Source organism: Cryptosporangium phraense (assembly GCF_006912135.1).
GTDB lineage: Bacteria > Actinomycetota > Actinomycetes > Mycobacteriales > Cryptosporangiaceae > Cryptosporangium > Cryptosporangium phraense.
The window spans coordinates 1-56176 of record NZ_VIRS01000030.1 but is presented as its reverse complement, the minus strand read 5'-3'; the positions used below and the strand labels follow the sequence as shown (position 1 = coordinate 56176).

Sequence of the window (56176 nt, the reverse complement as noted above, 5' to 3'; positions counted from 1 at the left end):
GGATGTACCGCCAGATCGAGCTGCGGGTCTGCGGGTCGAGCCCGACCGTCGGCTCGTCGAGGAACAGCACGCGGGGCGAGTGCAACAGGCCCCGGGCGATCTCCAGCCGGCGCTTCATGCCGCCGGAGAACGTCCGCACCTTGTGCGAGCGCCGGTCCCACAGCCCGACCATCTCCAGCACCGACCGCAGCCGGTCGTCGAGCAGCCCCCGCGGCACGCCGTAGAGCTCCGCGTGCAGCCGCAGGTTCCGCTCCGCCGACAGGTACGTGTCGAGCGTCGTGTCCTGGAACACCAGCCCGATGTGGCGGCGCACCGCATCCCGCTGGGTCGTGACGTCGAAGCCCGCCACCCGGGCCGAGCCGCCGGTCGGACGGATCAGCGTGCACAGCATGCTGATCGTCGTCGACTTCCCGGCCCCGTTCGGGCCGAGAAATCCGAAGATCTCGCCGGTGCGCACGGTCAAGTCGATGCCCCGGACGGCCTCGAACTCGCCGTACCGCTTCTCCAGCCCGACCGCCTCGACCGCCTGCTCCATGCCGTACCTCCCGGGGAAACTTACACCGAGCGTAAACTTCTACCGAGAGAAGTCAAGCGGTAGTCTGGGCACCATGGCTGGGCTGCGGGAACTCAAGAAACTGCAGGTACGGCACGACATCCTGTCCGCCGCGAGCGACCTGTTCGCCGAGCGCGGCTTCGAGGACGTCACGGTCGAGGAGGTCGCCGAGGCGGCCGGCGTCTCCAAGAAGACCGTCTTCAACTACTTCCCGGCCAAGGAAGACCTGGTCTTCAGCCGCTTCGACGAGCGCGAGAACGAGCTGATCGCCGCGGTCCGCCACCGGCCGGCCGGCACGAGCGTCCTGGATTCCTTCCGCGCGTCCGCGCTCGCCTACTGCGATCAACTGGCGGACGCCGGTCCCGGCACCCAGCGCGGCCGGGTCTTCACGCTGATCGAGCAGTCGCCGGTGCTGGCCCGGCGCTGGCACCAGCTGCGCAACCACTACCTCGAGGTGCTCGCGGGCGAGCTGGCGGCCGACGCCGGCGTCGACCCCGACGATCCGCTGCCCTGGGCGATCGCGGCCGCGCTGCTCGGCGCCGAGCGGTCGATCCGCCGGGCCGGTGGGTCACGCCTGCGCGAGGGCGCCGACCCGGCCCGCCTGGCCGAGTGGCTCCGGCCCCAGGTCAACCGCATCTACGACCAGCTCGCGGCGGGCCTGGCCGACTACCCGTAGCGGTCAAGTCGCCGCCGCCCCTGCCGATCTGGCCGACGAGGAGTCGGCGAGCGGGGGCGAGATCGGCACCACGGGGCAGGCCGGGACGCGCGCCGTGCGCGCGCTCCGAGGGGTGCACCTGGTTCTGGTGGCCGGGCTGATCGTGCTGGCCTGCGCACCGGCGCTGGAGACGAGGCTGCCCGACGGCACCTCGGACGCCGTCCCGCTCGGCGCCTACGTCACGACCGCGCTCCTCCTCGCGCTGCGTGCGGTCCGGACCCGGGAGTGGGCCTGGGGCTGGGCCGCGCTCGGGCTCAGCTGCTTCATCGGCGGCTCGATCACCAGCGGGATCCTCACGGCGGACGGCTCCACGCTGCCGTTCCCCTCGGCCGCCGACATCGGCTGGCTGGGCGGGTACCCGTTCGTCGGCCTGTCGATCGTCGGGTTCCTGCGGGTCCGGTCGGCCGGTGGAGTCGCGCTGCTCGACGGCGCGGTGGCCGGCGTCGGCGCGGCCGCGCTGTTCTCGACCGTCGTCGTCGACCTGTTGGCCGCCCGCGGCGGCGCCGGCGGCCCCGGCACCACGTTCGCGTCCGCGATCGCGCTGGCCTACCCCCTGGCCGACGCCCTGCTGGCCGGCGTCCTGATCTGCCAGTTCGCCCTGGGGACCTGGCGCGGACGCCGGGACCTGATCGCGTTCACGGCCGGCATCGCCACGCTCACGATCGCCGACACCGGTTACGTCCGGTACGGCGCCTACGAGCCCGGGACCTGGGTCGACGTCGGCTACGGGCTGGCCGTCGCCCTCGTCGGGGTCGCGTCCTGGCTGCCGTCCGGACCCTCCGCCTCCGGCCCCGCCACCTCCGGCGACGAGGCCTCCGGCGACCGGGCCTCCGGCGACCGGGCCTCCGGCGACCGGGCCTCCGGCAAGCAGGCCTCCGGCGACCGGACGACCGCGGGGCGCGTCGGGCTGGCCGGGTTCTGCGCGACCGGCGCGCTCGTCGTGCTCCTGGCCGCGGCCCGGGTCCACCTCTCGCTGCCCTCGGTGACGCTGGCCGGCGTGACGCTCGTTCTCGTGCTGATCCGGTTCCTGGTCGCGCACCGCGAGCTGCGGGCGATCGGCACCACCCGGTACTCCGAAGCCCGGCGCGACCCGCTGACCGGCCTGGCCAACCGTCGCGGGTTCACCGAGTTCTTCGACGATCCGGGCCACCGGACGGTCGCCGGGCTGCTCCTCGACCTCGACCGGTTCAAGCAGGTCAACGACTCGTTCGGACACCAGGCCGGCGACGAGCTGCTGCGCCGGGCCGCGGGCCGGCTGCGCGAGGTCGTCGCCGGCACCGACCTGCTGGCCCGGCTCGGCGGCGACGAGTTCGTCATCGTCCGCACGGCCGAGGGCACCGAGCCCGGCGCGCTGGCCGGGCTGGCCGAGCGGATCCGGGGCACGCTATCCCGCCCGTTCGACGTCGAGGGCGTGCCGATCGAGATCGACGTCAGCATCGGGATCGCGGCCGGGGACGGCCTCACCGCCGACGCACTGCTGCGCCACGCCGACATCGCGATGTACTGCGCCAAGCGGGCCGGCGGCGGCCACGCGTTCTACCGCGAGCGCGACGACGAGGCCGCCCGCGTCCACCTGCAGCTCGCCCAGGACCTCCGCCGGGACGTCGCCGGGCCGGCCATGGTGCTGCACTACCAGCCCAAACTCGACCTGCACACCGACGCCGTCGGCGCGGTCGAGGCCCTGGTCCGGTGGCAGCACCCGGTCGACGGCCTGCTCTATCCGGACACGTTCCTGCCGATCGTCGACGAGACCGGCCTCATGACGACGCTCACCCGCAACGTCCTCACCCAGGCCATGGACCAGTGCGCGGCCTGGCGCCGGGCCGGTCTGAAACTCAGCGTCGCGGTCAACGTGTCCGCCGACGACCTCGAGTCGAACGGCTTCACCGACCTGGTCATCGGAACACTGCGCGAGCGGGGCCTCCCGGCCGATGCGCTCACGTTGGAGATCACCGAGACCACCGCGATGGAGAACTCCGAACCCGCCCACCGCACGGTCCGCGAGCTCCACCACGTCGGCATCAAGGTCTCGATCGACGACTACGGGACCGACCACTCGACGCTCGCCCACCTGCACCGGTTGCTGGTCGCCGGAGAGCTCAAGCTCGACCGGCGGTTCGTGATGCACCTGGAGACCGAGGAGCGGTCGTCGGTGATCGTCCGGTCGAGCATCCAGCTCGCGCACGCGCTCGGCATGGCGGTCGTGGCCGAGGGCGTGGAGAACGCCGGAGCGCTGGCGATGCTGCGCGACTGGGGCTGCGACACCGCCCAGGGCTACTTCATCAGCCGCCCGCAGACCGCCGAGAACATCACCGAGTGGCTGGTGGCGTCCCGTGGGTATGGAACGACTCGATCGTCTTCAGCCCCCACGCCTGCCCCTTCGCCCGCTCCGCCGCCGTCCAGGAGATGACCTCCCAGTCCGGCGCCAGCACCAGCCGGGCCCCGGCGTTGCACAGCTCGATGCGGTTCCCGCCCGGCTCGTACACGTAGAGGAAGAACGTCTGCTGGATCGCGTGCTTGTGCGGCCCGGTCTCGATGTGGATCCCGTTCTCCAGGCAGACGTCGGCCGCGCGCAGGATGTCCTCCCGGGTGTCGGTGGCCAGCGCGACGTGGTGCAGGCGACCGTTCGACCCGGTCCAGTCGTTCGTGTAGACGAGGTCGTAGGACTTGTCGGACACCGTGTACCAGACCGCGGACGGGACGCCGTCGTCGAGCACGATCTGCTCGGTCGGGCGGGCCCGGAGCCGCTCGGCCAGGAACCGGCCGCAGGCCGGGGTGTCGGCCGACAGGTAGTTGACGTGGTCGAGGCGCCGGACGTTCGCGCCCCGGCCCGGGAACCGGTCGGCCTGGTTCTTCAGCGCCGGAGGCTTCGGGGCGACGAAGCGCTCGGTCTCCCAGTACAGGCCGATGTCGTGGCCGTCGGGGTCCTGGCACAGGTAGATCGGGCCGAGTCCCAACTCGTCCTCCACCCAGCGGCCCGGGATCTCCGCCGCTCGGCGGTCGAGGGCCGCGGGCGAGGCGGCCCGGACGTACGTGCGGCCGATCCCGGCCCGGTCCCGGGCGGTGAGCTTGAGCGTGAACCGCTCGTAGTCGTCCCAGGCGTGCAGGTAGACCGACTCGCCGCGGCGGCCCGACTCGCTCATCCCCATCAGGTCGACGAAGAACGCGCGGCTCTCGTCGGGCGTCGGCGTGAACAGCTCGACCGACCCGACGTGGGCGAGGTCGCGGACCCGCTCGGTGAACATTCTTCAGGCCTCCCGTGGCCAGGCGACACCGTCGGCGATCTTGCGGGCGGTGCTGATCACCGCGCCATTGTGGACGTCGAAGAACCCGGTCGGGTGCTCGATCCGGATCCTCTCGCCCGCGCCCGCCCGGACGTCCGCGGCGACCGACCCCTCGAGCGTCGCCGCTCTCGCCACGGTCACCGCGGCGAGGACGCCGATCGCCGGGTGGACGCGGTGCGGGATGAACGTGCGGGTCGTGAGCGTGCCGCCGTGCCGCGGGGGCGAGACCAGCGTCATCTTCGGGACGGTGGCGGCGGTGACGTCGCCCAGGCCCATGCGTTCCCCGGCGAGTTTCCGCAGGGCTTCGATCCGCTCGCGCAGCGGCTCGTCCGCCTCCAGGTCGGCCGGGGCCTCGTCGCCGTTCAGCCCCAGGTCGGCGGCGTCGAGGACCACTACCGGCATGCCGTCGTCGACGAGCGTCGCCGGGGTGCCGTCCAGATCGTCGCGGGGGTGGCCGGTCGGCAGCAGCGCGCCGCAGACCGCCCCGGCGGTGTCCGCGAACCGGATCTCGACCGGAGCGGCCGGGAACGGCACCCCGGCGATGACCGTGTCGCCGTCGTAGCATGGCCGGCCGCCCGGCGTGCGGATCGTGACGACGGCCAGGCCGCCCGTGTTGACCATCCGGATCCGGACCGTCGTGGTCTCCGGCCCGGCCTCGACCAGCCCGCGCTCGACCGCGAACGGCGCGATGCCGGCCAGGATGTTCCCGCACGGCTGCCCGGCCGCGACGATCGTGGAGTCCGGCCGGATCTGCAGGAACAGGTAGTCGACCCCGTCGTCGGTCCGGCTGACGACCGCGGCCTTGGACGTCAGCGGGTGGCCCCCGCCGAGGCCGTCGACCTGGCGTTCGTCCGGCGAGCCGAACAGGCGGAGCAGCAGTTCGTCGCGGCCCTCGGACGGCAGATCCTCGGCGAGAAAATACGCGCCCTTCGAGGTGCCCCCGCGCATCAGCATGAAGCGGACGCCGTCAGTACCGCTCATACACGACGCCCAGCCTCTCCAGGAGCGGCCGCAGCCCGTACCGGTCGAGGCCGAGCTCACCCGCCGCGAGCGCTGCGCGCGTCGCGTCCTCCTTGGCCTCCCGCGCCCGCGACGCGTCGGCGACCGCGTCCACGTCGGCCCGGGGCACGACGACCACGCCGTCGTCGTCGGCCACCAGGGCGTCCCCCGGGTGGATCAGCGCGCCACCCACCACGACGGGGACGTTGACCGCGCCGGCCGTCGCCTTGACCGTGCCCTGCGCGCTGACCGACGTCGACCAGACCGGGAACGGGAGCGCCCGCAGGGCGGCGACGTCACGCACGCCGGTCGTGAGCACGGCCCCGCGGACGCCCCGGCTGCGTAACGAAGTGGCGAGCAACTCACCGAACAGGCCGTCCCGGCAGGGTGAGGTCGTCGTGACGACGAGGACGTCGCCCGGAACGCACTGCTCGACGGCGGCGTGGATCATCAGGTTGTCGCCGGGCCAGCAGACCGCGGTCACGACCGGCCCGGCGATCCGCGCGCCGGGGACGCGGGCGACGAGGTCGGGACCGAGGTAGCCGGTGCGACCCTGGGCCTCGTGGACGGTGGCGACGCCGAACTGTTCGAGTTCCGCGGCGCGCTGGGCCCGGGGCACGCCGGTGACCACGACCGTCCTCATGCGAGCTCCGTCGCGACCTGCGGGTAGTAGCGCATGTAGGCCTCGGCCCTGGTGTCGGTGGGGAACCCGAGGTTCGGTCCGGCGTTGCGCCGGAGCTGGACGCCCCGGCGGGTTGCGAGGTCGGTGTAGTAGTCCCACATGTGCTGCTGGGCCGGGAGCGCGTGCATGGCCTTCGTCTTGGTCTCGAAGACCGGCGTGATGTCGAGCAGGACCTGCGGCACGAAGCCGCTCTGCTCGGGCTGGTGCGGCTCGAAGAAGAACACCGGTGGGGCGCCGAGCGGGTCGCCCGGGGCCGGGTAGCCGGCGGCCTGGGCCAGGATGCGGGCCTCGAGGGCCATCCGGGCCGCGGCCGGGTGGTCGGCGTTGTAGGGGTCGTGGGGCGGATGGGTGACGACAACCGTCGGCCGGGTCTCCCGGTACGCGCGGACCAGCCGGTCGGTGATCTCGTCACTGGGCCGGAGCGGGTAGTCGCCGGCGTCGAGGAACTCGATGTGGGCCCCGAGTTCCCGGGCGGCCTTCTCGGCCTCGTCGCGGCGGATCGCTTTGACCTCGTCGAGCGTGTGGCCCTCGCGCCAGGCCCGGGCCGACTCGCCGCGCTCGCCGTAGGTCAGGCAGACGACGGTGGCTCTCCCGCCGCGGGACGTGGTGAGCGCGATCGCGCCGCCGGCCCGCCAGACGAAGTCGCCCGCGTGGGCCGACACGACGAGCAGAGAGTCCGGCACGCTGCCTCCCGGGGGTTGTGCACGATAATGTTAACAATCTGAATGGGTGTCAAGGGCGGCAACGGCCTAGCATGAACGCGGACCCACCCCGACCGGCGGAGAGACACGTGATCGCGGACGCTCCCCTCGACCTGCCGGCCGCACCGGCCGACGCCGACCGATCAGCGGATGCCGACCGCGTAGCTGGCGCGATTCGGGCTGGGATCCTGGCCGGCGAGTTGGTCGGCGAGCAGCGGCTGGTCGAGGCCGAGCTCTCCGACCGCCACGCGGCCAGCCGCGGGGCCGTGCGCACCGCGCTGCTGATGCTCGCGCACGAGGGCCTGGTCGAGCGGATCGCCAACCGCGGCGCCCGCGTCCGCGCGGTCAGCACCGCCGAGGCGATCGACATCACCGAGGTCCGGATGGTCGTCGAGGGCCTGTGCGCGGCCAAGGCCGCCGAGCGCGTCACCGACGCCGAGATCGCCGAGCTACGCGAGCTCGCCGACGCGATGCGCACCGCGGTCGCGGCCGGCGAAGTCGTGACGTACTCCCAGCTCAACGAGCGGTTGCACACGAGGATCCGGCAGATCGCCGACCAGCCGGTGGCGGCCGAGGTACTCGGGCGGTTGCGTGCCCAGAACGTCCGCCACCAGTTCCGGCTGGCGTTGCGGCCGGGTCGGCCGCAGGTGTCGCTGCCCGAGCACCTGGCGATCATCGACGAGATCTGCGCCCGGAGTCCCGGGGGCGCGGAACGGGCGATCCGCCGCCACCTCGAGAGCGTGATCGAGGCCCTCCGGGCGTCGTGACGGGCCGTGAGAGCTAAGCCTCGTGCAGTACGCCGACGCGGTGATCCACCGGCGGCGCAACCTCGTCGGATCGCCTACCCCGACCGACGGGCGGGGCCAACCGTTGGAGGCGGCGGGTCTCAGAGAGACGGCGGGTCTTCTCCGGCGGCCAGTCGATCCGACACCCGCGCGCCTCGCTGAGCCTGCGCGGCGGCCGCCGATTGCGGCTCCTCGTCGGAGGCAGGCTCGGTCATCGCCGGGTCGCCCTGGGCTCGCTCGACGTAGGACTCGCCGGGCTTGTTCTGCTCCGGGTGGGTGTGGGTCTCGTGCAGCGCGCTGTCGTGTTCGGCCGCCCCCACGGCCTCGACGACGTCCGCTCCGCTGCGCTCGTGTGCGGCCGGGTTCTCCGTCATGACGACCCCGTACCCGCTCTACAGATCGGACGAACCGATTTCGCCGTACGCGACCACCGACAGGAAGCGGATCGGGAGCTCGAGCAGCTCCTGGGGGCCGTGCGCACCCTCGCCGTCGAGCTGGAGCGCGTCCCCCGGGCGCATCGTGTAGCTCGACTCGCCGTGGCCGTAGACCATCTCCCCCTCGAGCATGTAGAGCAGCTCGGTGCCCGGGTGCTGGAACAGCGGGAACCGCTCGCTGCGCTCGGTGAGCGTCACCAGGTGCGCCTCCATCCGCTTGTGCGGGCCGCGCAGCGCGCCGAGCAGCGTGTAGTCGTGCCCGACCCGGGTACCCCGGGCCACGATCCGGGCGCCGCCGCCGGCCGGGGTGAACACCGCCTCGCGTTCGGCGTCCGCGCCGCGGAACAGCGACGTCACCGGGGTGTCGAGGGCGTCGGCCAGGCGGGCCAGAGTCGTCAGGGAGCACGACGTCTGCGCGTTCTCGATCTTCGAGAGCATCGCCTTGGAGATCCCGGTCCGCACGGCCATCTCGGCCAGCGTCTGCCCGGAGGCCAGCCGGATCCGCCGGACCTGCGCCCCGATCGCCCGCTCCAACCGCCCGTCGGTCGGCGCGGGTTCCTCCACCTCCCGGGCCGCCGGCCCGCCCTCCACCGGCCCGCGGCCGCCAGGCCCTCCGGCCGCGTCATCGCTCATCCCGGTCACGATAGCCCCGGCACCCACGACGTCCCGGCCAACGGCACCCTCGCCATCGCCGCGGCCTCGATCGTCAGCGCCACCAGGTCCTCCGGCTCCAGATGCCGCACGTGCGACTTGCCGCACGCCCGGGCCAGCGTCTGCGCCTCCATCGTCAGCACCCGCAGGTAGTTCGCGAGCCGCCGCCCACCCTCCACCGGGTCGAGCCGCGCGGCCAGCGCCGGATCCTGCGTCGTGATCCCGGCCGGATCCCGCCCGTCCTGGAAGTCGTCGTAGAACCCGGCGGCGCTCCCCAGGGCTTCGTACTCGGCCGAGTACGCCGGCGAATTGTCCCCCAGCGCGATCAGCGCGGCCGTCCCGATCGCCACCGCGTCGGCCCCCAGCGCCAGCGCCTTGGCCACGTCCGCCCCCGACCGGATGCCCCCCGACACGACCAGCTGCACCTTCCGGTGCATCCCCAGCTCGGACAGCGCCTGCACCGCCTCCGGCAGCGCGGCCAGCGTCGGGATCCCGACGTGCTCGATGAACACGTCCTGCGTCGCCGCGGTCCCGCCCTGCATCCCGTCCAGCACGACGACGTCGGCCCCGGCCGCCACGGCCAGCTTGACGTCGTAGTAGGTCCGGGACGCCCCGATCTTGACGTAGATCGGCTTCTCCCAGTCGGTGATCTCGCGCAGCTCGAGGATCTTGATCGCCAGGTCGTCGGGCCCGGTCCAGTCCGGATGACGGCACGCCGACCGCTGGTCGATCCCGGCCGGCAGCGTCCGCATCGCCGCGACCCGGTCGGAGATCTTCTGCCCGAGCAGCATCCCGCCGCCCCCGGGCTTGGCGCCCTGCCCCAGCACGACCTCGATCGCGTCGGCCGCGCGCAGGTCGGCCGGGTTCATCCCGTACCGCGACGGCAGGTACTGGTACACGAGGTGCTTCGACTGTCCCCGCTCCTCCGGCGTCATGCCTCCGTCCCCGGTCGTCGTCGACGTGCCGACGGCAGACGCTCCGCGCCCGAGCGCCTCCTTGGCCTGCGCGGAGAGCGCCCCGAACGACATCCCGGCGATCGTGATCGGAATGTCCAGGTGCAGCGGGTACTTCGCGTGCCGGTCGCCCAGCACGACGTCCGTGTCGCACCGCTCGCGGTACCCCTCCAGCGGGTACCGGGACATCGACGCCCCCAGGAACACCAGGTCGTCGAAGTGCGGCAGGGCACGCTTGGCGCCCCAGCCCCGGATGTCGTAGATCCCGGTCTCCGCCGCCCGCTGGATGTCCGCGATGACCCCACGATCGAACGTGGCCGATTCCCGAAGCATGCCGGTCCCCCTAGTACGTGTTCTGCGAGGCGAAGTGGTACAGCTGCCGGGCCGAGCCGTAACGACGGAATTCCGCCGGATCGTGCGTCAGCCCGGCCGCGGCCAGCAGGTCGGCGAGCTCGGCGCGGTGCTCGGCCAGCATCGGCTTCTCGACGCAGTCGGCCCCGAGCGAGGCGACCGACCCCCGCACGTACAGCCGGGCCTCGTAGATCGAGTCGCCCAGCGCCTCGCCGGCGTCCCCGCACACGACGAGCCGGCCGGCCTGGGCCATGAACGCCGACATCGGACCGACGTCCCCGCCGACCACGACGTCGATCCCCTTCATCGAGATCCCGCACCGCATCGAGGCCGACCCGTCGATCACCAGCAGCCCGCCGTGCCCGGTCGCGCCCGCCGACTGCGACGCGTCCCCGCGCACCCGCACGGTCCCGGCCATCATGTTCTCCGCGACCCCGGTCCCGGCCGACCCGTGCACGGTGATCGTCCCGCCGTCGTTCATCCCGGCCGCGTAGTACCCGGCGTGCCCCCGGATCTCGACCGTGATCGGGTGCCGCACTCCGGCGGCGAGCGCGTGCGCCCCCTCCGGGTGCAGCACCTCGTAGTGCGCGGCCGCCGGCTCGTGCAGCTCCGCGTTCATCATGCGGACGCTCTGCGAGCGCAGATCGAACGTGCGGACGTCACCCGGGGTCACCGCGGGGATCTCCGTGCTCAGCGCTGCCATGCGTAGACCCTCTCCGGCTCGGGCTCGTAGATCCGGGCCGACTCGATGCCGGGCAGCGTCGCCAGCGCCCGGAACTCCGACGCCATCGCCACCCAGCGTTGCGTCTCGGCGATGATCGCGGGCTTGCAGGCGATCGCGTCGCGCACCACCGCGAACCCGTCCGCGCTGGTCACCAGCAGTGTGTAGAACCCGTCGAAGCGCTCGCACAGCAGCCGCAGCGCCTTCTCCAGGTCGGCTCCGGCGGCCAGCTGCGCGGCCACGAACCGGGCCCCGACCTCGGAGTCGTTCTCCGAGTCGAACGCCACCCCGGCGGCCCGCAGCTCCCGCCGGATCGTCGCGTGGTTCGCGAACGACCCGTTGTGCACCAGGCACTGGTCCGGCCCGACCGAGAACGGATGGCACCCCTCCGGGGTGACGGCCGACTCCGTCGCCATCCGGGTGTGCGCCAGCCCCTGCCAGCCCGACGCGTGCGCCAGGTCGTAGACGTCGGCCAGCGCGCCGGGCGTCCCGACGCCCTTGTAGACCGTGACGTCCGTCCCGAACCCGACGATCCGCAGGCCCGGATCGGCCGCTCGCAGAGCGTCCACCAGGTCGTTGGCGGGAAGGGGGGCGGCCACGACCGTCGTGTCACCGGCGACCGTCACCACCGCCTGCGGGTGGACCGACCCGCTGAGCAACTTTTCTGGGCTCGGGCCGGCGCCGAGGACCGACACGGCCGCGTAGCCGGCCGGGCAGCGACGGCGGTCGCCGTAGACCGCTACCCCGGCCGAGTCCGGGCCGCGCTCGGCGACCTGGAGCAGCATGCCCTGCAGCAGGGCCCCGAGCCGGGGGTGCAGCTCCGGATCCCGGAGATGCAGGCCGACGATTCCGCACATGCGGGCTCCCTAGAACGCGGTGAGATAGCGGTCGAGCTCCCAGGAGCCGACCGAGCCGTGCCAGTCGAAGAACTCGGCCCGCTTGAGCTCGCCGAAGTACGCGGCGACGCCCGGGCCGGCCGCGTCGAGCGCGCCCGACACCACCGGGTCGGCGGCCAGCGCCTCGACCGCGTGCAGCAGGGTCGGGGGCAGCTCGGGCCGGGTCTGCGCGCCGGTCTCGCCCGGGTGCAGCCCGCGGTGGACGCCGTCGAGCCCGGCCGCGAGCGTCGCGGCCAGCGCCAGGTACGGGTTGGCCGAGCCGTCGGCGCCGCGCAGCTCGATCCGGTCGCCCTCCGGGATGCGGACGTAGTGCGTGCGGTCGTTGCCGCCGAAGCTCGGGCGGCGCGGTGACCAGGTCGCGCCGGAGCGGGTCGAGGTCGCGCCGGTGCGCTTGTAGGAGTTGACCGTGGGGGCGAGCACGGCCTGTAACGCGTGGGCGTGGTCGAGGACGCCGGCCAGGAATCGGTGCGCGGTCTCGGACAGGCCGTGTTCGCGGTCGCCCGGGAAGAGCGGGTGGTCGTTGCGCCAGAGGGAGAGGTGCAGGTGCATGCCGGAGCCGGTGCGGTCGGCGAACGGCTTGGGCATGAACGTGGCGGTCATCCCCCGGCGCTCGGCCAGCACCGAGATCAGGTAGCGGGCCGTGATCACCCGGTCGGCCGTGGTCAGCGCGTCGGCGTAGGCGAAGTTCTGCTCGAACTGGCCGTTGCCGTCCTCGTGGTCGTTGGCGTAGTTGCCCCAGCCGAGCGCGTTCATCGCGGTCGAGACCTCGGTGAGGTGGTCGTACATGCGGGTGAGGCCGCGGGCGCCGTAGCAGGGGCGCTGGTCGGTGTCGTGCGCGTCGGCCGGGGTCAGCTGTCCTTTCTCGTCCCGCCGCACCAGGAAGTACTCGACCTCGGCGCCGGCGAACAGCTCGGCGTCGGCCTTCTCCAGGACCTTCTTGAGGATGACCCGGGGCGCGTACTTCCACGGCTCGCCCTCGACGTAGGGGTCGCAGTGCACGAGGGCCAGCCCCTCGCGGACCCACGGGATCGGTGTGTAGCTGGCCAGGTCGGGCATCGCGAGGATGTCGGGGTCGGACGGTTCCTGGCCGATCGCGCCGACCGCGTACCCGGCGAACCCGACGCCGTCGTACTGGAGTGCGTCGGCCGCCTCGACCGGGACGAGCTTGGCGCACGGCTTGCCGGTGAGGTCGACGAACAGGGCCAGCAGGAATTTGACGCCGTCCTGGTGGGCGCGGGTCGTGAGGTCGTCGGAGACGACCGGCGCGGGCGCTTCGAGCGTCATGGATACTCCCGAGGGCTGTGTCATGGCGTGAAACGCAGTCTCCCGCGATGAGACTAGCCCGTGGTTTCGCTCGTGTGAACTCTCGGATCGGGACGGCGGGGTCGGCGAGCCGACACGTGAATGGGCGTGAGGTGAATCCGGACCCGTCCGGCCGGATCGGGATAATGCCGATGTGGCGACAGAAGAACTCGACATCGACGAATGGGCGGAGAAGGTCGGCCTCCCCGAGGGCCGGCCCCGCCGGATCACGGTGCACGGCACGCCGGTGCTGCACCGCCCCTGCCGGGAGGTCACCGAATTCGGCGACGAGCTGAAGCAGCTCGTCGCCGACCTGCTGGAGAGCATGGACGCCGCCGACGGGGTCGGGCTGGCCGCGAACCAGATCGGCATCGACGCGCGGGTGTTCGTCTACGACTGCCCGGACGACACAGGCTTCTACCACGTCGGGGCGATCGTCAACCCGGTGCTCGAGCCGTTCGACCCCGACGCCGACCTCGACAAGGACGAGGAAGGCTGCCTCTCGGTGCCGCTGGAGTACGCGCCGCTGGCCCGGCCGGCCATCGCGTCGGTGACCGGCCAGGACCTGGACGGCAACCCGATCCGGATCGACGGCACCGGGCTACTGGCGCGTTGCCTGCAGCACGAGACCGACCACCTCAACGGGATCGTGTACGTCGACAAGCTGGGCCCGGACGAACGGGAGGCCGTGCTCGCGGCGAACGCCGCCCGCATCGAGGCCGGCGAGATGCCCCCGTGGTCCGAGGGCAGACCCCGAGAGTCCTGACCCACGCGCTCTGCCGACTTTCCGGGGTTCTCGAGCCCCTCAGAACCCCGGAACGTCGTCACTCCGCGGAGACGGCCGCCGGGTACACGAACGTCGCGGTCGCGCTGCCCGGGGTCACCTCGGTGAACCCGGCATCGTGCACCACCGGGGCGCCCGACTCCACCGCGGCCAGCCACTGCGCGGGGCTCGCCGTCCGCACCGCCAGCGGAAAGCCCTCCGCCGCCCACGCACCCGCAACATCGTCCGGCAGCGACCACAACCCCAGCTGAGCCGCGTGCCCGGCCTGGGCCATCGCCTTTCCCGCGGTCATCACCACGTCCGGCGCCAGCAGCACCACCGCGCCGTGCGCGGCCCCCGGCGCCTCCGGGTCGGCCAACTCCGTCCCGCTCACCTGCAACCGCGACAGGTCCCGCGGCCACTCGTCCAGCGGAATCGGCGGGTACACCCGCACCTCCGCCGACCCCTGCGAGACGGTCAGCCCCGGCAACGCCTCGGCCCGGCGCCATTCCGCCCCCCGCGCCCGCCGCACGACCTTCCGGATCCGGTTCCCCTGCCAGGCGTCCACGGCCGACCGCCACTCCGGCTCGTCCGTCGTCACCATGAACAGCACCGCGCGGGCCGCGGCTTCCAGGGCATCCGTCCGGGTCGGGGGCGACGCCCGCTCGACCCGCACGACCAGCGGCAACACCCGTTCCTCAGCGTCCACGACGCTCAGACTATTTCGGCGCCAGCACCCGCAGCACAGCGCGCTCCACCGCGGGCAGCGCGGTCAGCTCGGTCGCGTCCGCGGTCCCGAGCCGGTCCAGCGTCGGCCGGATCGACTTCCCGGCCTCGTAGGACGTGATGATCCGCGGATCGACGTACGACGCGCGGGCCACCGTCGGCGTGTTCCCCAGGTACTCGGCCACGTCCTCGACCGCGCCCCGGATCACCTTCTGCCGGGCCCGCTCGGCGTCCGGCGGGTCCCCCGCCAGGGCCAGTTCGACGGCCATGAGCACGGTCGCGTGCCACGTCCGGAAGTCCTTCGCGGTGAGCGTGACCCCGGCGTTCTCACGCAGGTAGTCGTTGACGTCCTCGCTCTTGACGTCGTACCAGCGCCCGCCGCTGCGGTACGCGAGCAGGTCGTCCTCGTCGTCCTGGTGGCGTCGCAGCGTGAGCACGACCTTGCGGACCGCCTCGTCGCGGACCTCGATCGACCGCAGCACACCGCTCTTGGCCGGGAACTTGAACTGGATCGCGCCCCGGCGCAGGGTCACGTGCTTCTTCCGGATCGTGGTCAGCCCGAAGCTGCCGTTCTCGGCCGCGTAGACCTCGCCGCCGATCCGGAACAGCCCCAGTTCGAGCAGCCGGACGCCGGCCGCGAGCACCCGCTCCCGGTCGAGCGTCCGGTGTTCGAGGTGGCGGTCGACGGTCTGACGCAGCTTCGGCAACCGCCGCGCGACCTCGAGCACCCGGTCGTGCTTCTCCGCGTCCCGCTTCTCCCGCCAGACGTCGTGGTAGCGGTACTGACGCCGACCGGCGTCGTCGGTGCCGACGGCCTGGATGTGCCCGTTGGAGTACGGCGAGATCCAGACGTCACGCCAGGCCGGCGGGATGACCAGCGCCTTCACCCGCGCCAGGGCCTCGGGATCGGTCACCCGCGAGCCGTCCACATCGAAGTACGTGAACCCTTTGCCGGATTTGCGACGCCGATAGCCCGGCCGGGAGAGATCGCTGCGCCGCAGCCGCACTGTCGCCATGCGCGCCCGGTTACCCGAAAACTCCGGGTCTAGCCGTAACCTCTCACGAATATAAGCAGGATGTTACGCTTCCACCCGTGTCGGTCTGGGAGGCGCTGGGCGACCCGGTCCGCCGGGAGATCCTCGGCCTGCTCCGGGAGGGGGACGCGGCGGCCGGGGCGATCGCCGATCGCTTCGCGATCAGCCGGCCCGCGATCAGCCGCCACCTACGCGTGCTGCGCGAGGCCGGTCTGGTCCGCTCCGAGGCCGACGGCCACGAGCGGATCTACCGCCTGCAACCCGACCGGCTCATCGAAGTGGACGAGTGGATCCGGCGCGTGGCTCCCCCACGCCGGATTCCGGCCCCGGCCGACCGCCTGGACGCGTTCGAGACCGAACTCCGCCGCGGACGCCGGACGAAACCGAAGGAGAACCGCGATGACCACCGGTCCGCTGGGTGAGGCCAGCACCAACGACGACGGCACCAGCACGCTGGTGTTCCGCCGGACGTTCCCCGACCCGATCGAGGACGTCTGGGCGACGCTCACCGAATCCGACCGCCTGGCCCGCTGGTACGGCCACTACCAGGGCACCGGCAAACCCGGCGGCACGGTCGAACTCACGATCACCGGCGAGGTCGACGCGGGCGGCGAGGAGGGCGACCCGGTGACCGTCTCGATCCTCGAGTGCGCGCCCCCGCACCGGCTCGTCGTCGAGATGGACGCCTGGCACCTCGCCGCCACCCTCACCGAGGAGCCCGGCGGGACGACGCTCGTGTTCGAGCAGCGCATCCCGGCCGGGTTCCCGTACCCGGTGTCCGAGGTCGAGCCCGGCTGGCGCTGGTACCTCGACCGGCTCGTGGCCGCCGTCGCCGGCCGCCCGATGCCGGCCTGGGGCCCCTACGCCCCCTGAGGCGCCCCTTCCGGGGTCAGGTGCCGGTCGGCGATCGCGTGCACGGTCTTGCCGTCCACGGTCTCGTGCTCCAGCAACTGGCCGGACAGCTCGTCGAGCGCGCCCCGGTGGGTGGTGAGCAGGTCGACGGCGCGCGCCTCGGCCTCCCGGAGCAGCCGCGCCACCTCCTCGTCCACGACCCGCTGGGTCTCCTCGCTGTAGTCGTGCTGGCTGCCGCCGACGCCCAGGTACTGCGGCTGGTCGCTGGCGTAGCCGACCGGGCCGAGCTTCGGCGAGAGCCCGAACTCGCGCACCATCCGGGTCGCCAGCTCGGTGGCCTTGGCCAGGTCGTTCGACGCGCCGGTCGAGCCCTGACCGAACACCACCAGCTCGGCCGCCCGCCCGCCGAGCTGCACCGAGAGCGTCGTCGTGAGCTGGTCCATCGAGTACAGGTGCCGCTCGGCCTCGGGCAGCTGCTCGGTGACGCCCAGCGCCATCCCGCTGGGCAGGATCGTCACCTTGTCGACCGGGTCGGCGGCCGGCGAGAACGCAGCCACCAGCGCGTGCCCGGACTCGTGCACCGCGACGCTCTGCTTCTCGTTCGGCAGCAGGAAGTTCGACCCGAGCCGGTTCCCCAGCAGCACGCGGTCCCGAGCCTCGGAGAGGTCCGCGGCGCTGACCTCGGCCCGCCCGTTGCGCACCGCGACGATCGCCGCCTCGTTGAGCAGGTTCGCCAGGTCCGCGCCGGAGAACCCCGGCGTGGCCCGACTCGTGGCGTTGAGGTCGACGTCCGCGCCGAGGTGCTTCCCGCGCGCGTGGACCTGCAGGATCGCCTCCCGCTCGGCCTGGTTCGGCAGCGGCACCGCGACCTGCCGGTCGAACCGGCCCGGCCGCAGCAGCGCCGGATCGAGGGTCTCCGGCCGGTTGGTGGCCGCGATCACCACGACCCCGGTCGACGGGTCGAACCCGTCCATCTCGGCCAGCAGCTGGTTGAGCGTCTGCTCGCGCTCGTCGTTGCTCGCGAACCCGCCGGTGTTCCGCCGCTGCCCGATCGCGTCGATCTCGTCGATGAAGATGATCGAGGGCGCGCGCTTGCGCGCGTCGGCGAACAGGTCCCGCACGCGGGACGCACCCACTCCGACGAACAGTTCGACGAACGACGAGCCGGTGACCGCGAAGAACGGCACCGACGCCTCCCCGGCGACCGCGCGGGCGAGCAGCGTCTTGCCGGTACCGGGCGGGCCCGACATCAGGATGCCCTTGGGGCCGACCGCGCCGGCCGCCGCGTACTTGTCGGAGTTCTTCAGGAAGTCGACGACCTCGGTGACGTCCCGCTTGACGCCCTCGTAGCCCGCGACGTCGGCGAACGTGGTCTCCGGACGCTCGGCGTCGATGACCTTGGCCGGGGACTTGCCGACGCCCAGCATGCCGCCGAACCCGCCGAGCTGGGCCCCGCGCTTGGCCTGGCGTCCGATCCACCAGAAGTAGCCGATGAACAGCAGCAGCGGGGCGAGCGAGAGCAGGATGCCCCAGAACGAGCTGCTCGCGCCGGTCGCGGTGAACTTCGGGACGATGTCCGGGTCTTTCACCGCGGTCAGGAACGCGTCGTCCGGACCGTTGAGGCCGGTCGGGTAGTGCGACGTGAAGTCGGCACCCTTCTCGAAGTTCGACCGGTAGGTGCCGGTGATCGAGCCGTCCGCCTTGAGCTCGAGGCTCTGCACGTGCTTGGCGGCGATCTGCTCGTTCAACGTCCCGTAGTCGACGGTCTTGACGTTCATGCCGCCGAACGGGAAGAAGAGCAGGAAGAGGGTCAGCGCGACGCCGATCGGGATCAGGAACCGGCGCCAGCCCGGCGGGGGCGGTGGGGCCGGCGCCACCGGACGATCCTTCGGCGGCCCGGACTTCGCGGTGGCGCTCATCGGCGCACCAGGTGTGGACTCACGCCGTCAGTGTTCCAGGCCGGAAACTATGTTCGCCGGTCCGGGCGGGGTTTCGTGATCAACAGCAACCCGACGACGACCAGCGCGGCGATCAGGCCGCCGATCAGGATCCACTGCCACCACCCGGTGGCCCGCGGGTGCTGCCGGTAGTACTCGGAGCGCGCTTCCTCGCTCGTCATCGGGGTCGGCGCCGTCGTCGGGCTCGCGGACGCCGTCACCGCAGGCGTTCTGTCGGAGCTGTTCACGAACACCGCGCCGAGCGTCCCTACGGCGGCGAGCAACCCGACGGCCAGCAGGACGACGAGCATGATCCTGCTTTTTGTCCGGGTCTCCGCCACGGGGTCACTCTACTGACTCGATAAGGTGCCCGAGTGAACGCCGGGATCCTGCTGGTACTGCTCGCTCTGGGCGCGATCGCGATCTCCGCGTTCGGGCGCCACCTGAACGCCCAGCCCGGCCTGTTGATCCTGGTCGCGGCGGCCGGCGCGTCGTTCATCCCCGGCCTGCCCCGGCTGGAGCTCGACCCGGAGCTGATCCTCGGGCTCGTGGTCCCGCCGCTGCTCTACGCGGCCACGCTCGAGTTCTCGTTCTTCAGCTTCATGCGCAACATCCGGTCGATCCTCGGCCTCGGCGTCGTGCTGGTGCTGCTGTCGGCGTTCCTCGGACGGCTGACCACGGAGTGGCTGATGCCCTCGCTCGGCGCCGGGGTCGCGCTGCTGCTGGCCTCGATCGTCGCGCCGCCCGACACCGTGACGGTCAGCGCGCACGGCAGCGAGATCGGGCTGACCCGGCGGGTCACCGCGATCCTCACCGGCGAGAGCCTGGTCAACGACGCGATGGCGCTGACGCTGTTCAGCGTCGCGCTGGCCAGCGTCGGCGGCGAGGAGACGTTCGTCGACAACGGCGTGCTGCTGTTCTTCTGGTCGGCGTTGGTCGGGATCGTGATCGGGTTCGCGCTGGGCAATCTCGCGACCGCGATCCGGCGCCGGCTCGACGATCCGACGCTGGGTACCGCGGTCGGGCTGGTGCTGCCGTTCGCGACGTACCTCGCCGCCGAGGAAGCCCACGCGTCCGGGGTGCTCGCGGTGGTGTGCGCCGGGTTCAACGTCGCGATCGAGTCCGAGTACGGGAACCGGAAGCGGGAACGGCTGGGCTTCCGGACCCGGATGACCGAGCGCGAGGTCTGGCCGGTGCTCGGCGCGCTGCTGGAGGCGTTCGTCTTCGCCTACACCGGCCTGCAGCTGCGGTTCATCATCGACGACCTGCGCGACTCCGGTGAGCCGATCGAGCGGACCGTGCTCACCGGCGTCGCGCTGCTCGTCGTCGTGATCCTGGCCCGGTTCGCCTGGGTGGCCATCGTCTTCGGGCGACGTCTGCTGGCGAACCAGGCGATCCAGAAACGGCTGGAGGACCCGCTGTTCCGCAAGCGCTGGGACGAGGGTCAGGCCCGGTTGAAGGAGGCCGGCCGGCCGCCGCGGGACCTCCCCGAGGCGCTCGGCTGGAAGGAACAGGTGCTGCTGTCCTGGACCGGCATGCGCGGGATCGTGACGCTCGGCGCGGCCGGCGGGATCCCGCTGCTGACCGAGGACGGGACTCCGTTCCCGCACCGCGACACGCTGCAGTTCCTCGCCTATTTCGTGGTGTTCGGGACGCTGCTCCTGCAGGCGCCCACGCTGCCGCTGCTGGCCCGCTGGCTCAAGATCGACACGAGCGAGGAGGACCGGGCCGCGCTCGAGCAGCTCGCGCTGGCCGAGAAGATCGCCGCCGACGCCAAGGACGGCAAACCGCACCCGGTGGCCGATCCGCCCGGCCGCCAGAACCGCCCGAATCCGCGCGGCCGCTCGAGCTTCCGCGACCGCCGCGCCCGCGCCGTCCAGAAGGCGTCGGCCCCGGACGACGGCTCGCCGCTCAACGAGTACGACCGCCAGCGGGTCTCGCTCTCGCTGGCGGTCATCCAACGAGACGTCGAGGACGAGGCCGCCCAGGTGGTCCTCACCCGGATAGACCGCCAACAAGCCGCCGCCGAGTCTCCGTAGAGGCGGGATCCCCCTGCCTCCCGCCGCGCTCGGGCTGCCGTCCCGATTCGGCGGCCCGGCCAGCTGGGTAGCGCCGGCCGCCGGCTCGACCACCGGCGCGGTCAAACCCGGATCCCAACCCGCGACCGATGCCCCACGCGGTCCCCCGATGAACTTCGCGCCGCCCAGCTGACGGGCTGACCGCAGTCGGCGCCTGACAATCTCCCGGATCGCGGGGCCGCACGCACCTCGCCCTACAGGCCGCGGCCCGCCGATATCGGCAACGAAGCTCTCACCGAGCCCGAGTTGCTGATCGGATCGATGTGGCCGCGGCGAATCGCCCGGGTCCGCAACCGCGTTCGCGGCGCCGGCCGCCCGGTGCTCGGCAGCGGCACGGTCGAGCGCAGAGAGCGCATCGGCGCGAACTCGTGACCGACCTCCTGCCCCCGATCAGCGAACCGTCGCCGTCCCGGGCGCCGCCGCGGCCGAGACGATGCCGCCCAAGGCGAACGAGGGGGCGGTCCGCCCCTGACCGCACACGCTGCGCGGCGTCGACGCCGGCGACGAAGCCCTCGCCGAGTTGGAGGTACCGGACGTCTTCGACGACGACCTCATCCGCGGCCTGCTCACCCAGGTCCGCCCCGCCGCCGAACGCGCCCTCGGCCCCCGAGTGGCACATCCGGCCGTCGTCGAGCGGCCGTCCCGATTCGGCCGGCCAGCCGGCTGGCGCCGAACCGCCCGGGCGCACGCCGGCCGGCTAGAGGCCGTAGGTGTCGGTGAACTCGTTTTGGAACTTGCCGTCCGGGTCGTAGCGACGGATCAGGGCCTGGGCGTCGGCGAACCGGGGATAGAGCGCAGCGACCTCGGCCGGCGGGATCGAGAAAACCTTGCCCCAGTGCGGACGCGCACCCAGCGGCTTCAGCCGGGCCTCGAGCTCGCGCAGCACCGGCGCCAGCGCGACCGGGTCCGGGTGCCAGGTGAAGTGCAGCGCGATCGTGTCCCGCTGATAGAACTCCGAGAGCCACAGCTCGTCGCCGCGGATCGTGCGCAACTCGCTGACGTGCAGGATCGGCGCGATCGTGTCGGCCAGGGACGACAGCACGTCCAGCGCCGGGACCGCCTGCTCGATCGGCAGCAGGTACTCGCTCTGGATCTCGTCGCCGGCGCTGGGCGTGAACTCCAGCCGGAAGTGCGGCAGCCGCTGGTTCCACGGCCCGGGCACCCCACCCTGCTCGGTCGTGAACCCCGGATCCTGCCCGGGCACCGGGTTGCGCTGGCTGGGCGCCAGCGTCGCCCCGAGCCAGTCGCGGCCGTGCGGCCACGGTCCGGCGTCGACCCGGTGCTTCACCCACACCTGGTCGGCGAACGGACGCTTCCAGGTCAGGAACACGCTCACGCTGTAGGCCGCGGTCAGCACCTCGTGCAGGTTCACCCGCAGCGCGGAGAGGAACATCCGGTCGTAGACGCGCTGCTCGATCTGGTAGGTCGGCTGGATGTCGAGCGTCAGCGCGGTGACGACGCCGAGCGAGCCGAGCGTGATCACCGACCCCTCGAAGTCGGCGTCCCCCCGCTCGACCCGGGCCAACGAGCCGGTCGGCGTCACGAACTCGACCGCGCTCACCGCGGTGGCCAGCGTCCCGTTCGTGATGCCGGAGCCGTGGGTGCCGGTGGCCACCGCGCCGCCGACGCTGATGTGCGGCAGCGAGCCGAGGTTGTGCAGGGCCCAGCCGGCCGGCTCGAGCACCTGGGTCAGCTCGCCGAAGCGGGTGCCGGCGCTCACCGTGACCGCCCGCCGGTCTTCGTCGATCTCGATGCGCCGGGGCAGGTCGGCGACCGTGATCAGCGCGCCGGTGCTGTCGGCGATCGTGCTGAACGAGTGCCCGGTGCCGAGGACCCGGAGGCGGTCGCCGGACGCGACGATCTCCTGCAGCTGCTCGACGCTCAGCGGGCGGTGGAGCGTGTGCGTGGAGAACTCGACGTTGCCGGCCCAGTTCTTGAGTGCGGTGGCCATACCGTCAGCCTCGCATGCCCCGGGTTGCCGGTGAGCAGGGCATCTCCCAGGCTGGGCAAATGGTGACACCCCGAGCCGCCCGCCCGACGAACCGCTGGCTCGCGCTCGCCGGGTTCCTGGCGGCCGCGTTCGCCGCCGCGGCCGTCGGCGGGCTGGCGAGCGTCGACGCCGGGGAGTACTACGACGGGCTCGACCGGCCCGCCTGGGCACCCCCGGCCGGGGTCTTCGGACCGGTCTGGACCGTCCTCTACACGCTCATCGCCATCGCCGGCTGGCTCGCCTGGCGCCGCTCCGGCCCCGCCGACCCCGCCGCCGGCCGGCCCAGCCAGCCCGTCCGGCCCAGCCGGCCCAGCCGGCCCAGCCGTGCCGGCTACGCCGGCCGCAGGACCGGGCCCTTCGGGCTCTACGCCGGGCAGCTCGTGCTGAACGCGGCCTGGACCTGGCTGTTCTTCGCCGGCGAACAACCCGGCCTGGCGTTCGCCGAGATCGCGGTCCTCTGGGCGGTGATCCTCGCGAACGCCGCCGCGTTCGCCCGGATCCGGACGGCCGCCGGCGCGCTCCTCGTCCCCTATCTGCTCTGGGTGACGTATGCGGCAGCGCTCAACCTTGCGCTCTGGTTGGCGAACTGATCGTCCTCAGTGTCCGGTTATCCCTACACATTGTTCACGGAAAGTCACGCGACTAGAGGTTTCTGCGTCGTTCCAGCGGACACCCTGCGCTCGACATGATCCCCGAGTTACCCCCAGGGGTTGACATGACGAGCACGCCCAGTACGACGGACCGGGCCCGGGAGACAGCGGGCACCACACAGCAGGAGGGTGCCGCGCTCGCGTCCCATGCCAAGGACGCCGGGTCCGATGTCGCCCGTACCGCGAGCGAGCAGGCCTCGCAGGTCGCGTCCGAGACCAAGGCCCAGGCCGCTGACCTGCTGCGCACGACCCGGGACGAGGTCAACGGCCAGGTCGACGCCCAGCGTCAGCGGCTCGCGAGCGCGCTGCGGACCACCGGCGACGAGCTCGGCCAGGGCCGGGACGACCACTCGGCGCTGACCACCGAGATCACCCGGCGGGCCGGCGACTACGCCCGCCAGGTCGCGGACTACCTCGACCAGCGCGGCCCGGACGCCATTCTGGACGACGTCCGGTCGTTCGCCCGGCGCCGCCCGGGCACGTTCCTGCTGCTCGCGGGGGCGGCCGGCGTGGTGGCCGGTCGGGTCTTCCGCGGGGTCCAGGCCGCGTCGAGCGACTCCGGCCGCTCCTCCTTCGTGGACGACACGCGACCCGACTCGACCTACTCGGGCCTCGGCGTCGGCGCGACCGAGACGTTCCCGACCACCCCGGCCTACGGCGACGACACCGCGGTCGGGGTCGCCGAGGTACCGCCCACCGGCGGCTACGCCACCTCGCCCTACACCCCGGCCGCCGAGCCGTTCCCGGGCACCGGCACCGTCTCCCCGCCCCCGGAGACCGGCTACGTCCCGTCCGACCCGGCCTACGCCCCCGGAACCCCCGGCTACGCCCCGGCCGACCCGGCGTACGGCACCGGCACCGGCACCCCCACCGACCCGGGCTACGTCCCGGGCGCCGACCCGCTCGACCCCGCCTACCGCACCGGTGAGTCCGGCTATCCCCCGCCGCCCCCGGCCGCTCCGGTGACCGACCCCGACGGCCGCCCGGTCGACCCCTACGACGACCCGCGCTACCGCGAGGGCCGGCCGTGACCGCGATGGGTGATCCCCGCCAGGACGTGAGCAACGCGTCGGTCGGGGATCTGGTCCGGGAGGTCGCCGACGATCTCACCGCGCTGGTGCGTCAGGAGATCGCGCTGGCCAAGGCGGAGACGAAGGACGAGGTCGCCAAGGCGGGCAAGGCCGGTGGCGCGTTCGGCGGCGCCGGCATCGCCGGGTGGCTCGCCCTGCTGTTCCTCTCGCTCGCGCTGATGTACGGGCTCGACGCCCTGATGCCGATCGGCTGGGCCGCGCTCATCGTCGGCGTCCTGTGGGCGGCCGGCGCCGCCGCGCTCGCGGCCTACGGCCGCACCAAGGTCAAGCAGGTCAACCCGGTTCCGACGCGGACGGTCGAGACCGTGAAAGAGGACGTGCGATACGTGAAGAACAGGGAGGCCCGGTGACACGCCCGGACGACGACGGTTACCAGTCGAAGGAAGAGATCGAGCGCGACATCATGCGCCGCCGGATGCGCCTCGGCGACGACGTCGACGCGCTGGTCGAGAAGGTCAGCCCGCGACAGGCCGCCCGGCGTCAGGTCGGACGGGTGACCCACGCGGCCTCGACGGCGAAGGAGCGAATCATGGGTACGGCCTCGGACCTCACCGACACCGTGAAAGACAAGGCACACGGCACCGCCGACGCCGGACACGGCCTCGCCGACCGGGCGTCCGACGTGAAGGACTCGGCCGCCGACGCGGCCGGCAACGCCGCCAGCGCGACCCGTCGCAAGGCCCAGGGCAACCCGCTCGCGGCCGGGCTGATCGCGTTCGGCGTCGGCTGGCTGGCGTCGAGCCTGATTCCGGCCAGCCGTCCGGAGCAGAAGGCCGGCGCGGCGCTCAAGGAGCACGCGGAGCCGGTCAAGCAGGCCGTCACCGAGAAGGCCAAGGAGGTCGGCCAGAACCTCAAGGAGCCGGCGCAGCAGGCGGCCCAGCAGGTGAAGGAGACGGCGACCGGGGCCGCGCAGGAGGTCAAGGACACCGCGAGCGGTCACGCGGACTCGCTCAAGGAAGACGCGAAGGACCGCGCGGGCACGGTCCAGGAGACCGCCCGGCAGTAGGGGTGAGTGAGCGGGGCCCGGAACGATCCGGGCCCCGCTCGAGACTCACGGCAGGTAGTACGTCGGGTTCGGCAGCTTGAACGTCCGGTTCGCGTACCCGCCCTTGAGGTCGGAGTACTGGTCGCCGAAGTTCGCGACGATGTCGTAGCCGAGCGACTCGATGTGCGCCCGGGTCGCCGACTTGTAGTGGATCGTCGTGCAGGCCCCGTTCGGGTCGTTCGCGCACGCGGTCTTGAGATAGGCCGGGTAGTCCGCGACCGCCGGCTTCGTGAACAGGCCGTCCTCGCCGTTGGTCAGCGTCGTCGGCTTCGGGTAGCCGGCGTCGACGCCGATGCCGTCCGACGTCAGGTTGCCCAGCGTGGCCGCCTCCTGGGCCGCGCCCCGCCCGGTCAGGAAGAAGATCGCGTACCCGGCCTTCTGGGCCGCGGTGGCCATCTTGACCATGCCCGGGACGGGCGGGAACAGCTGGCCGGTCACATACTGGCCGTTCGTGGTCGGGTTGAACGCGAAGTTCGACGCGATCTCGTAGTTCCAGGTGTTCAGCGACGTGTCGTCGACGTCCAGCAGGATCGCCTTCTTCTTCGCGCCCCGGTACGGCCGCGCCAGGTAGGTCTGCCCGGCGGACGCGACCTTCGTCGCCTCCTTGGCGTAGTTGCTGTCGGCGCCGAACGTGCCGGTGCCGAGCGCGTCGCCGTAGTAGTTCTTGATCTGCTGGCGGACGATGTCGATGTTCGTCACGTCCCGCTCGGTGCGCGGGGTCTTCGTCGTGATCGCCGGCTGCGGCGTGTCGGCGATCGCCACCCCGCCGCCCACCAGCGCGAGCGCACCCGCGACCGACGCGAGCGCGACGAGGAGCCGGCGCTTCATGCGTCGATCCGCAGCGCCTGCAGGGGGCAGGCGTCGACGCCGGCCTGGGCCACCGCTTCCTTGCCCGGCGGGACGTCGACCCCGGCTCCGAGCGTGCTGTAGCCGTCGTCGTCCAAGGTGAACAGGTCTTCGTCCACCATCCAGCACTGCCCGTGCGCCTCGCAGCGCTCGTTGTCGGCCCGAACTTTCACGATGCTCCCCCTCAGCCGAGGAACCAGATTTCCGTTCCCGAGCACGGTAGGGCACCCGCCGGTCATTGGTGGGCAAATTCTGGCGTCTTAACCGGTTCGCGCTCCAACGCGGCGCCCTCGACGTCCACCGCCGGGAGCCACCGCAGCCACGACGGCAACCACCAGGCCGCGCTCCCGAGCAGCGTCAGCGCGGCCGGCATCGCGATCATCCGCACTACGATCGCGTCGAACAGGATGCCGGTGGCCAGCGCGAACGCGATCGGCTTGATCGTCTCGTCGCCCTGGGGAATGAACCCGGCGAACACCGCGAACATGATCGACGCGGCCGCCACGACGACCGGCGCGGCCTGCCGGAAGCCGGTCACGACCGCGGACCGCGGCGACAACCCGTGGGCGTGCGCCTCGTGCATCCGCGACACCAGGAACACCTGGTAGTCCATGGCCAGGCCGAACAGGATCCCGACCACGATGATCGGCGACAGGCTCAGCAGCGGCCCGGTCACGTCCGCGTTCACCGCCGCGGAGAGCCACCCCCACTGGAACACCGCGGTCGTGGCCCCGAGCGCGGCCCCGATCGTCAGCAGGAATCCGAGCACGCCGGTCACCGGCACCAGCAGCGACCGGAACACCAGGATCAGTAGCACCAGCGCCAGCCCCACGACCAGCACCAGGTACTGGGGCAGCGCCTCGCTGAGCTTCTGCGACACGTCGACGCTCACCGCGGTCGCCCCGGTCACCGACAGCGACGCGCTCCCCCCGACGCGGCTCAGCGCCGACCGGAGCGAATGCACCAGCGCCACGGTCGCGGCCGCGTCCGGTCCCGACGACGGGATCACGCTCACCAGCGCAGCGTCCCCATTGCCGTTGACGTTCGGGCCGGCCACCACCGCGACGCCGTCGAGGTCGCGGACCGCGGCCATCGCGGACTTGGCGACCGCGACCGCGTCCGGACCGTCGGCCAGGATCAGCAGCGGCCCGGTGAAGCCGGGCCCGAAGCGGGCCGAGATGATCGACGCGGCCCGGGCCTGCGTGCTGTCCTCCGGCGCGGGCTGGTTCAGCGACGTGCGCATCGACGCGACCGGGATCGCGATCACCCCGAGCACGACGATCGCCGCCCCCAGGCAGATCCAGGCCCGGGACGTCACCAGCCGGGCCCAGCCGGCGACGAAACCCCGGGACGCGCGCTTCCGGCGGGGCAGCGCCCGCACACCGATCAACGCCAGCACGGCCGGTACCAGCGTCACCGCGATCAGCACCGCGACCACGATCGTCCCGGCCGCGGCCAGCCCCATCTCGGTCAGGAACGGGATCCCGGCGACCGACAGCCCGGCCAGCGCGATCACCACGGTCAGCCCGGCCGTCACCACCGCCGACCCGGCCGTCCCGACCGCCATCGGCACGGCTTCCCGGACCGCACGCCCGTCGACCAGTTCGTGCCGGAACCGCGTGAACAGGAACAGCGCGTAGTCGATGCCGACGGCCAGTCCGAGCATGATCGCCAGCACCGGCGTGGTGGCCTGCAGCTCGACGAAGCCGGTCAGCGCGGTGATGCCGAGCGCACCGATCCCGACGCCGACCAGCGCGGTCAGCAGGTTCATCCCGGCGGCGACCAGCGATCCGTAGGTGATCGCGAGCACGACCAGCGCGACGACCACACCACCGGCCTCGGCCGGCCCGCCGACGTCACCGCCCTGGGCCTGCGACGCCTCGCCGGTCACCTCGGCGTCGAGGCGGTCGGACCGGAACGACGACACCGCGGCGAGCAGCGCCTCCCGCTGCCCGGACGTCAGGTCGGTCGCCGGCACCGCGTACGTGACCGTGCTGTAGGCGGCCCGCCGGTCCCGGGAGACGACCGGCGACGCCGGGTCGAGCGGGTTCGTCGCGCTCACCACCCCCGGCAGGCCGTTCAGCCGGGTGACGGCCGCGGCCACCTCGGTCGCGGCCCCGGTGATCGGCCCGGACGTCTGGAACACGACCTGAGCCGACGCGCCGTTCGCGGCCGAACCGAACCGCTCGCCGATCCGGTCCAGCGCGGTCGTCGACTCCTGCCCGGGGATGCTGAACGTGTTCACGGTCGAGCCGGACAGCGTGGCCGCGCCGACTCCGACCGCCGCCAGCACCAGCAGCCAGCCCAACGACATCAGGATTCGGCGCCGGTACGCGACGACACCCAGGCGATACAGCAACCCCGCCACGACGCCTCCCTGAACATCCGTTTTGACCGTTATATCCCGTCAGGTGGCCAACCGAACCTTCATCTCGGCGTCGGTCCGCGGACAGGCCCGGGCCGTAGCGTCCGCGGCATGCGTCGACTGATCGGTGCCGCGGTGGTCGGGCTCGGCATCGAGCTGGTCGTACTGCCGCTCTGGCTGCTGCCCCGCAGCCCGGCCTGGGGGCTGCTGCTGATCCCGCTCACGCTGCTCACGACCCCGTTCTGGTCGCTGCTCCACGAGGCCATCCACGGCAGCCTGGTCCGCGACCGGCGGGCCAACGACGCCTGGGGCCGGGTGCTGGCGATCGGCTACGGCGCGCCGTTCGCGCTGCTCAAGAGCGGTCACCTGCTGCACCACCGGTACAGCCGGACCGAGCGCGAGCGCACCGAGATCTACGCGACCGGCCGCTGGGCCTCGCACGCCCCCGGCTACTACCTGCGGTTGTTCGGCGGTCTGTACCTGGCCGAGGTGGCGTCGGTCCTGCTCGCGCTCCTGCCGGAGCGCGGCTGGGCCGCGCTGGTCCGCCGGACCGACCGGCCCGACACGATCACCGGCCTGCTGTTCGACCGCGTCCGCCGTCGTTTCCTGACCCAGTTCCGTCTGGACGCCTCAGCCGTGGTCGCCGTGCACCTGGCCGCCTTCCTCGCCTACGGACGGTACGGCTGGATGCTCGTCGCCGCGCTCGCCGGGCGGGGCCTGCTGATCTCGCTGGCCGACAACGCCTACCACTACGGCACCCGGCTGGACGCGTCGCTGGAAGCGCTCAACCTCCGGTTACCGCGCCCGCTGGAGACGTTCGTGCTGGCGTTCAACCTGCACAGCGTCCACCACCGGCACCCCGGGCTGCCGTGGCACGAGCTCCGCACCGCGTTCGCGGCCGACGGCGACGAATTCCACGACGACTGGTTCGCCGCTGTCGGCAAACAGCTCCGCGGGCCGCTGCCCGCGGGAACACTGATAGCCAGCTCCCCTGGCGTTCGGAGGCATTGATGATCAATCGCCGACGTTTCTTGGTGGGTACCGCCGCGAGTGCCGCGCTGCTCACGGTCGACGTCCGATCCGCTCACGCGGCTCCGCTCAAATCCGATCCGTTCGCGCTCGGGGTGGCCAGCGGCGACCCGCTGCCCGACGCCGTCGTGCTCTGGACCCGTCTGGTGAACGACCCGCTCAACGCGGGTTCGCTGCCCGGGAAGCCGATCGAGGTCCAGTGGCAGGTCGCGACCGACGAGCGGTTCACGCACGTCGTGCGCCGGGGCACGGCCGCCGCCCGTCCCGGGCTGGCCCACTCCGTGCACGTGGACGTCCGCGGCCTGCGCCCGGGCAGCCAGTACTTCTACCGGTTCCGGGCGGCCGGCCACCTGAGCCCGGCCGGGCGCACCCGCACCGCCCCGGCCGGTTCCGCGCGCGTCGACCGGCTCCGGATCGGCGTCGTCAACTGCCAGGACTTCCAGAACGGCTACTGGCCCGCCTACGACGGGCTCGCCGCCGAGGAGCTCGACGTCGTCCTGCACCTCGGCGACTACATCTACGAGTACGACCCGAAGAGCGTCTACCCCGACCGTCAGCACACGCTGCCGCAGACCGCGGGCCTGGACCAGCTGCGCACGCTGGCCGACTACCGGGCCCGCCACGCGCTCTACAAGACCGACCCGGCCCTGCGGGCCGCCCACGCGGCCTTCCCGTGGATCCTCACGCCCGACGACCACGAGGTCGAGAACAACTACGCCGGCCTGATCGACGAGATCGACGACCTGAACACGCCGAAGTACCAGTCGCCGTCGGTGTTCGCCGCCCAGCGTGCGGCCGCCTACCAGGCGTACTACGAGCACCTGCCGCTGCGCCGCCCGGTGCGGCCGGGCTCGCCCGACTACCGGCTCTACCGGCGGTTCGACTTCGGCCGGCTGGCCCGGATCAACGTCCTCGACACCCGGCAGTACCGCACCGACCAGCCGCCCGGCACGGCGTCGGACTTCGGGCCGATCGCGTCCGGCCTGGGCAACACCGCGGGGACGCTGACCGGGGCGGCCCAGGAGCAGTGGCTGAAGGGCGGGCTGAGCGGGTCGTCGGCCCGGTGGAACGTCATCGCACAGCAGGTGATGATGAGCCAGATCCGGTTCCCGAACTTCCTCGACCCGGCGCACCCGCTGCCGCCGATCGCGAACCTCGACCAGTGGGACGGCTACGACCCGGCCCGCACCCGGCTGCTCCGGTTCCTGGCCTCGCACCGGGTGGCCAACCCGGTCGTCCTGGCCGGCGACATCCACTCGTCGTGGTTCTCCGACCTCCGGATCGACCGGGACGACCTGACGTCGGCTCCGGTCGCGGTTGAGTTCACCGCCACCAGCGTCAGCTCGGACTTCCCGGCCGCGTTCGACGCACCCTTGAAGACCGCGAACCCGACGCTCAATCCGCACGTGCGGTACTTCGACGGTTCGCGCCGGGGCTACCTCCGGTTCGACGTGACGCCGGAGCGTTGGCTGGCGGAGGCGCGCACGGTCGACTCGATCGCGGTGCGGACGTCCCCGGTGACCACGACCGCCTCCTGGGCGACCGTGGCCGGCCGGCCGGGGCTCGTCCCGGCGTGAGTGAGCATGAAGGTGGGCCGTGCGGGCCAGCGCGGAGTGGCGGGGCCTGCTTAGGGTGACCTGAGCGGGCCGGACGTTCGGCAGGAGGTCGGAACTCGATGACGGCGCAGGCGGAGCTGGAAGCGCCGGTCTCGGCGCGGGTGCTGGTCGAGATCGACCTGACCGGCGGGCACGCCACCGGCGTCGCCTCGACGCTGTGCGCGGAGATCAGTGACCTCCTGGCCGAGCACGCCCGCACCGGCGACACGGCGGTCAGCGCGAACGTCTCGCTGGATTTCGGTGAGGGCGCGCCGGCGGCGGCCGTGCCTGCCGGGCCGGCCGCGCCGGCGCCGCGGGCGCCGCTGCGGATCCTGGCCGGCCGCCGGGTGGCGGTGCAGGACGGCGCCGACCTCACGCTCACCCGGCGCGAGTTCGACCTGCTCTCGTACCTGGCCCGCCACCCGCGCCAGGTGTTCAGCCGCCGCCAGCTCATCGACGCGGTCTGGGGCACCCGGTTCCGCTCCAGCGAGCGGACGATCGACGTCCACGTCCGCCGGCTGCGGGCCAAGCTGTCGGGCACCGGCCCGAGCATCGTCACGATCCGCGGTGTCGGCTACCGCCTCGACCACGCCGACCGCGTCGCGGTCCTCCCCGGAGTCGACTGACGACGTATCAGGAGCCACGCTTCGCGCTCTGTTCTCCCGTAGTCGCGACGAGAGGACAGACCCATGGAGCGCGCGTTCGACGACGCCAGCCTCACCCAGGTGATCGCCGTGCTGATGCAAGCGACCCCGGAGATCCGCACGCTCGAGTTACTCGACGACGTGACGATCAAGATCAACGGCGAAATCGTCGTCGAAGGGGACTCCCCGGCGGAGATCGCGTCGCTGCTCGAATTCTTCATCGCCGAAGACATGTGGATCCGCAGTACCGAGAACGACGAGAAGTCCTGATCGATCCACTGTTTTTGTCACGAACGTCAATCTGAATTGATTGAGTATCGGCGTTTCGAACTCGCAGGCCTGAGGCGTTCGTTACACCGGTATTCGGACCCAGAAATTTCGTGCAAGCATTCCGCAGGTCGTGGTCGCCGCGCTGATCGGTGCCATCGGAATCAGCCGTCGCGCGGCCGCGCGCCGACCTTCCGACGCCTGAGCACCCGTCAGCGCTGACGAGGGAGGACGCCCGATGGACGAGTCGCCAGGGCAGACGATAGGCATCGTCACCGAGTCCGCGCCGGGCGAGACCCGGGTCGCCGGAACACCCGCCACCGTCAAGCAGCTCGTCGGGCTCGGGTACGACGTGGTCGTCGAGTCCGGTGCCGGGGCGGCGGCGAGCTTCTCCGACGAGGCGTACCTGGACGCCGGGGCCCGGATCGGCGACCCCGACGCGGTCTGGCGGTCCGACGTCGTGCTGAAGGTGAACGCGCCGTCGGCGACCGAGATCGCCGCGCTGGCCGAGGGTGCGACGCTGGTCGCGCTGATCGCCCCGGCCCAGAACCCGGCGCTGCTGGAATCCCTGACGACCCGCCCGGTCACGGTCCTGGCCATGGACGCCGTCCCGCGCATCTCCCGCGCGCAGTCGATGGACGTCCTCTCGTCGATGGCGAACATCGCCGGGTACCGGGCGGTGATCGAGGCCGCGCACGCGTTCGGGCGGTTCTTCACCGGCCAGGTCACCGCGGCGGGCAAGGTCCCGCCGGCCAAGGTGCTGGTCGCCGGGGCCGGGGTGGCCGGGCTGGCCGCGATCGCGGCCGCGAACAGCCTCGGCGCGGTCGTGCGGGCCACCGACCCGCGGCCCGAGGTCGCCGAGCAGGTCGGCTCGCTGGGCGGCGAGTTCCTCCCGGTGAACGTCGACGTCGCCGCGTCCACCGACGGCTACGCGAAGGCCACGTCGGAGGATTACGACCGGGCCGCGGCCGCGCTCTACGCGGCCCAGGCGGCCGACGTCGACATCGTGATCACGACCGCGCTGATCCCCGGCCGGCCGGCGCCGAAACTGCTGACCGCCGAGCACGTGGCCAGCATGAAGCCGGGCAGCGTGATCGTGGACATGGCCACCGCGCAGGGCGGCAACGTCGAGGGCAGCGTCGCCGGCCGGGCGATCGTCACCGACCACGGCGTGACGATCATCGGCTACACCGACCTGGCCGGCCGGCTCCCGGCGCAGGCCTCGCAGCTCTACGGCACGAACCTCGTCAACCTGATGAAGCTGCTCACCCCGGGCCAGGACGGCCGGCTCGTCCTCGACTTCGACGACGTCGTCCAGAGGTCGATGACCGTCGTGCGCGACGGCGAGCAGACCTGGCCGCCGCCACCCGTGGCGGTGAGCGCGGCCCCCGCGGCGCCGGCCGCCGCCAAGGCGGAACCGGCGCCGGTGAAGCCGGCGAAGAGCCCGGCGCGGCGGCTGGTCCCGGCCGCGGTCGCGGCGGTTGCGCTGTTCCTGATCGTCGCGTTCGCCCCGGCCGCGCTCACCGCGCACTTCACCGTGTTCGTGCTGGCGATCGTGATCGGCTACTACGTGATCGGCAACGTCCACCACGCGCTGCACACGCCGCTGATGTCGGTGACCAACGCGATCTCCGGGATCATCGTCGTCGGCGCGCTGCTCCAGATCGGCCACGACGAGGTTTCCGTGACCGCGCTGGCGGCGATCGCCATCCTGCTGGCCAGCATCAACATCTTCGGCGGATTCGCCGTGACCCGCCGCATGCTCGGCATGTTCTCGAGGAGCTGATCCGTGACCGTGACGTCGGCGGCTCAGGCCGCGTATCTGCTCGCTGCCCTGCTGTTCATCCTCAGCCTGGCCGGACTGTCCAAGCACGAGACGTCCAGGGCCGGGGCGACGTCCGGCATCGTCGGCATGGTCATCGCGCTGGTCGCGACCATCGTGCTGGCGATCGACGGGGACGTGTCGGTCGTCGGCGGGGTGCTGCTGATCGCGGCGATGGTGGTCGGAGCCGGCATCGGGCTCTGGCGGGCCCGGGTCGTCGAGATGACCGGCATGCCGGAGCTGATCGCGCTGCTGCACAGCTTCGTCGGCGCGGCCGCGGTGCTGGTCGGCTGGAACGGCTACCTCGAGCACTCGTCGCTGTCGGGCTCCCTGCTCGGGATTCACCACGCCGAGGTGGCGATCGGCGTGTTCATCGGGGCGGTGACGTTCACCGGCTCGATCGTCGCGTTCCTCAAGCTCTCGGCCCGGATCAACTCCGCGCCGCTGATGCTGCCGGGCAAGAACGCGCTGAACATCGGGGCGCTCGTCGTGTTCGTCGCGCTGACCGTCTGGTTCGTGGCCACGCCGAACCTCGGGCTGCTGATCGCGCTGACCGTGCTGGCGCTGGCCCTGGGCTGGCACCTGGTGGCCTCGATCGGCGGCGGTGACATGCCGGTCGTCGTCTCGATGCTCAACAGCTACTCCGGCTGGGCCGCCGCGGCGTCGGGGTTCCTGCTCTCCAACGATCTGCTGATCGTGACGGGTGCGCTGGTCGGCTCGTCCGGTGCCTACCTCTCGTACATCATGTGCCAGGCCATGAACCGCTCGTTCATCTCGGTGATCGCCGGTGGCTTCGGTATCGCCGCCGGTCCGGCGTCCGACACCGACTACGGCGAGCACCGCGAGGTGACCGCCGAGGGCACCGCGGACCTGCTGGCCGCGGCCCGGTCGGTGATCATCACGCCCGGTTACGGCATGGCCGTCGCCCAGGCCCAGTACCCGGTGGCCGAGCTGACCCGGATCCTGCGTGACCGCGGGGTCGAGGTGCGGTTCGGCATCCACCCGGTCGCCGGTCGCCTGCCCGGCCACATGAACGTGCTGCTGGCCGAGGCCAAGGTGCCCTACGACATCGTCCTGGAGATGGACGAGATCAATGACGACTTCGCGTCGACGTCGGTGGTGCTGGTCATCGGGGCGAACGACACGGTCAACCCGTCGGCGGCCGAGGATCCGGCCAGCCCGATCGCCGGGATGCCGGTGCTGCACGTCTGGGAGGCCGAGAACGTCGTGGTCTTCAAGCGGTCGATGGCGGCCGGCTACGCCGGCGTCCAGAATCCGCTCTTCTTCCGAGAAAACACCCAAATGCTCTTCGGGGACGCCAAAGCCCGCGTCGAAGACATCATCCGGGCGCTGACCAGCACGAGTGCGGGGGCGCCGTCGCGGGAGACACTGGGCGTGTAGTCCGGCGAACCGAGCCGCTAGGCCCGAGGCGATACGGTCGTCGTGGCCGGACGGTGAGGGAGTAACAGCAGGATGAGCGCACCAGGGCGGGTCGTCGACCGGCGATACCGGCTCGATTCCGTCGTCGGTACGGGCGGGATGGGCGTGGTGTGGCGGGGGTTCGACCTGCGCCTGCACCGGCCCGTCGCGGTGAAGGAGCTGCGGATCCCGCCGACCAGCACCGACGAGGAGCGGGCCGAGCTCGTCGACCGCGCGATGCGCGAGGCGCGCGCGGCCGGGAAGCTCAACCACCCGAACATCATCTCGGTGCACGACGTGGTCGAGGATTACGGGACGCCGTTCATCGTCATGCCGCTGGTATCGGGCCGGTCGCTGTCCGACGTCATCGGCGCGGCCGGGCCGCTGCCGCCGGTGCTGGTCGCGCGCATCGGGCTGATGCTGCTCGACGCGCTGGACGCGGCGCACGAGGCCGGGGTCTGGCACCGGGACGTCAAGCCCGAGAACGTGATGGTGCAGCCGGACGGCACCGTGCTGCTGACCGACTTCTCGATCGCGTCGGTGCTCGGGGCCGGGTCGCGCACGCTGCCGGGCGTCGTCATGGGGACGCCGGGCTTCATCGCGCCCGAGCGGGTCCTCCGCGGCGCGGCGAGCGGAGCCGGTGACCTGTTCGGCCTCGGGGCGACCCTGTATGCGGCGGTCGAGGCGGTGGACGCGTTCGACACGACGGATGCGCTGGCGGGCTTGTTCGCGAGCGCGACGAGGCCGCACCGGGCGGCCGAGAAGGCCGGGCCGCTGGCGCCGGTGCTCGACGGGTTACTGGCCAAGGAGCCCGACGACCGCCTGACGACCGCGCAGGCCCGTGACCTGCTGTACCCGATCGTGAACGGTTCGCCGCAGTCGTCGGCGGCGGCGCTGGCCGCGCTGTTGCGCGCGACCCCGGGCCTGACCCCCACCCCACCGCCCTTGAACCCGACCCGAGTCGAGCCCTTCCCCCCGATCGCCGCCGACCCCAGGCCGGCCGGCGCGCCGGCCGGCCCCGGCCCGGCAGGGCGTGGGCCCGGCCTGGCGGCGGGCGGGTTCGGCCCAGCGGCGGGTGGGTTCGGTCCGGCGGCGGGCGCGCCCGGCCCGACGGCAGGTGGGTTCGGCCCGACGGCAGGTGGGTTCGGCCCGACGGGGGGCGGGCACGGCCCGGCGGCAGGTGGGTTCGGTCCAGCGGCAGATGGGTTCGGTCCGGCGGCGGGCGCGCCCGGCCCGGCGGCGGGCGAGTTCGGTCCGGCCGGAAGATCGGCGGTGGGCGGCGGTGCTGTTGGCGGCGGCTCGCCGGGGAGCCGTGCGGTGGGTGATCCGGCGGCGGATAGCGCGCCCGCAGCCGGGTGGGCCGCGGTGGGGGGACCGGTCCCGGGCGGACCGGCCGGTGCCCCGCCGGTCGGCGGACCCGTCCCCGACTCCCCCTCCTCCGGCGCGTCCTTCTCCGCGCCCACCTCCGGTCCGCCGCCCTCGGGCCCGCCCGCCTCGGCTTTCCCCGCCTCGGCTCTTCCCGCCTCCGGCGGACCCGCAGCCGCCGGTCCGACCCCGGCCACCGCCGCCCCCGCCTCGGTAACCCGCGCCCCGGCCGCACCCGCCCCGGGTGCCCCCACCTCGGGTGCCCCAGCTTCGTCCGCACCCGCCTCGGGTGCTCCAGCCTCGGCCGCACCCACCCCGGGTGCCCCCGCCTCGGCCGCACCCGCCCCGGGCGGTCCCACGACCGCCGAGCCAGCCTCGGGGCCGACCGCTCCGGCCCCCGGCGGACCCGCAGCAACCGGGCCGACCCCGGGCAGCGCGTTCGCCCCCGGAGTGGCGTCGCCGCCGCGCCCGGCCGTCCCCAGCGAACCGATCTCCGGCCCTCCCGGCCCCTACGCGGCCGGGTCCGCTCACCCCGCGCCCGGAGCCTCCGACCCCTACGCAGGCGCACCCCACGCCCCCGGAGACTCCGCGGCCCACGCACCCGGCCACTCGGGGCCGTACCCGGCCGGTCCCGGCGGCTACGCCCCCGGCGGCACGGGCTCCCCGGCAACCGGAACCACCCAATGGGCCCCGCCCAGCGGCAGCAGACGCCGGCGCTACCTGCTCCCGGCCGGCGCCGCCGCCGTCATCCTCCTGCTCGCCGTCATCGTCGGCCTGGTCCTCCTCAACAACGACAACGGCGACCCCACCACGAACACCTCCCCCACCCCCCTGGCCCAGAACAGCAAAAAGCCAACACCCACCCCCGCCTTCGTCGTCGGCACCGGCGACGACAAACCGTCCGACGCCGAGTTCCTCAACGCACACAAGGGCGACGACCAAGCGAGCGTCTCCCGCGGCCGAGCCCAGATCAACGGCGTCGAGTACGACGAGAGCGTCCGCATCAAACCGGCCTGCACCACCTACGACGGCGAAGCCAACGACGCCGCCTGGGCCGACTTCGAGATACCGGGCACCTACCGCACCCTCCAGGCCTACGTCGGCATGGACGACCGCGCCGACGACAGTGGAATCGGCTCCCTGCACTACACGATCTCGGTCGACGGCACCCAGGTCGCGGAAGACACGATCTACGCCGGCAGCGAGCCCGGACAACTCAGCATCCCGCTGCCCGCAGGCGCGAGCACGATCCGCCTGGCCGTCTCGGCCAGCTCCGAGTACTACTGCGAAGACGGCGGCACCGACGCCGCCGTGGCCTGGGGCAACGCAATACTGGTGCCGTAGACCCGCAGCAACATCTCCGGTTCGCCTCATTTACACGCGTGCGCCACAGTTCGGGCCTACCGTTCCCGGCGACCAGATTCCGCGTATCCGGAGGCACGTTCCATGCCGCGAGCCCGAGCCGCGTCTGCCGTCCTGCTCACCGCCGCCCTCACGATCGGAGCCGCCGCCGCCGGAGCCCCGGCCCAAGCCCACCCGGCCCACCCCCTCCCCGGCCTCGAGTTCCTCGGCGTCCAGACGCTCCCGAACGCCCTTCAATTCCAGGGGACGACGGTCGGCGGCCTCTCCGCGATCAGCTACGACCGTCGCACCGGCCAGTACTTCATCATCAGCGACGACCGCTCAGCCAAGAACCCGGCGCGCTTCTACACGGCCAAGATCGACGTCACCACGACCGGCCCGAAGGTCACGCTGACCGGCACCAAGCCCTGGCTCGAGCCGGACGGCGCCACGTTCCCGCCGACCGACTCCACCGCCACCCCGCCGGTCGTCGCCCCCGACCCCGAGGGCATCGCGGTCGACCCCCGCTCCGGCCGGCTGTTCTGGAGCAGCGAGGGCGAACGGATCGTCCCGGCCACCGGCACGCCCACGCTCGGCGACCCGACGATCCGCGTCGCCGACCGCACCGGCCGCACCAAGGCCCAGCTCCCGACGCTCTTCCACATGAGCGCCGAGCAGGTCGGCCCGCGTCAGAACCAGACCCTCGAGGGCCTGTCGTTCACTCCCGACGGCCGCACGCTCTACGCGTCGATGGAGGACCCGCTGTTCCAGGACGGCCCGGACCCGTCCGCGACCAACGGCGCGCTGACCCGGATCACCGCCATCGACGCCCGGACCCGCAAGCCGGTCGCCCAGTACGCGTACCCGCTGGAGAAGCTGTTCGCGACGCCGCCGGCCGCGGACTCGACCGACACGAACGGGCTCTCCGAGGCGCTGGCCCTGGGCGACGGCCGGCTGCTCGTCGTCGAACGCGCGTCGATCTTCGAGACGAACACCTGGAAGATCCGTCTCTACCTGGCCGACACCCGCGGCGCGACGAACGTCCTCGACAAGGGTCTGAGCGGGAAACCGATGCGCAAGCAGCTGCTGCTGGACCTGTCCGACGTGCCCGGCCTGCGCCTCGACAACGTCGAGGGAGCCACCCTCGGGCCTCGTCTGAAGGACGGGCGACGCAGCCTGATCCTGGTCACCGACGACAACTTCAACACGGCCGAGGTCACCGAGTTCCTGGCCTTCGCGGTCGAAGGCCTCTAGACGGCCACGCTCTCGATCAGCCGCCCGGTGAACTGCACCGCCGGAGCCGGGCGGCCGAGCAGGTAGCCCTGGGCGTACGGCACGCCCAGGGTGACCAGCTCGGCCAGCTGGTCCGGCTGCTCGACGCCCTCGGCGATCACCGGTAGGTCCAGATTCTTCCCGAGCCCGGTGAGCAGCTTGACCACCTGCCGGTCGTTCGCGTTGATCAGCATCCCGGCGACGAACGACCGGTCGATCTTCAGCCCCGACACCGGGAGCACCGAGAGGTGGCGGAGCGTCGAACTGCCCGCGCCCATGTCGTCCAGCACCACGCCGACGCCGTGCCTGCGCAGCGTGTTGAGGTTGCCGACCGCGTCGGTCAGCAGCGTGAGGTCCGCGGTCTCCGGGAGTTCGAGGTGCAACTGCCGGGCCTCCAGCCCGACCTGCGCGGTGGCCCGCAGCACCGCGTCCTCCAGCCCGCCGTCGCGCAGCGCGGCCGCGGTCACGTTGACGCTGACGTGCTCGGGCGCGCGATCGCCGACGACGCTGATCCAGTACGCGAGGTCGGCGCACGCGGTCCGCAGCACCCACCCGTCGATCATCGCCAGGCCGGTGAGCGAGTCGGCCGGGAACTCGCCCGGCGCGAGCAGCCCGCGGCGCGGGTGCCGCCACCGGACCAGCCCCTCCGCGCCGACGACCCGGCCGGTCGCGACCTCGACGATCGGCTGGTAGTGCAGCTGCAGCTCGCCGTCGTCGAGCGCGTTGCGCAGCCGCTGGGCCCCGGCCGACCGTCGGACCGGGACCGGCCGACCGCTCCGGACGACCCGCACCGCGTTCCGTCCGGCCCGCTTGGCCCGGTACATCACCGCGTCCGCGTCCCGCAGGAGTTCGCCCGGCTCCACCGGCGCGCTCGCCACCGCGACCCCGACGCTCGCGGTGCTGTGCGCTGCCTGCGGCAGCGTCGGATCGATCGCGTCGACCGCGGCCCGGAGTTGCTCGCCGAACGCGGGTGCGGCTATTTCCGAGCTTCCAGCGGACGCGGTGCGAAGCACCGCGAACTCGTCGCCGCCCAGCCGGGCGACGACGTCCCCGGGCCCGGACGCGGCCAGCAGCCGGCGCGCGACCGACACCAGCAGCTGGTCGCCGACGCCGTGCCCGAGGCTGTCGTTGACGCCCTTCATCCGGTCGAGGTCGACGAATGCGACCGCGACACTGTGCGACTCGTCCGCGCAGGCCGACGCCAGCGAATCGAGGAAGTGGCGCCGGTTGGCCAGGCCGGTCAGCGCGTCCTGAGTGGCCTGTTCGACGAGTCGGCGGGCCAGCGCGTCGAACAGCCGGGCCGCCGAGACCCGGCCGAGCCGCCCGCCCGGCCAGCTGACCAGCAGGTCGTCGTACCGGTTCTGCCAGCCCCGGGTGCGGACGCGGTGGGACGCGTCGGTGATCGGCGTCTCGGCCGAGAGGACCACCGGGGTCCAGTCGGCCATCGCGCCGATCCGGCGGCGACCCCAGAGCGACCGGCCGTACCCGAACGGGCCCGACATCACGAGCTCGAACGCCGACCGCATGATCAGCCCGGTCCGCCGGGCCGAGTCGCGCACGACGACGACCGTGAGCGTGTCCCGCGACCGGAACAGCTGGTCGAGGTCCGCGCAGAAGTCGTCCGCGGACACGACGACGACCTCGCCGGCGAGTTCTCCCACCGACCAGGGCGTGACGGAGGCGGCGTCGCCCGGTGGACCCAGGATGCTGAACGGGGCACTGCTGATCCGCACGTGTCCTCCCGCGAACGGTGACAGCAGAGTGACCGTTCGCGAGCGTAGGCGGCGGGCCTCGTCCGGAAAGCGGGCGCAGCACGACGGTCCGGTGAACGTTACGACCCGGTGGGTACCGTGGGGCGGGCCGGGTCAGCCGGCCGGGAGGACGTCCAGCGGGATCTCGGCGGTCACCTCTCCCCCGGCCGGGCCGGACGCGGCGCGCAGCGTGCCGCCGATCTCCTCGACCCGCTCCCGCATCGACGTCAGCCCGACGCCCGGCTCCCACCGGCCCCGGTCCGTCCCGCCGTCGGTGACGGTCAGCCGCAGGAGCCGCCCGTCGACCGCGAGCCGCAGCCGGGCCGCCCCGGCCTCGGCGTGCCGGGACACGTTCGTCAGCGCCTCGACCGCCACCCGGTACGCGGCCACCTCCACCGCGGCCGGGAGCTCGGGCAGCGGCCCGGCCTCGATCGTCACCGCGAGCGCCCGGCCGTCGGTGCCGGGCAGGTGCAGGCTGCGCTGCCGCACGGCCTCGACCAGCCCGAGCTCGTCGAGCGCCCGCGGACGCATGCCGTAGACGATCCGCCTGACCTCGGCGATCGCCTCCCCGACGTCGGCCCGTAGCTCGCGCAGGATCTCCCCGGCCTGCCCGGCGTCGGACGTCACCAGGTTCCGGGCCGCGTCGGCGCTGTAGGCGATGCCGGTGAGCGCCGGGCCGAGCCCGTCGTGCAGGTCGCGGCGGACCCGGCGCCGCTCCTCCTCGAGCGCGGCCACGACCTGGCCCCGGGAGATCCGGAGCTGCTCGCTCAGCCGGGCCGCGTGCAGCGCCTGGGCCAGCGGCGCGGCCACCAGGGCCAGGACGTCCCGGGTCGCCGCGGTGGGTCCGAGCTGGTCGGGCGGCACGCCGACCACGAGGTCGCCGACGTGCTCCGGGCCGGCCCGCAGTGGGATGGCCAGGCACCGCTCCGGATCGACCTCCCCGGCCGCCGCCACCACGTCGTCCTCGCGCCGGATCACCAGACCGGGTACCGCCAGCGCCGACCGCAGCGTCTCCAGCCACTCGGTCGGCGGCGACCCGGCGGTGAGCTCCGAGCCGAGCCGGGTGAGCGCGTCGACCGGGTCCGAGCGGCCGCCGAACAGCAGCTCGTCCACCGCGGCCCGGACCCGCACCCGGGCCGGGTGGAATCCGGCCGCGACCGCGGCCGCGAGCACGGCCCGGGCCGACAGCGGCGGCACCCCGCCGGCCAGCAGGCGCAACACCGACTCACCGCCCGCGTAGACGGCCACGGCCAGCACGACCATCGTCACGCCGGTCACCGCGTGGCTGATCACGGTCCGGACGTCGGTCCACCGGGGCGCGAGCAGCGCGATCGCGGCCGAGAGCGGCAGGGCCAGGTTCAGCACGCCGACGCCCACCGCGACCTGCTCCGCGGTGATCGAACTGCTGTCGGCCAGGACGTCGAACAGGAACGTGGTCGGGAGCGCGGCCGCGACCCCGAGGATCAGCCACAGGACCTGGCGGCGCTCGTCGCCGGACGTCAGCTCGAACTGCAGCCAGCCGGCGCAGAACAGCCCGACGCCGACCACCCCGGCGGTGACGAACCCGGCCGGGCCGAGCCGGAACCCGATCGCGGCCAGCGTGGCGACCCCGCCCACGCCCACGACCAGGTCGAGCGCCCGCTGCACGCCCTGCGCCCGGCGCCGGGGCACGACCTGCATCAGCGCGAGCGGCAGCACCAGCGCGGCCGCCCCGACGAGCAGCAGCTCGGTGAGCCGGCCGAGCCCGGCCGCCGACCCCAGCGGCGCGGCCAGCAGCAGCAGCGCCCCGGCGAACATCGCCCGGCCCGGCCCCGACGACGGCCGCAGGGCGAGCACGGTGGTGGCCGCGGCCGCGAACCCGGACCCGGTGACCAGCGCCCAGACGACCGACCAGGCCAGCTCCGGTGGCGGCGGCGACGTCCAGAGCAGCACGAGCCCGGCGACGCACAGCCCGCCGGGAAGCGCCCCGATCGCCCACCCGGATCTCACCGCCCGAGCCCCTCCTCGCGGGCCCGGACGATCGCCTCGGCCCGCGAGGCCACCCGCAGCTTCGCGAAGATCGCCGAGACGTGGTTGCCGACGGTCTTGGCCGCCAGCCCGAGCTCCCCGGCGATCGCCGTGTTGGTGCGGCCGGCCGCGATCCGGTCGAGGATCTCCCGCTCGCGCGGGGTCAGCTCCGGGAACGGGACGTCCTGGGCCGGCGGGGCGCTCAGGTAGGTGATCAGCCGGCTCGCGATCCCGGGCCCGATCACGACCTGCCCGGCGACGACCGACCGCACCGCCGACAGGATGTCCTGCTGCTCGGCGCCCTTGAGCAGGTACCCCCGGGCCCCGGCGCGCATCGCCGCGAACACCGTGTCGTCGTCCTCGAACATCGTCAGCACGAGCACCGGGACGTCCGGCAGGACCGAACCGAGCCGGCGGGTGGCCTCGATCCCGTCCATCGACGGCATCTGCACGTCCATCACGACGACGTCGGGCCGGGTCAGCTGCGCCTCCCGCAGCACGTCCTCGCCGTTCGCCGCCTCGCCGACCACCTCGACGCCGTCGAGCGAGGAGAGCAGCGCGCGGATTCCGCGCCGCACCACCAGGTGATCGTCGGCGATCAGCACACGGATGACCGGTTCCATGCTCAGATGATGACGGTCGGAACGCCCAGGTGGGGCGGGCCGGCCCCCAGATCACCCGGGCAGCTTCCCGGGTGGCCGGGTGATCGGGCCGATGTGCCGGGGCCGGAGCGGACCACAGGCTGAGGGCATCCGAAACCGCAGCTCCCGAGGGGACCACTCATGACTTCGATCGCCGCCACCCGCCGTTCCGCCCCGGTCACCACGAAGAACAAGATCGGGCTGGCGCTGGCCGCGCTGCTCGGCGTCGCCGACCTCGTCGGCCTGGCGATCCCGACCGACTCCGGCGAGGCCGGGCCGCCGCTGGTCGTCCTGATCATCGGCGCCGTACTCGGCGTGCTCACGCTGGCCGCGGCCGTCTACACCTGGAGAACCGGGAACCGCATCGGCGCCCGGGTGGTGGCCGGGACCCGGATCCTCTCGACGCTGGGCGCACTGCCGGCGTTCTTCGTCCCCGGGGTGCCGGCCGGGCTGGTCGCCGGGGTGGCGGTGCAGGTCGTCCTGACCGTCACCGCGATCGTCCTGGTCCTGTCGCGCGCGCCCCGCTCCTGACCGCGGACCGCCTCCGTCCGCGGCCGTCGGCCGCGGACGGAGGCGCAGGCTCAGCAGCTGGACTTGTAGAGGGCCGCCTGGCCCTCGGAGCTGTTCAGGTTGTCCTTGGTGACGATCGTGAAGCCGGTCTGGATCGTCTTCTCGGTCGACTCCCCCTTCAGCGACTTCACCGCCTGGTCGACGCCATCCGTGCCGATCGTGCCGGGCTGCTGCGCGATCAGGGCCTGGATCGTGCCCTCCTGCAGCGCCTTGACCTGGTCCGATCCCGCGTCGAAGCCGACGATCTTGACCGCGCCCTGCTTGCCCGCCTGCCGGACGCCGGTGGACGCGCCGGTCGCGCCGAACAGGTTCGTCGCGAAGATGCCGACGATGTCGGGGTCCTTCTGCAGCGCCGCGGTGACGATCTGGGCGGCCTTGGCCGGGTCGTTCTGCACGTACTGGACGCCGAGGTTCGTGTACTTGCTGTCGGCCTTGGCCGCGTCGTCGAAGCCCTTGGTGCGGGCGTCGGACGTCGAGATCCCCGGCTGGTTGTCGATCACCAGCACTTTGCCGCCGTTCGGCGCCAGCTGCTGGATCGCCTTGAACGCGGCCGCGCCGCCACCCTCGTTGTCCGACGAGATCGACGAGACGACGTCGCCGGTGTTCTCGAGCGTCGTGTCGACCAGGACGACCTTGATGCCGGCCGCGGTGGCCTGCTTGATCGGCTGCTCCATCGACTTGGCGTCGGTCGGGGCGATCAGGATCGCGTCCGGGCGGGACGAGATCACCGACTGGAGCACCGGGGTCTGCAGCGTCGGGTCGAACTTCTGCGCCCCCTGGATCGACACGGTCGCGCCGAGCTCCTTGGCCTTCTGCTGGACGCCGCAGCCCATCGTCACGTAGAACGCGTCGCCGGTCACGCCCTGGATGAACGCCAGCTTGTAGCCGCCGTCGCCGCCGCTCGACGAGTCGCCGCCGCAGCCCGCGGCCAGCATCGCGACCGCCGCCAGGCCGGCCAGCGCCGCCGTCGTCCGGGTTCTGTTCATTCAGTGCTCCTTCGTTGGAGTGGTACGTGACGAGAGGAAGGGGAAGCGCACGCGGGACCGCCCGCCCCGCAGGGCGCGGGCCCGCCGGGTCTGGTCGGCGTAGACGGCGGCGATGAGGACCGCCCCGACGACGACCTGCTGCCAGAACGACTGGACGCCGAGGATGACGAACCCGTTCTGCAGCACCGCGGGGATGAACAGGCCGATGATCGTGCCGAAGATCGTGCCGACCCCGCCGAACAGGCTGGTGCCGCCGATGACCACGCCGGCGATCACGTTGAGGTTGGTCTGCGTCTGCCCGCCGATCGTCGTCGACTGGTAGAAGACCAGGTTGAGGAGGCCGGCGAAGCCGGCCAACAGTCCGGCCAGCGCGTAGACGCCGATCAGCTGCCGGTCGACCTTCAGCCCGACGCGACGGCCGGCCTCGGCGTTGGAGCCGATCGCGTAGGTGTGCAGGCCCCAGCGGGTCCGGTGCAGCAGCACCCCGACGACGAGGACGACGACCAGCGCGATCACCGAGATCCACGGCACCTGGCCGAAGACGTTGCCGAAGCCGATGTTGTTCACCAGCACGTCGGGGGCGTCCCGGAGGTCCACGCCCTTGGTGAGGATCTGCGAGAAGCCGAGCGCCATCCCGAGCGTGCCGAGCGTCACGATCAGCGGCGGGATGTTCAGCTTCGCGATCAGGACGCCGTTCAGCAGGCCCCAGCCGAGGCCGCACCCGCAGGCGACGAGCAGCCCGATCGCGGCCGCGCCCCAGCCCTGGCCGCCGACCGCCACCATCGTCTTGGACGCGATGACGCCGCTGAACACCAACACCGAGCCGACCGAGAGGTCGATGCCGCCGGTGATGATCACCAGCGTCATCCCGGCGCCGAGCACCGCGAGGATCGACGTGTTCACGACGATGCCGCGCAGGTTGTAGAGCGTCGGGAACGTCTCGGGACGGGCGATCGCGAAGATCGCGTAGATCACCAGCAGCACGAACACGATCTGCAACTGCTGGGTGGCCAGCAGCTTGAGCACGCGGCCCTTGGCCGGAGGCGTCTTCGCGGGTGCTTCCCGGGGTTTCGTAGCGACGGTGCTCACGCGACCCTCCCGTCCAGGGCGCCGGTCATGGCGCCCACGAGCTGTTCCATCGACGTGTCGGCGGTGCGGAACGTCGCGACCCGGCGGCCCTGGCGCATGACCTGGACCCGGTCGGAGACGTCGATGACGTGCGGCATCGAGTGGCTGATGAACACGACCGCGATCCCGTTGGCGGCGGTCCGCCGGATCAGGTCCAGCACGTTCTTCGTCTGGACCACGCCGAGCGCGGCCGTGGGCTCGTCGAGGAAGATCACCTTGCTCGCCCAGGCCGCCGCCCGGGCGACCGCGATGCCCTGGCGCTGCCCGCCAGACATTCCCCCGACCGTGCCGTCGAGCTCGCGGACCGTCGCGCCGAGGGAGTCGAACGCCGTGCGGCTGCCGGCCCGCATCGCGGCCCGGTCCATGAAGCCCAGCCGGCCGAGCAGGCCGCGCTTCATGATCTCCCGCCCGAGGTACATGTTCTGCACCGCGGACAGGTGGGGCGCGAGCGCGAGGTCCTGGTACACGGTCTCGATCCCGAGCTCCCGCGCGGCCACCGGCGACGAGAGCGTCACCGGCTCGCCCTCGAACAGGATCTCGCCGCTGGTCGGCGCGTCGGTCCCGGACAGGATCCGGGTGAGCGTGCTCTTGCCCGCTCCGTTGTCGCCGATCAGCGCGACGACCTCCCCGGCCTCGATGTCGAAGTCCGCACCGGCCAGGGCCGTGACGTGTCCGTACTCGCGGGTGATCCCGCGGGCCTGCAGCACCGGTGCCATCAGTGACGCGCCACCTCTCGCCACGACCGCGCCCGGCCATCGACGGCCGCGAGCAGCGTCTCCAGCCGGGGACGGGCCGACTCGGCGAAGAACACCGCGCGCTCGGCGGCGTCCATCCCGATCGCTTCCTTCCAGACCGACCGGCCGGCGATGAACCCGGACGCGCCACCGTCGTCGCAGGAGACCCGCACGACCTCCTGGAACTGGTCGAACGCGACCCCGGCCGAGAGCACGGCCCACGGGCCGTGCAGCGCGCCGGCCAGGCGCTTCGCGCCGGCCGCGCTGCCCGGGTACTCGAGCTTGAGCAGGTCGGGCTCCAGGTCGTCGAGGAGGATCGCCGACTCGACGATCAGGTCCTCGCGCTGCTGCGCGCTGAGCTCCTCGCCCGGCTGCGAGTAGATGAGGTTCTCGACGACGGACGGGATGCCGGCCGCGCGGCAGTCGGCGACGACCTGGCGGACGACCTCGATGGCCTCGGCCTGCAGGTCGGGCTCACCGTGGCCGAACTGGCGGTGCGGACGGACCTGGATCAGGAACTTCACCGCGTGGCCGCCGAGCGCGCGGACCCAGGCGCCACCCTGCTGCGGGTCGCGGGCGGCGCGGGGCTCGCCGTTGTACGTCGGGCGCTTCTCCGGCTCGGCCGCGATCAGCAGGCCACAGTTCGCGGCCAGCGCGTCGGCCTTCAGGACGGCCGGGACGCCGATCGTCGGGTCGAGCAGGATGCCGCTGGCCAGTGGGGTGAGCGCGGCGGCGACGTCGACCTTGGCCTGGTCCATGTCGTCCGGCGTGGCCTCGATGCCGACCGCGGTGAACATCCGGCGCAGCGTGTTGCGCTGGTCCATCGCGATGATCGAGAAGACGCCGTTCTGGTCGGCGATGTCGTCCAGAGTGGTGGTAGCAGCGACCGATTCGGTCGTCATCGGGTTCCCTTCGTCGTACTGAGGGTTGTGCGTCGGTCGACGAGGTAATCGATTACCTTCGTGGACGCACGGGGGTACGGGTCTCGTTCGGCGGGGTGCTAGGCGGGTACCGGCCTTCGCAGCCGGTCGGAGAACTCGGCGACGGTGCCGGGGCTACCGGCCGCCGCCCAGGCCGCGAGCACGGCCGCGCCGAACGCTCCCGGTTGGTCGATCGTGCTGACGGTCAGCCCCGGCAGCACCGCGCTCTTGCTGGTCCGGACGCTGTCGAGGCGCAGCCAGCCCCCGGCCGCGACCGCGCGTCCGTACGGGCCGGCGACCGGGGCGATCCGGGCCAGCAGCTCGGCGGTGTAAGCCGCGTTGGCCGCGACCGCGGCCGCCCAGACGTCGATCGGCGTGGCGCCCTCGCGCAGTCCGATCACGACGTCGTCGGCTTCGACGTCGGAGCCGGTCACGGTGGCCCGGGTGGCGTCGGCGCCGTCCTGGTGCGCGTCGAGGTCGGCCGGGTCGGCCGCGCCGACCGCGGCCAGGACCCGCTTGAGGACGAGTCCGGCCCGCGACGGGGCGTTGACCAGCGTCGTGCCGGGCAGGATGTGGCGTCCGACCTCGACCCGGGCGCTCGTCAGCAGGCGACGCTCGGCCGCGGTGACGACTCGCGGGATCGCGCGGAGCAGCGTGTCGGCGGTGCCGCACGAGTTGAACAGGTCGTCGCGGCCGACCGCGCCGGCGCCGAACGCGGCAACCGGGTGGTCGTGTCCGGCGACCGAGATCGTGGCTCCCTGCAGCTGCTTCGGGGCGGCCGGGTTCCGCACGGTCCCGGCCGGCTCACCGGCGTAGCGGCGCTCGGGGACGAACCGGGGGCCGACGTCCAGCAGGTCGAGCGCGGCCGTCCAGGGGCCACCGGTCTCGAGGTCGAGCATCCCGGTGCGGGAGGCCAGCGACGGCTCGGCGACCGGGTCCGCGCCGAGCGCGAACGCGATGTACTCGGGGACGTTCAGCCAGCGTGATCCTCGGGCCAGCGTCAACCCGTTGTCGGTGGCCCAGAGCAGCTTGGCGATCGTCCACTGCTGGTGGAGCGGGAGGCCGGTGGTGACTCCGAACGCGTCCCGGAATTCGCGCGGGGTGCGGGCCAGCTGCTCGGCCCCGCGCGGGTCGTGCCAGGCGATGACCGGCGAGCCCGGCTGCCCGGCCCCGTCGATCACGACGCCGGACTCGGCCAGCCCGGTGAGGCCCAGGGAGGTGACCGGCTCGTCGAGGCCGGCCAGCGCGTCGGAGACGACTCCCAGCACGCCGTCGAGCAGGGTGGCCGCCTCGGTCTCGACCCGGCGGCCGGGTAACCGGCGCCAGACCGTCGGCCGGCGCCAGGTGCCGATCCGCGAGCCGTCGGCCCGCAGGACCAGCACCTTCGTGTCGGAGGTGCCGAGGTCGACACCGAGCAGGAGTCCGGTCATCTGCGCACCGCCGGTGGTTGTTCACCGGAGCCACGCATGACCAGCCGCAACGGCAGCATGACGTTCTTCTCCTGAGGCTGCTTCCCGGCCAGGCGGTCGAACATGGTCTCGGCCGCCACCTGCCCGATCGCGCCCGGGTCGTGGTCGATCACCGTGACGCCGGGCTGCAGGACGTCGGCCAGGCCGAAGTCGCCGAAGCAGACCAGCGCCACGTCGGTGCGGTTGCAGGCGTGCAGCGCGGCGACGACGCCGAGCGAGCAACGGGTGTTCGACGAGAAGATCGCGGTCGGCGGCTCGGGCAGCGCGAGCAGTTCCTCGGTCGCGGCCCGGCCCTCGTCGGCGGTGTTGCGTCCGATCCGGACCAGCTCGTCGGCGTCGCTCAGCGCGGACGCCTGCACCTGGTCGCGGTAGCCCTGGAGCCGGCTCCGGGTGGTGGCGACGTCCATCTTGCCGCCCACGTACCCGACCCGCTGGTGTCCCTGGGCGGCCAGGTGGGTGACCGCCTGCCGGGCCCCGCCGTTGTCGTCGACCAGCACCGTCTCGCCGTCGAAGCCCTCGGGACGACGGTCGACGAACAGCACCGGGCAGGACGCGTTGGCGAGGTGCGCGTAGTCGGGCGCGGTCGGGGCGACGATGAGCCCGGCGACGCGACGGGCCAGCAGGTCGTCGACCACAGTGGTCTCCAGCCGCGGGTCGCGGCCGGTGCTGGCGATCATGACGCGCAGTCCTCGGGCGATGGCCAGCCGCTCGATCGTGCCGGTCATGTTGGCGAAGAACGGGTCCGCGATCGAGTCGATGACCAGGCCCAGCGTGTCGTCGGTGCCCTTGCGCAGGGACCGGGCGGTCGGGTCGGGCCGGTAGCCCAGCTCGCGGACCGCGGCGAGGATCCGGACCCGGGTCTCCTCGGCGACCCTGGGGTCGCCGTTGATCACCCGGGAGGCGGTCTTCGTGCTGGTCGCGGCGAGTTCCGCGACGTCCTTGAGGCGGACCTGGGGCTTGTTCATGCGGCACCTGCTTCGTCGAGGAGTGCCTCGATCTTGCCGCGCAGCTGTTCCGCCCGGGCAGGGTCCACCCCGCCGGCCAGCGGCGTTTCGCAGGACGCGCTGGCGGTGGCCACTCCGCGCACGGCCGCGGCCCGCCAGTCGGCGTAATTCGTGGCGAGCAGCTCGAGCGCGAGCCCGCCGACGAACGAGTCGCCGGCGCCGACCGCGGAGACGACGTCGACCGGGACGGTGGGGATCCAGGTCAGAGCGGTCGCGGTCGCGAACGCGGTGCCGGCGGCGCCCGCGGTGACCGCAGCCCGCTGGGCTCCGGCGGCGACGAGGGCGCGCGCGGCCGCTTCGGCGCGCTCGCGGACGTCGGCCCCGTCCGGGATCGGCAGTACGTCGACCGGCGCACCGGAGAGCGTGGCCTCGGCCTCCTCCAGGTTCGGGCAGACCACATCGGGGTGGGCCGGCAGCGCGACCGCCAGCGGCGCCGGGGCCGCGTCGACGACGATGATCGCCCCGCGGGCGTGGGCCAGCTCGACGAGCTGCCGGTAGCCCTCGACCGGAACCCCGGTCGGGAGGCTGCCGGAGACCGTCAGCAGGTCACCGGCGTTCAGCCGGGCGGCCACCGTGTCCAGGTAGGACTGCCAGGCCGCGGCCGGGACCGCGTCGCCGGGCTCGTTGACGACCGTGATGCGCCCGGCGTCGGCCTCCCGGAACACCAGGGCCTGCCGGACCGTCCCCGGCGTCTCGACCGCGACCAGGTCCGCGCCCTCGTCGGCCAGCAGACCGGCGAGCAGCGCGCCGTCCCCCTGGCACAGCAACCCCAGTAAGGGGACGTCGACGCCGTGGGCGCGGAGCACCCGGGCCACGTTCACGCCCTTGCCGCCCGGGGAGAGCTCGGTCCGCCGGGAGCGCATCACGGCGCCCGGCACGATCTCGGCCAGCGTGACGAGCCGGTCGATGGCGAGGTTCGGGTTGGCGACGAGCATGGCCGGCAGCTCCCTTCCGCGGTGAAGGTAAACGTTGTCACGAGTTCGCGTTCGGTTCCCTGAGCGGGATTCGTACGCTGGGGGTTCGAGCTAGGTAATCGTTGTCACGACCAGGTGGGGAAACTCTGCGCTTCGTGGCGCGGAGATGTCAAGGGAGTGACGTCAGAATGTTTTCCAGCTGGGTCACGGGGTCCACACTGGCATCAACGGCCACGTGCGGCGCGGCCGGCGGGGCCAGCAGGCCGGTCGAGAAGTAGGCGTCGGGGTCGGCCAGCTTGCCGGCGTCACGCAGCGCGCCGCGGGCCGTCATCCGGGCGACGAGCACGGCGGCCGGGGCGGTGAGCCAGACCAGCGTCGTCGGCACGCCGAGCCGAGCCTCCAGCTGACGGTAAGCATCCACATCGGTGCGCTCGGTAGTGAACGGGGCCACCAGGACCACCGAGACGCCCACCGCCAGGCAGTCCTCGGCCGTCGCGACGATCGACTCGTAGCGGGCGCGCCGCAGGGCGAGACCCGAGGGCCCGTCGAGGTCGGCGCCGATCGCCTCGACCAGTGGACCGGTGATGACGTCCTGGTCGAGCAGCGCGGCCTTCAACGCCCGGGCGACCAGGCGCCCGACGGTGGACTTGCCGGTAGCCGGCGCTCCGGTCATGAGCACGGCTATCTGAGTCGACATGGTTCGGCAGCATAAACACAATTGGTGGCATGGAAAGATCACGACTGACCGGATTGAGCAAGAGGATGTCGCTGGCCTTGCGGCACGATCCGGGGAAATTCGGGCTGACGCTCGACGAGGCCGGCTGGGTCGCGGTACCGGCGTTCCTCACCGCGCTCCGCCTCGACCGGGACGTGTTCGACACGATCGTCGAGACCAGCGACAAGCAGCGGTTCGCGGTAGTCGTCGGCCCGGACGGGGTCGAGCGGGTCCGCGCCAACCAGGGCCACTCAGTGCCGGTGGAGCTCGGGCTGGAGCCGGCGACCGCGCCCGGGGTGCTGTTCCATGGCACCAGCGCGGCGGTGCTGCCGTCGATCCGGGCGGAGGGCCTGATCAAGGGGAAGCGGCACCACGTGCACCTCTCCCCCGACCGCGAGACCGCCCAGCGGGTCGGCGCCCGGCGACGCGGTGCGGTGGCCATTCTGGAGATCGACGCTCCGGCCATGGAAAAGGACGGCCACACGTTCTACCGGTCGGCGAACAATGTGTGGCTGGTGGACGCGGTGCCGCCGAAGTATCTGCGCGAGAGTTAGGGCCGTACCCAGGGTTCGGCGATCCCGTTCCGAATGGTGACCACGCCGTTCGCGAAGAATTGGATCGCGCCCTGTTTGTTTTCTTCGGGCTCGCCGAGCCGGGCCGCGAGCGCGCGGTCGGCGCGCAGGAGCGAATGGATCGCGCCGGAGACGACGACGCCTTCGCGTGACATCACCCCGCCCTCGAACGGCTGGGCGGGCCAGGGCCAACGGACCGCCTCGAGCGGGAACCCCAGCGGCCCCCCGGTGCCGCCGGCCTCGGCGTACCGCTCGTCGACCCGATCGCTCAGAACGACGGTGCCACCGACGTCCGACGAGTACGCCACCGCAGGCCGCACGGTGACGTCCACCTCGAGCGACGATGTCGTCCGGACCACCTGCGGGCGGGGCGCGAACAGTCGATCGGCGAACCCCCTCTCGTAGGCGCCGTCGGCCACCTCGACGCGTTGCGTCACTCCGTCGGTGCCCTGCGGTGAGCGCGGGCTCGGCTCAGCCGGCCCGGTGGCGAAGACAATTCCGCCACCGTTGCCGAGGTGTTCCTCGGCGATCTCGTCGCGCAGGATCTGGCCACCTGCGGAATCGGTCCACGTGACGATTCCGGCCTCGTACTCCTGGTAGAAGCCGGGTTTCGCCAAGCCCGGGACGATGACCAGATCGCCGAGCGGAAAGCCGAGCCCGGGAGTCGAGCGGTGATATTCCGCCAGTGGTCCCCAACTGGCGAACGCTCCATGCTCGGTGCGCCGGACGACCCCGTTTCCGCTGACGTTTCCTTCGAATTCCTGGAAACCACCGCGGGTGCCGAACGGCGAATGCGGAACTGCTTGCAACGCGCCGATCGGGAAGCCGAGTACGCCGGTCGTGCCACCGTGCCGATCGAAGCAGTCGGCGATGTCGGCGGTGAGCACGCGTGTACCGCCGGTCGGCGTCCAGGTGATCGTGCCGCGCGCGAACCGCTGTACGTAACCGAGCGTGTTCCGGGGTGAGGGGCCGGCGGCGGTCATCGGCTCGGTCGCGTCGCCGAGGGCGGCCGACTTCGCCGACGCGTCGGCGATCGCTGTCGCAGCCCGCCGTGCGGCCCGGAGGCGGGCGGCGGTGAACCGGTCGCCGACCAGGTCGAGGATGGCGTCGGCCCGGCGGGGCTTCATCGCCGCGAGGGCGGAACCGGCCCAGCTCCCGGCCATGATCCCGGGCGACGCGAGGTGACCGAGGACGTCGGCGGCGTCCTGGGCGTCGGCCTCGGCCAGCGCGCGGGCCGCGCGCTCGGGCGGTAGGGCCCGGACGGCCCGGGCCGCGTCCGGCACCGGATCGCGCCGCAGGATCCGGACGAGCCGGTCGACGAGCGCGTCGTCGTGGTCTTCGGCGTGACGCGTGAGCGCGGCGAAGAGGCGCAGCTCCAGCTCGCCCGGCGTCTCGAACCGGTCGACGACGGCCTCGGACGCCTTGGCCCGGAACACGACCTGCCGCTGCTCGACGTCGGTCGGCACGCCGTCGCGGAGGAAGATCAGCCGCGGGATGCCGGCCTCGACGGCCGCGTCGAACTCGGCCTCGGTGTAGGACACGCCGGAGCGGTCGGGCACCTCGGTGCCGTACCGGTGCCCGAGCAGCCCGACGAACAGGTTGCTGCCCCGGACCCGGCGCTCGGACTCGTCGACCGGCGTGTCCGCGGACGCGCCGAACCACTGCATGTGGTCGGGCGCGTGGCCGGCCCGGTTGACCGCGCGAATCGCCGCGTCCACGAAGGACTCGCCGCGCGGGGCGGCGAGTTCGCTCGTGCACGACAGGAAGACCCGCAGGGGCGCGGTTCGCCCGGCCATCGTCGCCCCTCTCCGATCGTGCGATCACGATACGGAGGGGACGCTCCCCGGCGCAGCCGCTATGACGCCTGGACGACGGGCGTGTTCGGGTGCCGGTAGAGCCAGAACCCGAGCGCGCGCGGCATGCGGCGCGGGTTGGTCTGGGTGGAGTAGTACTCCCAGACCGGGCGTAACGTCTCCGGGACCTCGCTGGCCGCGACGTGGCGGTTGCAGGATTCGCACGGAACCTGCTCCATCGCCGCGTACAGCTGCTTCGCGGTGCGGGCCGCTTCGACGTTCGCGTACCAGCCGCAGCAGCGTCCGGAGTCGTCGGTGTAGGTCATGGACAGTCATCCCTTTCGACGCCAGTGTCTGGGGGAATTCTGCCTCCGTTTGTGATTTCTGTCTCGGTGATCGATTAGAAGCCCGGAAAGACCGCTCGGAGAGCGTCCAGATCGACGTTCTTGGCCGTGACGGACGGGCTGTGGGCCGGGTCCAGACGGCCGTACAGCAACCGGAGGAACGCCTCGGCCGGGAGGCCGAGTTCGCCGGTCGCGTCACCGCCGTCCCAGTCGGTCAGCGAGACCTTCTCACCGAGGGTGAGCGCGTACTCGCGGTCGGGGTCGGTGACCGTGACGTGGATCAGCCCGGCCGGGCCGGGCTTGCCGGCGAAGCCGACGAGGCCGCGGGCGATCTCGAGGATCGTCTCGACGGCCTGGGGCAGGATCGTCGCCGACGGGTCGAGCATCACCTCGACGTCCCAGACGTGCACCGCGTGCTCGGAGAGCCGGAACGCGGCGAGCGTGCCGGTGTCGACCGGGCCGCTCCAGTTGGAGAACTCCAGCGTGGAGAGCTGGTCATCGGTCAGCGACTCGAACTTCTGCACGAGGACGGCGTCGGCGGCGATCGAGTCGGGGCCCTGCTCCTCGGGGGCCTTGTTGTCCCAGACCGCCCAGATCGCCTGGAAGTTCTCCTGGGTCGGCGGGGCCTCGCCGGCGACCCCCGCGTCGAAGATCAGGCCGTTGATCTCGGCGCCCGATCCCAGGTGCGACATCGTCTGGGCGATCGTCCACTCGGACGGGTAGCCCGGGCTGCGGAGCTGGGCCGACGTGAGCGAACCGGCGACGTCGCGGAAGTGGTCGTGGGAGGCGCGGAGGGCCGCGATCCGCGCGCCCGCTTCGGCGTTCGAGTTGGTCATGCGGCCACCTTAGGCCCGGGGTGGGCCCGCCTCCGGGCGGCGGGCCCGCGCCCGCGTCGGCGCGTCGCCTTCACTACCGAGGCGGACGCGGTGGCCGCGAGCGCGATCATCGCGGTGATCACGGTGACCGTGAGGGGCCAGCCGCCGGCGGCCCAGCCGAGGCCGACGGCGGCGCCGAACACGCTGGAGCCGGCGTAGTAGGCCAGGACGTACAGCGCGCTGCCGTGGCGAGGGCTGATCACCGGGGCCCAGCCGCTGGCCACCGAGTGGGCGCCGAAGAAGCCCGAGGTGAAGACCAGCAGGCCGGCGACGACGGCGGGGAGGGACGGCGGGAGCGTGAGGAGGAGTCCGGCCGCCATCAGCGCGATCGAGAGCAGGAGGACGGGTGGCCGGCCCCAGCGGTCGGCGGCCCGGCCGGCGAGGGCGGAGGCGAGGGTTCCGGCCAGGTAGGTGAGGAAGACGCCGCCTACGACGGTTTCGGAGACGTGGAACGGGGGGTCGGTGAGGCGGTACGTCAGGAAGTTGTAGGTGGCGACGAATCCGCCCATGAGGAGGAAAGGCACCGCGAGCAGGGCGGGCAGCGCGGACGCGGGCGCGGGCGCCGTGAACGCGGGCGCCGTGGACGCGGGCGCCG

The 56176-nt window shown here is 72.6% G+C and carries 55 protein-coding genes and 1 pseudogene (1 of these 56 cut by a window edge); 22 read left to right on the top strand and 34 right to left on the bottom strand.

Features of this window, described 5'->3' with window-relative positions:
• Positions 1-535 carry the 5' portion of an ATP-binding cassette domain-containing protein gene (locus FL583_RS31510; protein WP_142708521.1) on the bottom strand. Its footprint begins 446 nt before the window's first position, so the window shows 535 of its 981 coding nt (coding positions 1-535); the start codon lies at positions 533-535; its stop codon lies beyond the left edge, outside the window.
• Between the two features lie 73 nt (positions 536-608).
• Here FL583_RS31510 and FL583_RS31505 point away from each other — a divergent pair, with 73 nt between their 5' ends.
• Positions 609-1229 carry a TetR family transcriptional regulator gene (locus FL583_RS31505; RefSeq protein WP_142708520.1) on the top strand — a complete coding sequence of 207 codons (621 nt, stop codon included), beginning with the start codon at positions 609-611 and terminating at the stop codon, positions 1227-1229.
• 94 nt (positions 1230-1323) lie between these two features.
• Positions 1324-3678 (top strand): putative bifunctional diguanylate cyclase/phosphodiesterase, encoded by a 2355-nt coding sequence (locus FL583_RS31500; RefSeq protein WP_142708519.1) that lies wholly within the window; start codon positions 1324-1326, stop codon positions 3676-3678.
• Here FL583_RS31500 and FL583_RS31495 read toward each other — a convergent pair.
• Genes FL583_RS31495 through FL583_RS31480 form a run of 4 tightly spaced genes read right to left on the bottom strand, consistent with a single transcriptional unit; the run spans position 3578 to position 6916 of the window.
• Positions 3578-4513 (bottom strand): VOC family protein, encoded by a 936-nt coding sequence (locus FL583_RS31495; protein WP_142708518.1) that lies wholly within the window; start codon positions 4511-4513, stop codon positions 3578-3580. The genes FL583_RS31500 and FL583_RS31495 overlap by 101 nt on opposite strands.
• A gap of 3 nt (positions 4514-4516) precedes the next feature.
• The gene (locus tag FL583_RS31490) at positions 4517-5533 is read right to left on the bottom strand and encodes a PrpF domain-containing protein (protein WP_142708517.1); all 1017 of its coding nucleotides are present in this window, start codon (positions 5531-5533) and stop codon (positions 4517-4519) included.
• A complete protein-coding gene (locus tag FL583_RS31485) occupies positions 5520-6194 on the bottom strand; it encodes a 4-carboxy-4-hydroxy-2-oxoadipate aldolase/oxaloacetate decarboxylase (protein ID WP_142708516.1) in 675 nt (224 codons plus the stop codon). Before FL583_RS31485 ends, FL583_RS31490 begins: the two co-directional genes overlap by 14 nt.
• Complete coding sequence (locus FL583_RS31480) at positions 6191-6916, bottom strand: PIG-L deacetylase family protein (RefSeq protein WP_142708515.1); 726 nt, start codon at positions 6914-6916, stop codon at positions 6191-6193. Before FL583_RS31480 ends, FL583_RS31485 begins: the two co-directional genes overlap by 4 nt.
• Before the next feature lie 107 nt (positions 6917-7023).
• Between FL583_RS31480 and FL583_RS31475 the strand changes: the two genes are divergently transcribed.
• Positions 7024-7701 carry a GntR family transcriptional regulator gene (locus tag FL583_RS31475; protein ID WP_205752631.1) on the top strand — a complete coding sequence of 226 codons (678 nt, stop codon included), beginning with the start codon at positions 7024-7026 and terminating at the stop codon, positions 7699-7701.
• 119 nt (positions 7702-7820) lie between these two features.
• Here the strand turns inward: FL583_RS31475 and FL583_RS31470 are convergent, their stop codons facing one another.
• The 6 genes from FL583_RS31470 to glnT are packed head-to-tail and all read right to left on the bottom strand — an operon-like array spanning position 7821 to position 13009.
• Positions 7821-8093, bottom strand: coding sequence for a hypothetical protein (locus tag FL583_RS31470; RefSeq protein WP_142708513.1), 273 nt, complete (start codon positions 8091-8093; stop codon positions 7821-7823).
• A gap of 18 nt (positions 8094-8111) precedes the next feature.
• Positions 8112-8786, bottom strand: coding sequence for a helix-turn-helix domain-containing protein (locus tag FL583_RS31465; protein ID WP_142708512.1), 675 nt, complete (start codon positions 8784-8786; stop codon positions 8112-8114).
• A 5-nt stretch (positions 8787-8791) separates the two neighbouring features.
• Positions 8792-10090, bottom strand: coding sequence for an FMN-binding glutamate synthase family protein (locus tag FL583_RS31460; protein ID WP_142708511.1), 1299 nt, complete (start codon positions 10088-10090; stop codon positions 8792-8794).
• Positions 10091-10100: 10 nt separating this feature from the next.
• Entirely contained in the window at positions 10101-10811 is a 711-nt protein-coding gene (locus tag FL583_RS31455) for a GltB/FmdC/FwdC-like GXGXG domain-containing protein (protein WP_142708510.1), read from the bottom strand.
• Positions 10799-11686, bottom strand: coding sequence for a class II glutamine amidotransferase domain-containing protein (locus FL583_RS31450; protein WP_142708509.1), 888 nt, complete (start codon positions 11684-11686; stop codon positions 10799-10801). The genes FL583_RS31455 and FL583_RS31450 overlap by 13 nt, the downstream gene beginning before the upstream one ends.
• Before the next feature lie 9 nt (positions 11687-11695).
• Positions 11696-13009 carry a type III glutamate--ammonia ligase gene (gene glnT / locus FL583_RS31445; RefSeq protein ID WP_142708508.1) on the bottom strand — a complete coding sequence of 438 codons (1314 nt, stop codon included), beginning with the start codon at positions 13007-13009 and terminating at the stop codon, positions 11696-11698.
• Positions 13010-13181: 172 nt separating this feature from the next.
• Between glnT and def the strand changes: the two genes are divergently transcribed.
• Positions 13182-13793, top strand: a complete 612-nt coding sequence (gene def, locus FL583_RS31440) for a peptide deformylase (RefSeq protein WP_142708507.1) — start codon at positions 13182-13184, stop codon at positions 13791-13793.
• A 58-nt stretch (positions 13794-13851) separates the two neighbouring features.
• Here def and FL583_RS31435 read toward each other — a convergent pair whose 3' ends face one another.
• Both FL583_RS31435 and FL583_RS31430 read right to left on the bottom strand, forming a co-directional pair.
• Positions 13852-14499 (bottom strand): peptidyl-tRNA hydrolase, encoded by a 648-nt coding sequence (locus tag FL583_RS31435; protein WP_205752630.1) that lies wholly within the window; start codon positions 14497-14499, stop codon positions 13852-13854.
• A gap of 10 nt (positions 14500-14509) precedes the next feature.
• Positions 14510-15532 carry a DNA topoisomerase IB gene (locus FL583_RS31430; protein WP_205752629.1) on the bottom strand — a complete coding sequence of 341 codons (1023 nt, stop codon included), beginning with the start codon at positions 15530-15532 and terminating at the stop codon, positions 14510-14512.
• A gap of 77 nt (positions 15533-15609) precedes the next feature.
• Between FL583_RS31430 and FL583_RS31425 the strand changes: the two genes are divergently transcribed.
• Positions 15610-15972 (top strand): ArsR/SmtB family transcription factor, encoded by a 363-nt coding sequence (locus tag FL583_RS31425; RefSeq protein WP_142708505.1) that lies wholly within the window; start codon positions 15610-15612, stop codon positions 15970-15972.
• Positions 15950-16423, top strand: coding sequence for an SRPBCC domain-containing protein (locus FL583_RS31420; RefSeq protein ID WP_142708504.1), 474 nt, complete (start codon positions 15950-15952; stop codon positions 16421-16423). The genes FL583_RS31425 and FL583_RS31420 overlap by 23 nt, the downstream gene beginning before the upstream one ends.
• Here the strand turns inward: FL583_RS31420 and ftsH are convergent.
• Both ftsH and FL583_RS31410 read right to left on the bottom strand, forming a co-directional pair.
• Positions 16411-18321: an ATP-dependent zinc metalloprotease FtsH gene (gene ftsH, locus FL583_RS31415; RefSeq protein ID WP_142708503.1), complete on the bottom strand. Its 1911-nt coding sequence runs from the start codon at positions 18319-18321 to the stop codon at positions 16411-16413. The genes FL583_RS31420 and ftsH overlap by 13 nt on opposite strands.
• Before the next feature lie 47 nt (positions 18322-18368).
• Complete coding sequence (locus FL583_RS31410) at positions 18369-18680, bottom strand: hypothetical protein (RefSeq protein ID WP_142708502.1); 312 nt, start codon at positions 18678-18680, stop codon at positions 18369-18371.
• A gap of 33 nt (positions 18681-18713) precedes the next feature.
• Here FL583_RS31410 and FL583_RS31405 point away from each other — a divergent pair, with 33 nt between their 5' ends.
• Together FL583_RS31405 and FL583_RS43180 are read left to right on the top strand one after the other, a co-directional pair.
• Positions 18714-20378, top strand: a complete 1665-nt coding sequence (locus FL583_RS31405) for a cation:proton antiporter (protein WP_142708501.1) — start codon at positions 18714-18716, stop codon at positions 20376-20378.
• A 511-nt stretch (positions 20379-20889) separates the two neighbouring features.
• Positions 20890-21168: pseudogene (locus FL583_RS43180) on the top strand (IS110 family transposase); the annotation flags it as partial.
• Here the strand turns inward: FL583_RS43180 and FL583_RS31395 are convergent.
• A complete protein-coding gene (locus FL583_RS31395; RefSeq protein WP_142708500.1) occupies positions 21115-22368 on the bottom strand; it encodes an FAD-binding protein in 1254 nt (417 codons plus the stop codon). The pseudogene FL583_RS43180 and the gene FL583_RS31395 sit on opposite strands and share 54 nt — an antisense overlap.
• A gap of 59 nt (positions 22369-22427) precedes the next feature.
• Here FL583_RS31395 and FL583_RS31390 point away from each other — a divergent pair, with 59 nt between their 5' ends.
• The 4 genes from FL583_RS31390 to FL583_RS31375 all read left to right on the top strand — a co-directional run bounded on the left by FL583_RS31390 (position 22428) and on the right by FL583_RS31375 (position 25154).
• Positions 22428-22997 carry a TspO/MBR family protein gene (locus FL583_RS31390; RefSeq protein ID WP_142708499.1) on the top strand — a complete coding sequence of 190 codons (570 nt, stop codon included), beginning with the start codon at positions 22428-22430 and terminating at the stop codon, positions 22995-22997.
• A gap of 125 nt (positions 22998-23122) precedes the next feature.
• Entirely contained in the window at positions 23123-24088 is a 966-nt protein-coding gene (locus tag FL583_RS31385) for a hypothetical protein (protein ID WP_142708498.1), read from the top strand.
• A gap of 5 nt (positions 24089-24093) precedes the next feature.
• A complete protein-coding gene (locus FL583_RS31380) occupies positions 24094-24498 on the top strand; it encodes a phage holin family protein (protein WP_142708497.1) in 405 nt (134 codons plus the stop codon).
• Positions 24495-25154: a DUF3618 domain-containing protein gene (locus FL583_RS31375; RefSeq protein ID WP_142708496.1), complete on the top strand. Its 660-nt coding sequence runs from the start codon at positions 24495-24497 to the stop codon at positions 25152-25154. Before FL583_RS31380 ends, FL583_RS31375 begins: the two co-directional genes overlap by 4 nt.
• Before the next feature lie 45 nt (positions 25155-25199).
• Here the strand turns inward: FL583_RS31375 and FL583_RS31370 are convergent, their stop codons facing one another.
• The 3 genes from FL583_RS31370 to FL583_RS31360 form a co-directional block, all read right to left on the bottom strand.
• Positions 25200-26021 carry an HAD family acid phosphatase gene (locus FL583_RS31370; RefSeq protein WP_142708495.1) on the bottom strand — a complete coding sequence of 274 codons (822 nt, stop codon included), beginning with the start codon at positions 26019-26021 and terminating at the stop codon, positions 25200-25202.
• On the bottom strand, positions 26018-26212 hold the full coding sequence (locus FL583_RS31365; RefSeq protein WP_205752628.1) for a ferredoxin: 195 nt from the start codon (positions 26210-26212) through the stop codon (positions 26018-26020). Before FL583_RS31365 ends, FL583_RS31370 begins: the two co-directional genes overlap by 4 nt.
• A gap of 62 nt (positions 26213-26274) precedes the next feature.
• A complete protein-coding gene (locus FL583_RS31360; protein WP_142708493.1) occupies positions 26275-28407 on the bottom strand; it encodes an MMPL family transporter in 2133 nt (710 codons plus the stop codon).
• A gap of 108 nt (positions 28408-28515) precedes the next feature.
• Here FL583_RS31360 and FL583_RS31355 point away from each other — a divergent pair, with 108 nt between their 5' ends.
• From FL583_RS31355 to FL583_RS31320, 8 genes are all read left to right on the top strand, one after another.
• Complete coding sequence (locus FL583_RS31355; protein ID WP_142708492.1) at positions 28516-29415, top strand: fatty acid desaturase family protein; 900 nt, start codon at positions 28516-28518, stop codon at positions 29413-29415.
• Between the two features lie 23 nt (positions 29416-29438).
• Positions 29439-31010, top strand: a complete 1572-nt coding sequence (locus FL583_RS31350; RefSeq protein WP_205752627.1) for an alkaline phosphatase D family protein — start codon at positions 29439-29441, stop codon at positions 31008-31010.
• Positions 31011-31108: 98 nt separating this feature from the next.
• The gene (locus FL583_RS31345) at positions 31109-31654 is read left to right on the top strand and encodes a winged helix-turn-helix domain-containing protein (protein WP_142708490.1); all 546 of its coding nucleotides are present in this window, start codon (positions 31109-31111) and stop codon (positions 31652-31654) included.
• Between the two features lie 63 nt (positions 31655-31717).
• Positions 31718-31942 carry a hypothetical protein gene (locus FL583_RS31340; RefSeq protein ID WP_142708489.1) on the top strand — a complete coding sequence of 75 codons (225 nt, stop codon included), beginning with the start codon at positions 31718-31720 and terminating at the stop codon, positions 31940-31942.
• A 235-nt stretch (positions 31943-32177) separates the two neighbouring features.
• On the top strand, positions 32178-33725 hold the full coding sequence (locus FL583_RS31335; protein ID WP_142708488.1) for a Re/Si-specific NAD(P)(+) transhydrogenase subunit alpha: 1548 nt from the start codon (positions 32178-32180) through the stop codon (positions 33723-33725).
• Between the two features lie 3 nt (positions 33726-33728).
• The gene (pntB, locus tag FL583_RS31330) at positions 33729-35162 is read left to right on the top strand and encodes a Re/Si-specific NAD(P)(+) transhydrogenase subunit beta (RefSeq protein ID WP_142708487.1); all 1434 of its coding nucleotides are present in this window, start codon (positions 33729-33731) and stop codon (positions 35160-35162) included.
• A gap of 72 nt (positions 35163-35234) precedes the next feature.
• Positions 35235-37889: a protein kinase domain-containing protein gene (locus FL583_RS31325; protein WP_142708486.1), complete on the top strand. Its 2655-nt coding sequence runs from the start codon at positions 35235-35237 to the stop codon at positions 37887-37889.
• Between the two features lie 102 nt (positions 37890-37991).
• Complete coding sequence (locus FL583_RS31320) at positions 37992-39140, top strand: esterase-like activity of phytase family protein (protein ID WP_142708485.1); 1149 nt, start codon at positions 37992-37994, stop codon at positions 39138-39140.
• On the opposite strand, the gene FL583_RS31315 is transcribed toward FL583_RS31320, so the two are convergent.
• From FL583_RS31315 to FL583_RS31305, 3 genes are all read right to left on the bottom strand, one after another.
• Positions 39137-40891: a putative bifunctional diguanylate cyclase/phosphodiesterase gene (locus tag FL583_RS31315; RefSeq protein ID WP_142708484.1), complete on the bottom strand. Its 1755-nt coding sequence runs from the start codon at positions 40889-40891 to the stop codon at positions 39137-39139. The genes FL583_RS31320 and FL583_RS31315 overlap by 4 nt on opposite strands.
• A 132-nt stretch (positions 40892-41023) precedes the next feature.
• Entirely contained in the window at positions 41024-42898 is a 1875-nt protein-coding gene (locus FL583_RS31310; RefSeq protein WP_142708483.1) for a sensor histidine kinase, read from the bottom strand.
• Positions 42895-43539: a response regulator gene (locus FL583_RS31305; RefSeq protein ID WP_142708482.1), complete on the bottom strand. Its 645-nt coding sequence runs from the start codon at positions 43537-43539 to the stop codon at positions 42895-42897. The genes FL583_RS31310 and FL583_RS31305 overlap by 4 nt, the downstream gene beginning before the upstream one ends.
• Positions 43540-43698: 159 nt before the next feature.
• On the opposite strand from FL583_RS31305, the gene FL583_RS31300 reads away from it, so the two are divergent.
• Positions 43699-44088 carry a hypothetical protein gene (locus FL583_RS31300; protein ID WP_142708481.1) on the top strand — a complete coding sequence of 130 codons (390 nt, stop codon included), beginning with the start codon at positions 43699-43701 and terminating at the stop codon, positions 44086-44088.
• 50 nt (positions 44089-44138) lie between these two features.
• Here FL583_RS31300 and FL583_RS31295 read toward each other — a convergent pair whose 3' ends face one another.
• The 8 genes from FL583_RS31295 to FL583_RS31260 form a co-directional block, all read right to left on the bottom strand.
• Positions 44139-45113, bottom strand: a complete 975-nt coding sequence (locus FL583_RS31295; protein WP_142708480.1) for an ABC transporter substrate-binding protein — start codon at positions 45111-45113, stop codon at positions 44139-44141.
• Positions 45114-46202: an ABC transporter permease gene (locus FL583_RS31290; RefSeq protein WP_142708479.1), complete on the bottom strand. Its 1089-nt coding sequence runs from the start codon at positions 46200-46202 to the stop codon at positions 45114-45116.
• Positions 46199-46957, bottom strand: coding sequence for an ATP-binding cassette domain-containing protein (locus FL583_RS31285; RefSeq protein ID WP_142708478.1), 759 nt, complete (start codon positions 46955-46957; stop codon positions 46199-46201). The genes FL583_RS31290 and FL583_RS31285 overlap by 4 nt, the downstream gene beginning before the upstream one ends.
• Entirely contained in the window at positions 46957-47877 is a 921-nt protein-coding gene (locus FL583_RS31280) for a hypothetical protein (RefSeq protein WP_142708477.1), read from the bottom strand. The genes FL583_RS31285 and FL583_RS31280 overlap by 1 nt, the downstream gene beginning before the upstream one ends.
• A 98-nt stretch (positions 47878-47975) precedes the next feature.
• Complete coding sequence (locus FL583_RS31275) at positions 47976-49325, bottom strand: FGGY family carbohydrate kinase (RefSeq protein ID WP_142708476.1); 1350 nt, start codon at positions 49323-49325, stop codon at positions 47976-47978.
• Positions 49322-50329: a LacI family DNA-binding transcriptional regulator gene (locus FL583_RS31270; RefSeq protein WP_142708475.1), complete on the bottom strand. Its 1008-nt coding sequence runs from the start codon at positions 50327-50329 to the stop codon at positions 49322-49324. The genes FL583_RS31275 and FL583_RS31270 overlap by 4 nt, the downstream gene beginning before the upstream one ends.
• Positions 50326-51303 carry a 1-phosphofructokinase family hexose kinase gene (locus FL583_RS31265; RefSeq protein WP_142708474.1) on the bottom strand — a complete coding sequence of 326 codons (978 nt, stop codon included), beginning with the start codon at positions 51301-51303 and terminating at the stop codon, positions 50326-50328. Before FL583_RS31265 ends, FL583_RS31270 begins: the two co-directional genes overlap by 4 nt.
• 148 nt (positions 51304-51451) lie before the next feature.
• On the bottom strand, positions 51452-51979 hold the full coding sequence (locus FL583_RS31260) for a P-loop nucleotide/nucleoside kinase family protein (protein WP_142708473.1): 528 nt from the start codon (positions 51977-51979) through the stop codon (positions 51452-51454).
• 29 nt (positions 51980-52008) lie between these two features.
• On the opposite strand from FL583_RS31260, the gene FL583_RS31255 reads away from it, so the two are divergent.
• Positions 52009-52551, top strand: a complete 543-nt coding sequence (locus FL583_RS31255; protein ID WP_142708472.1) for an RNA 2'-phosphotransferase — start codon at positions 52009-52011, stop codon at positions 52549-52551.
• Here FL583_RS31255 and FL583_RS31250 read toward each other — a convergent pair.
• The 4 genes from FL583_RS31250 to FL583_RS40495 all read right to left on the bottom strand — a co-directional run.
• Positions 52548-54365 (bottom strand): DUF4062 domain-containing protein, encoded by a 1818-nt coding sequence (locus FL583_RS31250; RefSeq protein WP_142708471.1) that lies wholly within the window; start codon positions 54363-54365, stop codon positions 52548-52550. The genes FL583_RS31255 and FL583_RS31250 overlap by 4 nt on opposite strands.
• A gap of 59 nt (positions 54366-54424) precedes the next feature.
• Positions 54425-54688 carry a hypothetical protein gene (locus tag FL583_RS31245; RefSeq protein ID WP_142708470.1) on the bottom strand — a complete coding sequence of 88 codons (264 nt, stop codon included), beginning with the start codon at positions 54686-54688 and terminating at the stop codon, positions 54425-54427.
• A gap of 74 nt (positions 54689-54762) precedes the next feature.
• The gene (locus tag FL583_RS31240; protein WP_142708469.1) at positions 54763-55542 is read right to left on the bottom strand and encodes a maleylpyruvate isomerase family mycothiol-dependent enzyme; all 780 of its coding nucleotides are present in this window, start codon (positions 55540-55542) and stop codon (positions 54763-54765) included.
• The coding region (locus FL583_RS40495) for an MFS transporter (protein ID WP_240746878.1) at positions 55539-56176 on the bottom strand (638 nt) is incomplete at its 5' end. The genes FL583_RS31240 and FL583_RS40495, both read right to left, overlap by 4 nt.

Coding starts and splice junctions, on each gene's coding strand:
- FL583_RS31255 (WP_142708472.1), top strand. CDS start 52,009: ATGGAAAGATCACGACTGACCGGATTGAGCAAGAGGATGTCGCTGGCC.
- FL583_RS31420 (WP_142708504.1), top strand. CDS start 15,950: ATGACCACCGGTCCGCTGGGTGAGGCCAGCACCAACGACGACGGCACC.
- FL583_RS31335 (WP_142708488.1), top strand. CDS start 32,178: ATGGACGAGTCGCCAGGGCAGACGATAGGCATCGTCACCGAGTCCGCG.
- FL583_RS31490 (WP_142708517.1), bottom strand. CDS start 5,533: ATGAGCGGTACTGACGGCGTCCGCTTCATGCTGATGCGCGGGGGCACC.
- FL583_RS31470 (WP_142708513.1), bottom strand. CDS start 8,093: ATGACGGAGAACCCGGCCGCACACGAGCGCAGCGGAGCGGACGTCGTC.
- FL583_RS31390 (WP_142708499.1), top strand. CDS start 22,428: ATGGTGACACCCCGAGCCGCCCGCCCGACGAACCGCTGGCTCGCGCTC.
- FL583_RS31240 (WP_142708469.1), bottom strand. CDS start 55,542: ATGACCAACTCGAACGCCGAAGCGGGCGCGCGGATCGCGGCCCTCCGC.
- FL583_RS31345 (WP_142708490.1), top strand. CDS start 31,109: ATGACGGCGCAGGCGGAGCTGGAAGCGCCGGTCTCGGCGCGGGTGCTG.
- FL583_RS31300 (WP_142708481.1), top strand. CDS start 43,699: ATGACTTCGATCGCCGCCACCCGCCGTTCCGCCCCGGTCACCACGAAG.
- FL583_RS31465 (WP_142708512.1), bottom strand. CDS start 8,786: ATGAGCGATGACGCGGCCGGAGGGCCTGGCGGCCGCGGGCCGGTGGAG.
- FL583_RS31495 (WP_142708518.1), bottom strand. CDS start 4,513: ATGTTCACCGAGCGGGTCCGCGACCTCGCCCACGTCGGGTCGGTCGAG.
- FL583_RS31270 (WP_142708475.1), bottom strand. CDS start 50,329: ATGAACAAGCCCCAGGTCCGCCTCAAGGACGTCGCGGAACTCGCCGCG.
- FL583_RS31275 (WP_142708476.1), bottom strand. CDS start 49,325: ATGACCGGACTCCTGCTCGGTGTCGACCTCGGCACCTCCGACACGAAG.
- FL583_RS31245 (WP_142708470.1), bottom strand. CDS start 54,688: ATGACCTACACCGACGACTCCGGACGCTGCTGCGGCTGGTACGCGAAC.
- FL583_RS31250 (WP_142708471.1), bottom strand. CDS start 54,365: ATGGCCGGGCGAACCGCGCCCCTGCGGGTCTTCCTGTCGTGCACGAGC.
- FL583_RS31325 (WP_142708486.1), top strand. CDS start 35,235: ATGAGCGCACCAGGGCGGGTCGTCGACCGGCGATACCGGCTCGATTCC.
- FL583_RS31430 (WP_205752629.1), bottom strand. CDS start 15,532: ATGGCGACAGTGCGGCTGCGGCGCAGCGATCTCTCCCGGCCGGGCTAT.
- FL583_RS31285 (WP_142708478.1), bottom strand. CDS start 46,957: ATGGCACCGGTGCTGCAGGCCCGCGGGATCACCCGCGAGTACGGACAC.
- FL583_RS31260 (WP_142708473.1), bottom strand. CDS start 51,979: ATGTCGACTCAGATAGCCGTGCTCATGACCGGAGCGCCGGCTACCGGC.
- FL583_RS31505 (WP_142708520.1), top strand. CDS start 609: ATGGCTGGGCTGCGGGAACTCAAGAAACTGCAGGTACGGCACGACATC.
- FL583_RS31280 (WP_142708477.1), bottom strand. CDS start 47,877: ATGACGACCGAATCGGTCGCTGCTACCACCACTCTGGACGACATCGCC.
- FL583_RS31385 (WP_142708498.1), top strand. CDS start 23,123: ATGACGAGCACGCCCAGTACGACGGACCGGGCCCGGGAGACAGCGGGC.
- glnT (WP_142708508.1), bottom strand. CDS start 13,009: ATGACGCTCGAAGCGCCCGCGCCGGTCGTCTCCGACGACCTCACGACC.
- FL583_RS31485 (WP_142708516.1), bottom strand. CDS start 6,194: ATGAGGACGGTCGTGGTCACCGGCGTGCCCCGGGCCCAGCGCGCCGCG.
- FL583_RS31320 (WP_142708485.1), top strand. CDS start 37,992: ATGCCGCGAGCCCGAGCCGCGTCTGCCGTCCTGCTCACCGCCGCCCTC.
- FL583_RS31340 (WP_142708489.1), top strand. CDS start 31,718: ATGGAGCGCGCGTTCGACGACGCCAGCCTCACCCAGGTGATCGCCGTG.
- FL583_RS31380 (WP_142708497.1), top strand. CDS start 24,094: ATGGGTGATCCCCGCCAGGACGTGAGCAACGCGTCGGTCGGGGATCTG.
- FL583_RS31295 (WP_142708480.1), bottom strand. CDS start 45,113: ATGAACAGAACCCGGACGACGGCGGCGCTGGCCGGCCTGGCGGCGGTC.
- FL583_RS31370 (WP_142708495.1), bottom strand. CDS start 26,021: ATGAAGCGCCGGCTCCTCGTCGCGCTCGCGTCGGTCGCGGGTGCGCTC.
- FL583_RS31450 (WP_142708509.1), bottom strand. CDS start 11,686: ATGTGCGGAATCGTCGGCCTGCATCTCCGGGATCCGGAGCTGCACCCC.
- FL583_RS31305 (WP_142708482.1), bottom strand. CDS start 43,539: ATGGAACCGGTCATCCGTGTGCTGATCGCCGACGATCACCTGGTGGTG.
- FL583_RS31455 (WP_142708510.1), bottom strand. CDS start 10,811: ATGGCAGCGCTGAGCACGGAGATCCCCGCGGTGACCCCGGGTGACGTC.
- FL583_RS31460 (WP_142708511.1), bottom strand. CDS start 10,090: ATGCTTCGGGAATCGGCCACGTTCGATCGTGGGGTCATCGCGGACATC.
- FL583_RS31265 (WP_142708474.1), bottom strand. CDS start 51,303: ATGCTCGTCGCCAACCCGAACCTCGCCATCGACCGGCTCGTCACGCTG.
- FL583_RS31355 (WP_142708492.1), top strand. CDS start 28,516: ATGCGTCGACTGATCGGTGCCGCGGTGGTCGGGCTCGGCATCGAGCTG.
- FL583_RS31395 (WP_142708500.1), bottom strand. CDS start 22,368: ATGGCCACCGCACTCAAGAACTGGGCCGGCAACGTCGAGTTCTCCACG.
- ftsH (WP_142708503.1), bottom strand. CDS start 18,321: ATGAGCGCCACCGCGAAGTCCGGGCCGCCGAAGGATCGTCCGGTGGCG.